We start from the raw sequence: 55,146 nt of genomic DNA on the forward strand, positions 1-55,146 counted from the left end.
GAACTCCTCGGCATGCCCACCCACGAGACGTCCGTCAACATCACCCGCAGCCGCCTCGGACGCCTCACCCGCCAAGGCTTCCTCACCCAACCCGAACGCGGCCGCTACCAGAAACGGACTTAACGTCCACTCAGAGCCGAGGAGTTGCTGGGGCGCCGAGATCAAGCGGCGGTGAGCCAGTCCCGGTAAGCGTGGGCGAGGTCGTCGTCGCGGCGTGTGCCGCGTTCGATGCAGGAGATCACCGCCGGCCAGACGCCGAAGTGTCTGGCGACGGCAGTGAGGGTGATGTTCTTGGGCTGGCGTGCGGGCCGCAGGTCGGCGATCTCCGGGACGGCGACGGTCGTGGTCAGGTAGCGGAACATTTCCCGGGCGATGGCCCGTTTGAGGAGCCGGATGATCTCCTTCTTGGTCCGATCGGCTGACCCGGTCTGCCGGGCCACGTAGTCCGGGGTGCGGTTGTCGCTGGACATGCGGACGAGTGCTATCCGGTAGAGGGCCGCGTTGGCTGCGCGGTCGCCACCGCGTGAGAGGCGGTGACGGTTGGTCTTGCCGCAGGAGGCAGGGACGGGCGCGCCGCCGCATAGGGCTGCGAAGGATGCCTCGGTTCGAAGTACGCCGACAACAGGCGTAGACGCGGTCCCACGCGGGGAAGTCAGCGGGCATCGATCGCCAGGAGACACCGCCCGCGACCAGGTAGCGGAGCGTCGATCATCTGCCGGTGGCAATAGCCCTCCGGCTGCCCGCCCCGGCCTCCAGCCATCCCGGAACCGGCAAAGCGGCACGGACCTCGGCCCATTCTGCGTCCGTCATGTCCGAGGGATAACGGGGCTCCCGGCCCGGACGATCGCCTGCGTTCTCGTACATGTGAGCGAGACAGTCACACGGCCGGGAAGACGCGTTGAACGAAGCGGTGGCCAGCACGAAAGACTGCCGCACCAAGGTCTCCTGACGCTCGGATGGATTCGACACCCATGAGCTGTTCGGGAGGCCCTGCCTTCATGCCCAGAGCACCGGAAGATCACCCGGCCGAACAACCACACCCGAACTCACGCCCACCATGATCGATAGAACAACGGCCTCTGAATAGCCCACTTCACCGGCTGAGCCCTCGCATACTTCGTGCGCTGGTGGGCAGTTGCTCCGCGGGGGCGCGGGCACGCCAGGCCGGGGCCGACCGTGGAGGCTACCACTGGAGGACCAGATACTACTGGTGGCTGCGTAGTGGCGGACGAATCTCACGCCCCGCGTCATCAGCAGTCCGTCGACGCCTCCGGGCAGGTGAGACAGTGCCGCAGAACAAGGCAAGGCCCTGAGCGGTGTCCCCACCCAGGGCCTGCCTGTATTCGTCACTCAGCCGAACCCGCGGGTCGGCAGCACGTGCCCCGAACCCCGCGGGGTCAGCGCCCCTCGGTACCCGAGCTGACGACCCAGTAGACGCCGCAGTCGCCGCCGAAGGCCCAACGCCCACGACCCACCCAGGCACCGTAGATCGTCTTCCCGTTACTGCACTTGGTGACAGCACGGGCCTGACCGCTGTTGACGGTGCAGCTCGCCGTCCACTTGTTTGGCTTGCTGGTCCAGTTGGTGCACGTGTGGGAGCCAGCGGCAGACGCGGGCGTGGCAACGGCCAGACCTCCGAGGAGGAACGACGCACTGGCGGTCAGCACTGCAGCACGGCGCAGCATGGTGGTCTTCAACATGTATCCCCCAGAATGCCCTGATGGGCAGCTAACAATGGCCATAAAACACCCCGAAGGGGTTTTCATGATCACCTTACAGTGCGAGAAGGGCGCCTCGTCGCACTCGAGAACCCCGACTTTCATATGCCCGTCAACCACCCTGGAAGAGAGTGCTGGTGTTCTGGCCGAAGCGCGGCACGTCTTCCACACCGACGTCCAGGCACTACGAGGACGCCCGCGGGCACTGCATGACCGCCCTGGCCGCCGCCCGGGCCGCGCAGGAAACACCGCCTTGGAGGGAAACTCGCTCTGCTTCCTCGCCTACCTGGAAATGGGCGACCGGCGGCAGCCTCGGAATCCAGCTCGCCGCCGCCGCCGTCAAAGCGCCAGCGCCTGACACGTCCGCGGCCGGGCGCTGCTGGCCGACCGGCTGGCCTGGCCCGCGAAGCCGAGAAGATCGCTTGAATCGCGTCCTGGCAACCCCGGCCCGGTCTGAACCCGTAGGACTTGGGTTCGAACCGGGCCTCCCACTCGGGTTCCAGCGCGTTGACCGTCCTGGCTTGCAGGACGCGGTCAACGATCACGGGAATCCCGAGGGGACGCCGCTTTCCGTTGCTCTTGGGAATGTACACGCGCCGGGCGGGCCTGGGCTTCCACGGGGCGGAGCGGTGCTGGACCCAGGTGGCCAACTCGGCCTTACCCGGGGCCGTGAGCACGACCCGCCCGTCGATGCCCGCCGTCCGGCGACCGGCGTTGATCTGCGTGACCCGCCGCACGCTCACGAGCGTGTTGCTGCGGCTGCGGAGCATCAGTTTCTGCAGGTTGCGGACCTTCTTCAGGTCCCCAGCCTGCGACGCCGCGAAGATGCGCTGGCGTAGACGACGTACGTTCTCCTCGGCGGCGGCCCAGTCGACCTCGTGCCAGTTGAGGAGTTCGCCCTCCGGTTCGTTCACCGTGTCGCTTCGCGATACGGCGTCCAACGTGCCCTTCGGTTCTGCTGTCCTTGCCATCGTCCTCTTTCACAGGCTCACCTGACCCACGTCAGCACCCTTTCGGGTCAGGCCACTGGGGCCCTGTCCGGCCAGTTATGCGAGACGACAGGCTGGAGGAGCCAGCTTCACCGTCCCGGTTTCCTGCTGCCTTTCGGCCACCGGCATTCGCTTCTTGGGTCATCCTGTTCCCGCCGGGGAGTTGAGCGTTCCTCACGGTCGGCCTACCCGGCACACGGCCGGGACCCTTGCGGGGTTTCCACGTTCTGCATGAGCGAGATGCGAGCGGGGTGGGTGCCCTCTCTACCCCGGGACGGCGGTGTCCTCCCGGCTGACTGCTTCTCTCCAGCCGGCGCCTGCCGCTTCTCTGCGGCCAGTCCTGTACCCCGCTGAAACATCCCATCGGCGAGGTTCGAAGTTACGAGGCATAGCCAAGGGTTCATTCGCATTCACCCGTCCGCTCTTCCCCTTGCCTGTAGCCCCCGGATGGAACGGGAGCCCTTGGGCTTTTCCCCCGGGCTTCGCACCCTCCCGTAACCAGGAACGCACGCCGGGGCGGAGACAGGCCCTGGACACTGGCCTGGAACTACACCTTGCTCAACGGAACCTCCTCATTGGTGAGTTCACTCAGCTCAAGCAGCCTCGTGTCGCACGAAGCACTCCTCGGTCGCCCAGGGAGCTCCAACCACCCTGATCAGCTCGTCGAGGGTGGTTCCGGCGGGTGCGTAGGCGCGCGAGCTGCCCACGGTGACCTACCACGCCGACACCCCGCCACCCCTGGCACCGGCGCACCGCCCGGGGATCGGCACCGTCCCGAAACGCCGCCTGCACGCCGGCCGCGGCCACGTCGTCCAGGACGGCATCGCCCACCAGGCGAAGGTACTGCCCCTCACCGACGGTGAAGCTGCCGCACGAGCCACCGACCGTTCTGATCAGATCCCCGGACACACCACGGGCTTCGGGCCCGGGGCCGTCCGCGCTGACAGCAGCCGGCTTTGGCGGGGGTGTGTATCGCCTGCGGAACCCGCGCAGATCGATCACGGATCGGCGGGGGCGATGCTTCTGCACGTCGAGGGAGAACGCCCCCTCGATGAGCCGGAGGAGGTGAATTCGATGACCATCACCCTGAAGGAGGCCGCCTGAGTCGGCGTTGAGGCAGGTGCGGGCTCTTTGCTCGAAGGCCCGCACCTGGCCCGCCTCCGGGGCACTGCCGTTCGGCGAGCCTCCCCCTCCGTACCCGGTGTCGAGAACGACGGAGAGACGATGACTGGTCACCACTGGTGGCACAACGCCAGCTTGCGTACTGCTGCGGCAGTGGGTGAAGGGTGGCGGCTGTTTCAGACGGTGTATCTGCCCGGCGAGTACGACCGGGAGGCGATGGAGGAAGTCCGTCGCGAAAGGCTCGCCGACGCCCTCCGCCGCGCCGCCCGTACCTCTTACTTCGCCCCGTACCTGGCGGACACGCGGATTCTGCCGGAGCAGGCAGAGTCTGTTCTGGCCGGCCTGCCGGTCCTGGAGAAGGACGTGTTGCGCCACTCGCCCCAGGCGGTCACGACCGGACTGGTCGATGCCTGGGACGAGTTGCGGGTACACACCTCGGGCACGACCGGGGATCCGGTGTGGATCACCCACGACGACTCTCGGCTCACCGAATCGGCGGCCACCAACCTGCGCTTTCTCGCAGCCTACGGGCTGAGTCCCGGACTCCGCATCATCCGCGCCACCGCCGACCCGGCCCACGCGCCGGTGGCCTTCGAGACGATGCACTACCTGGGCGGCGCCCTGGTGCTGCGCATCAACGTGTCGTCCCTCTCCTCGCGGGACACCCGCCATCTGGAACGCCTGTGCGCCGACTTCAAGCCCGACATCCTGTGGGGACAGCCGCTCGAGGTGCTGCTCGCGGCGTTGCGGCAGAGCGAGGGAACACTGCGTCTTCCGCGGTTGTCGGCGGTCTTCACCCATGGCGACAGCTTCGACGCCCGTACCCGCGAGACGATCACCCAGGTCTTCGGCTGCCCGCACTACGACCAGTACGGACTGCAGGAGTTCGGCAGGGTGGGATGGGAGTGCCCGCAGAGCCTCGGCACCTACCACGTGGAGGAGGAGCGGCTCGCGGTCTCGGTCGACGACGACTCCCAGATCCTGATCAGCTCCCTGACGAACCGCGCGATGTCACTGCTGCGCTACCGCCCCGGTGACGGGGTGATGCTGCTGCGCGAGCCGTGCCCCTGCGGGCGTCCGCATGCCCGGATGACCGGCCTCGTCGGCCGCAAGCGCGCATTGATCGCGGACGCCGATGGCACTCTGGTCAACATCAAACCGGTGCGTGCCGTCCTGGACCGCACGCCGCTGCACCGATGGCAGGTACGCCAGGAGGAGGCCGGCCGGCTGGAGGTGCTGATCGTTCCCATCGACCCGGCGGACGGGGCACGTACCGCTGAGGAGCTGCGCGTCGCGCTGAGCCGGGTGGTGCGGCTGGACGAGCTGACCGTGCGCCCCGTGGAACTCGTCGAACTGGCGACGGCCACCGGCAAGGCACCGCAGTTCCGCCTGTTCACCACGCAGCACACGCTGAGCGACGCGCTCGCTCAGGGAACCTTCCCCAGGTGAAGCGGGGATGAGAGTCGCGATCATCGGCGTCGGAAGGATCGGTGGCCTCCACGCCGGGAACCTGCGTGCGTCCTGCCACCGGACGGTCACCGTCGACCGCCGACCTGAAGCAGACTTCCGGGACGTCCGCGAGGTTCCGGATGCACTGGTGGCCAAGATCGATGCCTGGGTCGTCTCGACGCCGACCCGCCTGCATCTGCGGACGCTCCGGCAGATCCTCACCCGTGCCCCCGCAGCGCGGGTCCTGCTGGAGAAACCGGCCGTGATCCCATCGGAACTCGCCGCCCTCACCCGGACGCTGGACGAACACCCCGACGCCCGCGTCGTGGTCAACAACGTCTACGCCAACAGCTCCGCCGTCCACCGCCTGGCCGGGACCGTACGCCATCTGAGCGCGTCCGATCCCATACGGCGGATCACCATCGAGTTCACCAAGAACCGGCTGTCCGACGTCGTCGCGGGCCGGTTCGTGGACACCGACTACGGAGAAGTCGGCTACGAGTGGTTCCACATGCTGGCGATCCTGCGGGAACTGCTCCGCCCCGAGGACTACCGAGCCTATCTGGCCACGCCCCGTCCGGGCATCACGCACGAGGTGCGGGTCAGCACCAGCGGGCAAGGACTCCCCGACATCGAACTGTACTCGTCCATGCGCGGCCGGGTGGGCTTCCCCCAACTCGCCGGTCCCTTCTTCGCCTCGGCGGCCGTGCGGCACGAGATCGCGACGGGGGACATCGGGTACGGGGCCGACCTGCGCTACCGCTTCGCCGACGTCGAACTGGCTTCGGGCACACGGTGCTGCCTGGTGTACGAGCCGTACTACGCGGTCCTGGACGCCTACAAGAACACGCATGCCGTGGTGACCTCCACGACCAGCGGCCTGGACGTCACCACAGTGGCCGAGAACCAGCTCGCGACCGCGCTCATGGCCCAACTGCGCGCCCTGACTGCGGCAAACGGCGGGACAAGCCGACTCTACCGGGTGGAACACGCCCATATGGCCAGGCTGGCCGCACATCTCGGCCCGTACGAGGCGAGCCCGCCGCACCGGGCGGGACTCGCAGAAGAGAGGAATCAAGTAACAACATGACCATGATGCTGGATTCGGACTTCTCCACGCTGCTGCGGCTCACCCCCGACCTCTTGTTCGAACTGGCCGACGAGACCACGGGGATGGAGACACATAACGAGCATGTCCGCCGCGCGCTCCGGGACGACGCCGAGGCACGCGAACTGTTCGCCACGGCCTGCTGCTTCGAGACCGCCTACGGCGAGAGCTGGATACACCAACAGGGGAAGAGCTCGCCCTACCTGTCGCTGGAGCTCGCCGCAACCGCGCTCGACATCACGGACTACCGTTCTCTGCTGGCCCGGATCGTGCTGTCGACATCGACCGCGCTGCCCTACGACTACCGGGCCCTGGCCGCCGAGCGGCTGCTGTCGACCGGAGCCGAGGCCCACCGCGATCAGCTGGAGGAGGCTGCCGCCGAGGCGGTGACCCCGCACATGCGGGACCTGCGAACCAAGACCCGGATCCGCACCGACGGCATCGACCACCTCTTCGACATTCCCGGCCGCGTGGAGCAGCGCCTCGCCCTGCTGGCCGGCGCCGCCGAGCTGAAGACCCGCGAGAGCCGCTCCCTGCTCGCGGCCCGGATCCTGGCGGGCGGTCCGCGCGCGGGCGGCAACCGCCCCGGGACCGCGACGCCGTCCCATCTGAGCGCGCGAGCCGAGCGGCTCATCGCCGAGGACGCCGGCTGCGCCATGGTCGACGCGCGGGACTACCTGGTGCCCTGGGACCAGGAGTTCCCGCCCGGTGACGCACAGGGCACCGCCCTGACGCTCGCCGAACTGCTCCGCGTCACCCTGCTCTGCCCGGAGTTCAAGCTTCCCGACGCGACGGTCAGGCCGTCACTGATCGCCTTCTACCGCTCCGTCCTGAGGATCTCGGGCAGGTCGATCATCGGCCTCGGCGCCGGTGTGTTCCATGTCGAGCATGGCACGGCGGCCTTCCCGTCCTACTTCTATCTGGGCCGCGACGCCGTCCTGGGCAAGGGGTGCATCGTGGACTGTGTCGGCGGCGCGGTGATCCAGCGCGGCAGCTTTCTCGGCGGCGGCTTCATGCCCATCCTCATCCATACCCACAAGCACGTACGCCTGCAGGGGGAGCCTGGGGTGGCCGAGCGCAAGCAGGTGCTGCCGTGCGTCTTCGTGGCCGAGGCGGGTACGCGGCTGCCCATGTCAGCCGTCGGTCTGTTCGAGACGGCCGACCACCTGGACACGGGAGTCACGCCGTTCGCCGGCATCCGCGCACTGCCGCTGGACTGACAGCCATCAAAATCCTGCGCGCCCATCCGACACACCTTTGGAAGACGACGTGACTGCACCGATCCCCGCTCCCCCCGGATTCACCCGCGACGAGTGGGAGACCTTCGAACGCGACGGCATACTGATCCTCGAGGACGTCCTCAGCCCCTCCGAGATCACCGCACTGCGCGACATCGTCGACGCCCACGCCGCCAAGGCGCGCCAGGGAAACATCGTCGCACTGGACGGACGGTTCGTGCCGCTGATCGACCACCCCCGGCACATCGGCCGTATGTTCGATGTCTACGGTGACATGCTGAAACTTCTGTCCAGCGAGTTCTTCCGACGCGAACCCGACCAGGTCAACCGGAACAACTGGCACTTCGACGGCCCCCGTTTGCTGCCGTTCAGCGTGTTCGGCGATCGCGTGCCCCTGCGCATCAAGGTGGGGTACTGGCTCACACCGCTGCCCGAAAAGGAGATGGGCAACCTCGTCTACATCCCGGGCAGTCACCGCTGGGACCACCTGCCGCAATATCACACCCACGAGCCACACCCGCAGGAGAAGCACCTGACCGTCGGGGCCGGTGCCATGACGCTCATGTGGAGCGGGCTGTGGCACCGCGTCGACATCAATCACAGCCGGACCACCCGCCGAAATGTCTTCCTGGAATACGGCCCGTCCTGGCTGGTCGCCAGCGACCGGGTCCTCACCGACCCGGCGTGGGCCGCCGGGCTACCCCGGGAGCGCCGCATCATCCTGCGGGCGTACGACGACCAGAACCGGTGCGTCAAACCCCCGGCGGAGGACGTCCCGCTCTACACGGACCGAGCCGGAGAGACCGCCCCGGACCTGGAGGGCATCCGCTTCGCCGATCACGTACCGCTCGAACTGCGCAGGCGCACCACTTGGGTGGAACGGCAGGACCAGGCGTGAGCCCGCTGCTGGAGCTGGCGGACCTGTGGTACACCTACCCCCACGCCGCCGGGCCGGCCCCCGTCGCGATGTTGCGGGGAGTGCGGGCCGAGGTCCACGAGACGGAGACGCTGGGCATCGTCGGTGGCAACGGATCGGGCAAGAGCACCCTGCTGAAGATCCTCGCCACCCTGCTGCGTCCGACCGCCGGCGAACTGCGCTACCGGGGCAAGCCGATCGGATCCGTCCCGACCGCTTACCGAGCCGCCGTCAACTACTCGGCCGGTGCCCCGCTGGGCTTCTACCCCCGACTGACCGCCGCGGAGAACCTCCGCTTCTTCTCGGGCCTCAAGGGCAGGACGCTCACCCCTCATCACGCGGGCGGACTGCTGGATCGAGTCGGGCTCGCGGACCAGGCGGACGTCCTCTACGCCAGGTTCTCCCTCGGCATGCGCCAGCGCCTGCACCTGGCCCGACTACTGCTGGAGCCCTCGGCCCTGTGGATCGTCGACGAGCCCACCAACGGCCTCGACGCCGACGGGGTGCGTCTGCTGGAGGGCCTCCTGCGGGACGCCCCGGACCGGACCAAGGTGATCGTCAGCCACGACCGGGAGTTCCTGCACCGAATCGGTGCCCGCACCCTCGAACTGAAGGAGGGCCAGATCACATGCTGCGCTTCGCCCTCCTCCTGATCCGAGTGCAGTGGATCGACCGCCGTGCCACCTCCTCGTTCCTCATCGGCATCACCCTGCAGACAGCGATGCTCACCCTCGCGCTGATCCACCGGGCGACCGGGCCTGAGCACGCACTGGTCCTGGCGTGCCGGGCGGCCCTGCTCACGTGCGTGACCATCGTCCTGCTGTCCGCGATGTCCAGCGTCCAGAACGAATTCCGCTACGGCACCATGGAGAACGTCCTGCTCGGAGAGGTCTCCTTCGTCCGGCTGTTGGGTATCCGAGCAGGCGCCTGCGCGGTCGTGATGTCCCCGGCGCTCTGCGTGCCGTTCGCCGGCGCGGCGGTGGCCTTTCGCTCGGTGCTCGGACCGAGGACGCTGCTCCTCCTGGCCATGCTCTACCTCTGCCTGGCCGCGATCTGCTACCAATGCACCCTGCTGCTCTGCCAGTTCGCCAGTCCGTCAGCCGCCGTACCCTGGTTCCGGCTGGCGCTGCTCGCCGTGGGCCTGTCGGTGGTCCCCTTCCCGATGGCGGAGCAGGTGGCCCGGCTGCTGCCGACGGGCTGGATCATCGCATGCGCGTCGGGTATGCGGGCCGTCGTCGCACTGCCGATGTTCCTGGCGACCGTATCCCTGTGGACCTGCGCGGTGTGGCTGGCGTGCCGCGGCCGGCTGCACCGAAGCATCGAGCGCAACCTCGTCGACGGGCGGGCGGCGCTGTGAACACCCGCAGTCTGGCCCGCCTGCTGCTCATCAGCCGGGTACGGCAGGAGGGCACCTCCCAGTTCCTGCTCAGAGTCGTCCCCTTGAGCCTGCTCAACGTCCTTCTGCTCTTCGCGATCTTCACCACCGCGGAAGGCCACGGGCTCGACCTCACCACCCTGACCTTGCAGTACGGCTACTTCGTACCGCTGACCGCATTGTCAGCCGCAGTCGGCATGTGGGAGGTGGAGCTCATGGCCGGCGTCGCTGAGGAGTTCCTGCTGCGTCCCTCCCGCGGGCTGTCGGTGCGGCTGCTGACAAGCCCGGTGGAGGCGCTGCCCCCCTTCGCACTCTTCGTCGTGCTGATCCTCCTCGCCCCTCTGCCCCCTGCCCAGCGTCTGGGCCACTTGGCGACGGCGACCGGGATGCTGGTGGCCTTCCTCCTACTCGGCACCGTCCTCGGCTACTGCTTCGGCTTCCGGCACGAGAAGGCGGTCAACAACTTCCTGGCATCGCTCACCTGGGTCCTCGGCTTCGGTCCCGGCCCCTTCTTCGGCGCACAGACCAACAGCCTGGCCCGCCTCTTCCCGGGAGGATGCTCAATGTACGGCGACTTCGCCGCGGAATGGGGGAAGCTCGCCGCGGTGGCGCTCGTGGCCTTCGCCCTGCTGCGGTGGGGGAGCAAGCCGCGCCGGCAGCGTGCCTTCACGCGATGACGGACCGGGGGGCGGTCGTGGGCGGCAGGACACGGGCGAAGGCCCGGACGAGCGGGTGGAACCGATAGTCGTCCGGTGACGCCGACTCCAGCAGCGTCGCGTCCACCAAGGACTCCAGCAGCGCATGCGTCTCCTCGCGGGTAAGCGAAAGAGCCGTCGCGGCGTCCCCCAGCCGGATCCGCGGCGAGTCGAGCGAGGCCAGCCGGCGCAGCGTGTCGTCCTGCCGCTTGTCCAGAAGATGGCGACCGCGCGCGAACGACGCGGTCACCGTCGCGGGGCCGCACCTCAATTCGCTCATGCGCAGCCGCTCGTCCGCCAGCCGGTCCGCCAGGTCCGCCACCTCCCAGGCCGGCCGCGCCGCAAGCCGGGAACCAGCGATCCGCACCGCCAGCGGCAGATTCCCGCACGCCGTCACCAGCCGCCGCGCGGCCTGCGGCTTCCGAGCTAGGCGTTCCTCGCCGATGATCCGCCTCAGCAGTCCACAGGACTCCTCGGCGTCGAACACACCCAGCGAAACGTGCCGGACCACCGCCAGACCCGTCAGATGGGACCGCCGGCTGGTGACCACCACCGCACATCGCGCCGAGCCCGGCAGCAGCGGCTCAACCTGAGCGGCATCCCGCGCGTCGTCGAGAACGAGCAAGACCGCCCGCTCCTCCAACACGCTCCGGAACAGCCGTGCCCGCTCCTCGCACCCGGACGGGACCGCGTGTTCCGGTATCCCGAGCGCCATCAGAAAACCGCCCAGCGCCTCTCGCGGATCAAGGGCTTCATCCGTGCTGCCCCGCAGATCGACATGGAGGTTGCCGCCAGGAAAGCGGCCCTTGACGCGATGGGCCACCCGCACGGCCAGGGTGCTCTTGCCGACGCCGGCCATCCCGCACACCGAGATGACAGGCAAGGCGTGCAGTGGCCCTTCGGTCAAGGTTCCGCACAGCTCCGCGACCAGATCCGCGCGTCCGGTGAAGTCACAGATATCGGGTGCCAATTGAGCGGGCCGCACCGAGCCACCGAGACCGAGGCACGACGACTCCCGCTCCATCGCCCCACCCTCCCGCGCGAGTTCCGCAAGAGAGTCCGGGAGGTGCGGCGCGGCCAGCGTCCGGTCGTCGGCCAGGACCCGCTCATGCAGGGCACGCAGTTGCTGCCCGGGCTCGATGCCCAGCTCCTCACCCAGGACCCGGCGTGCCCGTGCGAACACCGACAGCGCCTCGGCCTGGCGCCCCGAGGCGTACAACGCACGCATGAGCGAGCCGTACGGGCCCTCCCGGAACGGGCACTGCTGAGTGAACGCGACGAGTTCCGGGATCACTCGGGCGTATCGCCCCAGTGAGAGGTCCACGGCCATCCGCTTCTCCTGGAGGATGAAGCGCAATTCGCCCAGCCGTTCGCGCTCGGTCTCGGCGAACGGACCCGGCACCCCAGCCAGGGAGTCTCCGTGCCACAGCGCCACCGACTGCTCCAGCAGCTGGGAGCATTCCTCGACACGACCCTCGCGCTGCGCCTGTGCCGCGCTGTTCGCCAAGTCCTGCACACGATGAGCATCGACGCACGCGGGGGGCACCTTCAGCCGGTAGCCGTCGCCCACGGACTCCAGCAGTTCAGCCCCGACCCGGCGCCGGATCTGCCAGACGTGCGTGCGTACGATCCGCACCGCGGATGCCGGTGCTGCATCGCCCCAGACGTCAGCGAGCAACCGGTCCAGACAGGTGACGGCCCCCCACCGGAGCAGCAAGGCGGCCAGCACTGCCTGCTGCTGAGGAGGTCCACTCGCGACCCGGCGTCCCCCGACCTCGATGCTCACGGCTCCCAGCACCCGGAACCGCACGGGCTCCACTGGGGCTTTGGTGATCTTGTTCATGGCCGCATCTTCAGCACCCGGCCGCTCCACGGACCACCCGGCCCGCACCCGAGGTCTGAAAACTTGGGATCCCAGTCCCTCTGCCATAGGCTCACGGCCCGTGAACACCCGTCGCGTGCTGATAGTCGGCTTCGACCAAGCGGAGTTGCTGGACATCGCTTGCGTGACGTCCACGCTTGACCACGCCAACATGCTGAACGCGACCCCTCCGTACGAGGTGAGCATGGCCACGCCGGGCGGCCGGGCCATCACCTGCTCCTCGGGGCTGGCCCTGGCGGCCCACATACCGCTGGAGCGCGCGCTCGGCCCGCTCGACACGCTGGTCGTCTCCGGCGGCCCCGGGGCCGAGGCTGCGGCGAACAGCCGCCTGGTGGTGGGACATGTCCGCCGCCTGGCGGCCGAGAGCCGCCGGGTCGCCTCGGTCTGCACCGGAGCCTGCGTGCTGGCCGCCACCGGCCTGCTGGACGGAAGGCGCGCCACCACCCACTGGGACATCGCGACCCGGCTGGGGGCCCGGTACCCGCAGATCACCGTGGACCCCAAGCCCATCTACATCAACGACGGCAACGTCTACACATCGGCCGGTATCACCAGCGCACTGGACCTGACCCTCGCGCTGGTCGCGGAGGACCACGGAAGCGTCCTGGCCCGCAAGCTGGCCCGAAGGCTCGTCACCTACCTCCAACGCCCGGGTAACCAGGCCCAGATGAGCATGTTCGTGGCGCCCGCTCCCCAGCACGAATTGGTCCAGCAGGTCGTCGCCCGCGTGGCCGGGCGACTCGACGGCGACCTGACCACCACAAGACTGGCGAAAGACGCGGGCGTCAGCGAACGACACCTGACCCGACTGTTCGCCACCCACCTCGGCCTGACCCCCGGCCGCTACGTCCGCCAGGCCCGCACGGAAGCCGCCGCCCACCTCCTGACCTCCACTCGTCTGCCGCTCCACGCCGTGGCCAGACGCTGCGGCTTCGGCTCGGCGGAGACCCTCCGCCAGGCATTCGTCAGCCGCTACGGCATATCCCCATCCCGCTACAAGGCCACCCAGACCACCACCACGCACCCGGAAACCGACCCTGCGCCCGATCCGGGTCGGTGATGCGGTGGCCTGGCCTGGCCTGGCCTGGCCTGTGGCTGGTGGGGGTGTGTGCTACTGGATGCTCCAGCAGTGTGCGGGTGCTCGGGACCGTAGGGGCAGGCGAATACGTTGGCCTCACCCCAGCGGCCCGCGGTGACCTCCGTGGGGGTTGCGCACTGGTGGGTGGGCTGGTTGTGGCCCTCCAGCGGTTTCCAGCTGCCGCTGCCGCCCTCCCACCCCAGCTGTCGATGGTCAGCAGCAGATGCATCGGTGTTGTACAGGTCAGACACTGCATGGGGTAGGGGTCGATCGCGTGCCAGGAGACTAAGCCGCCCACGCGCCAGCCGGGCCGGATGGAGAGGTTGTACTGGTAGCCGAGCGGCTCATCAGCGCTTCTTCGGCCGACTGCTCGGCTTCCTCCTCGAGGGCTTCCTCCCAGGGCGTCGATCCGGGCGCACGGTTCCTCGGGCAATCGGCCGGCGAACGGGTAGGTGGCAACCTGCTCCGGATGCAGTACGCAGGGCTCGGGAACGAAGCCGTCGGACCCGGTGGCCAATGGCTGCGGCGGCGCGGTCAGCGCCTCGCCGACCTCCCACGACCGCCGCCGGCGCAGGTGCAGCTCCAGGTCGTACCGGCCCGGGCCGCGCGCGTTGAAGGGACACCAGAGCACCTGGAGCAGTGGGATCAGGCCCTGGGCCGGGCACCTCCGGCCTTCCGCTTCGAGGAGCGATCACAATCGAGAGGACGCCGGTCACGACCAGGCTCCCGATCATGACCAGGCACACTCCGATCATGAAGAGCCCGCTCGAGTCGTCCGACCAGTCGTAATAGGCGGCAACGGTCAGCCCGGCGGTAGTACCGAGCACGGCCGCCGCGGCGTACTCCCGGGAAGCCGCCCAGTACACCACCGCCAACAGCGTCAGCCCGAGCCCGATCACCTGCCACGCCTCGTAGGGACCGGTCTCCGAACCGTCAGGGTGCACGTCACGGTGCTGGTCCCAGCCCAGCCAGGCAGCCCATAGCGCCATCGCCACCACGGCCAGCAACGGGATCGACGACTGATGGAGAACAGGTCTCTGCAGTCCTTTGCGCATGGCCCCACTGTTCCGGCCTACCCGAACGTACATCAGAGCGCAGATACTCAGGTCGAACCGAGCGGAAGTGCCTAGCCTCGCTGTTTCGGTTGGGGTGATTGAGACGTCGATCTTGGTCAGGTGTCAGGTGTGCGGGGTGATTTCGCTGCTTGGGCATGGCGGAGTCCCGGCGCGGTGGTCGGGTTCTCCAAGGTCTTTCGGGTCGTGGGCGGTCAGGGGTTTGCTGGTCAGCCGGCGGGACGGGGCAGTGCGGCGAGGCGATGGAAAGCCGTGGCCAGTTCGTGTCTCCAGGGCCAGGTCGCTGATATCCGCAAGCGCAGACGCCGACCGCCGCGGGTGAGGCGGGCGGCGACGTGCAGCAGCCGGTAGCGGAGCTTCTTCGGCTCGGCAGTGGTGAGTTCGCCGTCGAGCAGCAGGACGCGCATCCAGGCCAGCAGGTCGATCGCCGCGAGGCTGAGTTCGAGCCAGGCGGCATTGACGCCGAAGTTGCGGGAAGGGAAGCGGCCGAAGCCGGTGGTCTTGCCGCACCGGATGTGGTCCTCGACGGTGGCATGCCCGCGGTGGCGGACCTCCAAAAACTGGGCGGAACCACCATTGGAGTAGGGGGTGTCGGTGAGGAACACCTGATGGCGCAGGCCCTCGTCCTGGTCGAACAGGGACAGCTGGGCTCCGGGGTGCGGCCGCTCGCGGCGCACGATGATGCGGGTGCCGGCCGGGTAGCCGGTCAGGTCGACCATGCCGGTCAGCTCGGCGACCTCAGCGCCGTCACGCAGTGTCCCGTCCTGGTCCAGGGCGGGATGCCAGAGACGGTCGGGCATGGCCCGGATAGCGCGGCGGACCGGCTCGGTGATGGCGTATCCGACCGAGAAGAAGCTTCGGACTCCTCGTTTATGCATGTCACGGACGTGAGCGAGGAAGGCTTTCGCGGATCCGGCGCTGTCGGTGCGGACGAGGATCGTGGTGCCGTGCCGGTGAGCGTCGGGGATCTGTGCGAGTGCCTGGTCGAGCACCGTGATGTGGTCGGCGGCGGTGTTGGCGCCGGCGTTCCCTGGCCGCAGCCGGCCGGACAGTGCCTCGCCGGTGTTGGCCAGGAAACACAGCAGCGGGTGGAACCCGAAGCCGCCCTTGTAGGTGGGTGCTGCCTGATCCTTCTCGGAGTGGCAGGCCACCAGCGTGGCGTCGGGGTCCAGGACCAGACCGGGCAGCAGGCGTCCCGCGGCTCGGGCCGCGGGTATGCCCTCACCGGTCTCGGTGGCCTGCAGCCAGGCGACCTCTCGGGCTTGGGCGCGGGCAGAGGCCAGCGCGGCGAGGGTCTTCTCGTCGATGTCGGCGAGCAGCCGCCAGGCTGTCGGTGTCGAGGCGACCGAGCCGAACACTTCGGCCTGGTCCCGCAGCACGGCCAGGTCCGCGATGGCCTCGCCGCCGTCGGCGAGCATCACCGCCAGGTCGGTGGTGATCCGGCCCGGGTCGTGTCCGGTCCCGCGTGGCCGCAGCGGCCTGAGAGCGGCGGAGTACGCGGCGGTCAGCCCGGTGGCGTCAGCGAGATCCGCCAGCAACCGTGCCCCGGCATGACCGATCACCCCCGAACCATCGGCACTGACATAAACCTTGGGACGCAACCCGATACCCTGCACGTAGAAAGTGCCCTCCGCCTGGACCGACAGAACCCCTCAGCAAGGTTCATCGTCCCAGGTCAGGAAGGCACTTTCGCGTTTCGCACCACAGCCAGCCGTCCCCAAGTGAAACGGCGAGGTTAGTTAGCAGTGATGCCCTGCGACTGTGCCGAGCCAGCGTCCGCTGGCGTTGCCGTCGGCCACTGCCGTCACCCCATGCAGGAGGCCCACCAGGCAATGCCTGGCGGGCCCCTCGTTCATCGTGGTGAACGTTGCTCACGGCCCTACGGCGCGTTCACTCAACTCGTGCGAAGACGGTGCTGACGGACGTCGGCCCGGTGGAGATATCCGTGCCCCGGGACCGGGACGGATCGTTCGAGCCGAAGATCGTCAAGAAGCGGCAGAAGCGCCTGACCGGCGTGGACGAGATGGTCATCTCCCTGTCCGCGAAGGGCCTGACCACCGGCGAGGTCCAGGCCCACCTGGCTGAGGTCTATGGCGCCGAGGTCTCCCGGCAGACGATTTCCACGATCACCGACAAGGTCATGGACGGCATGGCCGAGTGGCAGAACCGGCCGCTGGACGCCGTCTATCCGGTGGTCTTCATCGACGCGATCCACGTGAAGATCCGCGACGGCGCCGTCGCGAACCGGCCGGTCTACGTGGCCCTGGCCGTCACGACCGAAGGCCGGCGGGACATCCTGGGGCTGTGGGCCGGCGACGGCGGCGAGGGCGCCAAGCACTGGATGCACATCCTCACCGAGATCAAGAACCGCGGCGTGAACGACGTCCTCATGCTCGTCTGCGACGGACTGAAGGGCCTGCCCGACGCGGTCGAGACCGTCTGGCCCCGCACCACCGTCCAGACCTGCGTGGTCCACCTGCTGCGGAACTCCTTCCGCCATGCCGCCTGCCAGGACTGGGACAAAATCGCCAAGCTCCTCAAGCCCGTCTACACCGAGGCGACCGAGGAAGCCGCCCTGGAGCGGTTCGCCGAGTTCGTCGACGCCTGGGGCCGGAAGTATCCGGCGATCGTGCGCCTGTGGGAGAACGCCTGGGAGGAGTTCACCCCGTTCCTCCGGTTCGACACCGAGATCCGCCGCATCGTCTGCACCACCAACGCGATCGAGTCCGTGAACGCCAGGATCCGGCGGGCGGTCAAGGCCCGCGGACACTTCCCGAACGAGACCGCGGCGTTGAAGTGCGTCTACATGGCCATCATGTCCCTGGACCCCACCGGGAAGGGCTAGGCCCGCTGGACCATGCGCTGGAAGACCGCCCTGAACGCCTTCGACATCACCTTCGACGGCCGGCTCTCCTCAGCCCGCCAGTAACCCCAACCACCGGCGATACACCGTTCGATTGACAGACCCTCCTCTCGGACGCCGTACGCCTGCCTCGGCTCGCCGAAATCAAGCACGCCCTCTTCGACGACCGGTTCCGACGGGCGGAACCGGTCGTCACCCGAGCCATCGAGCGCGGCGAACTACCTGCGGAGACCGACCCCGCCGAACTCCTCAGAACCCTTGCCGCGCCGATCTACTTCCGGCTCGTGTGCACGGGCGAGCCCGTCGACGAGGCGACCGCGGACCGGGCTGCGCACGTTGCACTGGCCGCCGCACACGCCCGGGTACTGTCGGCGATGTGACCGCAGGCCTCCGCTCGCGGCGCCGACCCGCCATCGCTTCGCCAACCAGCCGGCGACGGTGCCCTCGCTCCCTCTTACACCCGGCTGTTGCTCCTCAGCGTGTACGAAGGCCAGCGTCCAGCAAGCGAACCAACTCGCCAACCCGTCCGCCGCCACTCGGCGCCACCGGGAAGCGTTTGAGCACGTCGATGACGACCGGTGTCGCGAGATGCAGCGTCTGAGCAAGGTGTGCGGCACCAACGCTCCGATCGTCGCCGGCGATGAGTTCGGCCGCTCTGGCCGCGTGAGCGCCGGCTCCCAGAACGTGCTTGACCTGGGTGGCCTTGGCCAACGGGTGCAGGTAGGCGGCGCCGGCCGCAGACATCGCTGCCCGAGCCGCCTCCCGCGCAGCCGCGGTGTCCGCACTTTTGGCTGCCTTCAGGGCCGCCCACGCTGTGTCGCGCAGAGCCTTCCCCCGCTCACCACCTCGAGCGAACTCCCACGCGGCGCCGATAGCCTCTCGAGGCCGCAAGTCGTCCGGCTGATCGCCCTCGAACACCTCGAGGACCACGTCCGCGCACGCTGCAGCGAACGCGGTGACCTCACGAAGATCTTCCTTACTCAGAGCGATCTCGCTCAATTCCCCTGTCATGACTCCATCCTCGACCATTGCGCTCAACGGCCAGGCGAATGGGGCGGCTCCGGACCGGCCCCATGCCGGGCTCCGGGAGCCGGCGGGGCCGTCATACAGCGGGCTCCAAAGAGGCGGTGGCGCCCCTGGAGACCACCGTCCATCCTGTACTGGCCGCTGTGGCGCGAGCTATGCGACAACCGGACCGCGGTGGAGCAGGCCGGAGGCGACCCAGCAGCCTGGTACCTCTCCGATCAGCCCATCACAGCCGAGCACTGGGGTGAGGTGATCCGGATGGACACACGCGAAACACTCCTCAACAAGGACGCCGCCGAGCACCCGGTCTCATCATGGGCAACGATGCCCATCCCAGCCCGGATCGACGCAGCAACCCGCCGCCTCGACCAGCTCAGGCCGTTCGACCCATTCCGCGCCCACCGGATCGACCAGCAGATCGCCAACCTGAAAGCCATCGTCGACCGGAACGAAACGCAACAACGGCAACGAGCAGCATGGCGGACTCTGAAAGCCGAGATCGCGGCCTTCGCTGAACTCCCGCCGCAGTAGCAACCCGAACGAGCCCGGCCGGCCGACTCCGAACGGCCGTCCTGCCGTACCTGGGCCGCCCCCTCACCCACGCCTACACGCACGACAACGAACCTTCACTGGCAAACGACAACAACCTTCACCAGCAAAGCGACACCCTCACGGCCCCGTCCACTCCCCAATCAGCACAAACGCCTCTCACACCCAGTGCAGACAGCCGGCGCCTGCAACTCACACGTCACCCATCAGCAACCATGCCCGGAGGTGGAAACTCCGCAGGCCAGCCGGTCATCCCGTCATCCGGTCTTCCTGCGGTCGTACGCCATGGTCGAAAGCGGCACCACCAGGCCGGCCCAGAAGAGGACCTCGGGTACACCCCGATCGGTCCACGGAATCTGGGAAATCAGCAGTGCGCAGAGCATGGTCCACGCAGCCTGACCCAGCACGATCCGGGCCCAGCGGCCACGGCGTACGAGGGAGCGGATGTTGAGCTGCACTCCGGTACGCAGCCGGTAGTAGCGCAACAGCGCGCCGAAGCCCCAGATCGCTGCCATCACGATCAGCACCCAGACCCGGTTGCCGAGCGGTACGGGCAGCTCCCGCAAGGTCGGGTGCCTGGCCGTGGCGACGAGGTCGATCATCGCTCCCGCAGCTGCCAGGCAGACCAACGCGAGCCAGCGTGTTCCCCGCAGCAGGCGGTACGTGGCCTGGTCGAGGCCGCTGCGCAGCATCGGGGACTGGGGTGCGCCCGCCAGGCCTGCGGAGTACATCCCCGCGGCCCGGGCGGCCGTGACGTCCGGGCCGCTGGCCATCGCGTCGGTGTACATGGCCTGTGCCGTCTTGTTGGACGGGTCGAGGCGCAGCCATTCGACCAGGGCCTGCTTCGCGCTGTCCTGACGCTGCGTGCGTACGGCCGCGAAGCACACAGCCTGGTGGGCGTCGGGTTCATGCGGGGCGAGGCGCACGGCCTCGCAGGCCGCCTCGTACGCCCGTTCGTGATCGGCGGGCGGGGCTGTCGCATAGGCGACGAGCACGCCGGACAGCGCGAAATGCGAGGACCATGCGTCGGGCGCTCTGCGGACGGCCTCCTCCGCCGCCGCCCGAGCCTCGGACTGCCTGCCCAGGCGGAGCAGCACCCGGGACAGCAGAATGAGCGCGCCGACGTGCCCGGGCGTGACCCGGAGCATCTCGGTGGCTGCCCGCTCCGCGAGCTCGTACTCGCCGAGGCTCTCGTGGGCGACGGCGAGCAGCTGCCAGGCCCATTCGTCGTCCGGCTCCTCGGCGAGGTGGGGGGCCAGCACGGCCTTGGACTCCTCGTACCGGTCTGCCGCCTGCAGCGCACCGGCGCGCGCCACCGCCGGATCCATGCTCACAGCTTCCGCCTCTTCTTCAGGTACGTCACCAGGTCGTCGTACATACCGCCCTCGTTGGCGAACATCGCCACGTTCCGCGCCGCCGCGAACCACGGTTCGGTCGACGGGACCACCGACTTCGCAGCGCCGAGCAGGTCCTTCGTTCCGATCATGCGGATCTGGCCGGTGCGTACCGAGTCGAGCAGCGCGCTCTCGGCCGCCGACTCGCACACATGGGCCAGGTCCGCGCCCGAGAGGCCGTCTGTCGCCTTGACGAGACGTCCCAGGTCGACTGCCTCGATGGGACGATCGCGCAGGTGGTAGCGGAGGATCGCCTCGCGGGCGGTGGCGTCGGGCGGCAGGACGAGGAGAGTGCGGTCGAGTCGTCCCGGGCGCCGGAGCGCGATGTCCACGTCCCAGGGGACATTGGTGGCGGCGAGGACGAACACGCCTTCGTTGGCGGCGCAGTCGATGCCGTCGAGCTCGGTGAGGAGCTGGTTGACGGTGTTGCGCAGGCCGCTGTGCTGCGTGCGGCTGCGCTTGGCGCCGAGGGCGTCGAGTTCGTCGAGGAAGACGACACAGGGCGCCTGTCGGCGGGCGGTCTCGAAGACCTCGTGCATGTTGCGTTCGGAGTTGCCGATCCACATGTCGAGGACGTCGTTGACGGACACGGACAGGAAGCTCGCGCCGAGCTCGCCGGCTACGGCACGGGCGATGAAGGTCTTGCCGCAGCCGGGCGGACCGTAGAGGAGGAGCCCGCCGCGCAGGCTCTTCCCGTACAGCTTGCGCAGTTCGGGGTTGCGCATCGGCGCGAGGAACGCGGCTTCGAGGCGGTCCTTGACCTCCTGCATGCCGCCGACGTCCGCGAGCCGTACGACGCCGGGAGCGGACACCTCCCAGGCAGCGGCGGCACCGGGGTCGCCGCTGCCGCAGGCGCTGAGCGGGGGCTCGATGAAGCGGGGCTCGACGATGCCGTCGACCTCCTGCTCGGCCGCCCGCCAGTCGAACCCGGCGCGGCCGGACGACTCATCGGGGGCGACTGCCGGCTCCGCCGCCGCCGATTCGGCGGACGCGGTCGGCTCGACGGACGACACAGGATCAGCAACCGCGGACGTGTTCTGGGCCACGGGCGCGGGGGCTGCCGCCACCCCCATCGCCCGCACCATCAACTCCCGCGCCGCTCCGTCCCCCGGAGCATGCTGCAAGGCCGCCGCGACCTCCGTCACTGCAGCCTCGTGCAGACCCGCGGAAAGCAGCAACTCCGCGAGGTGCAGCCGCAGGGGGACGTCCCCGGGGGCAGCGGCCACGGCTGTGCGCAGGCTCTGTATCAGCGGGGATTCAAGGGCGGGAGACTCTTCCGGCATGACCCATGTTTACGCGGGACCGCCGACGAGAGTCCAATCGGGGCGCGCTCCGAAGGAACCCGGGGGCGGGTGGCTGAGCCAGCCACCGTCCACTTGCCAGTGCCAGCCCACCTGTGCAGAGCTGTAACGAAACCCATCAGGCTCGCATTTTCTCCTGGGCGGTGGCATGTACCCAGCCCGGCCAGCCGGTGATCGGTGCGTTCGGCACGTGGCGGAACGTGCCCATCACGTTCGCTGGTGGCGGGGACGCTGGGTCTGCGCAGGCGTCGAACTATCTGCGGATGGTCCCCAACGGCCTGTTCACGAGTGCCGCTGACCAGGCACTCCAGAGGCGGACGAAGATCGCTTCCCTTCTGGCTGGAGATCGTTTCCCAGCACTGCGCCGAAATGGGTCGGTGTTCAAGCGGCTGCGCACGGCCAGGGCCCCGGGCGGTGTCCGGGTGGATCAGGTACGCGAGCGCCAGGTACGGGACCCCGGTGCGGGCCGCCGCGTCCAGCGCCGCCCCGACCGCCGTGCCGGTCAGAGCCGTGAACAACTGGTGGGCAAGGTGGAAAGCGGGTGGGCGGGACGCGCTGCTGTCCCGTCCGTGGGGCCGGCGCACAGGTGAACATCAGGTTCTGTCCGAGGCCGAGCAGGCCGCCGTTCGGCAGGCCGTCCTTGACGAGCAATAGTCAATACCTGTGGATGATTTGGTCATGGCAGCGGATTGGTCCCCCTGATGGCCTGCCAGCGGGAGCCCGGGGTAGCTGACGTCAGGAGTTGGACTCCTGCGCCTCGGAGGGTCACGAGCGCGGTGTGGACGGGGTCGAGTTCCTCGACGGGACGGTGGTAGGCGAGGATCTGCGTCAGTTCCAGGTCGATGGCTTCTGTCGAGTCGCGAATGCGGTCGAATCGGGAGCCGCAACGAACCGGCCCGAGCATGCAGCGCACGGTGGCGGTGGCCTCGGCCGGGTTCACGATGGTGACCTGATCAATCGCCAGTTCCACCTCGACTGGGTGGCTGCCGGGGGCGAGGGGCTCGGTCATGCTGCCGCCTCGGTGCACTCGACCAGGACGCCGTTCTCGAACTTGGCGCCGGAGCGGACCAGGGCGACGAGGTGTGCGCCGGTGATCGCCCGCCAGCGGGCCTGGGCTGACTCGACGAGCTTGAACACCATCGCGAGGGCTGCGGCCGGGCTGCCGGCACCACGGGTGACCTTGGTCCGCAGCTTGACGGTGGAGAACGTCGACTCGATCGGATTCGTGGTCCGCAGGTGGATCCAGTGCTCGGCCGGGAAGTCGTAGAACGCCGGCAGTTCCTCGGCGTCGTCCGTGATCTTCGCGACGGCTTTGGGGAACTTCGCGCCGTAGGTGCGCGCGAACGTCCCGATCGCCTGCTCGGCGTGGGCGCGGTCCTCAGCGTTGTAGATCTCCTGCATGGCCCTCGTCGCACCCGGTTGCGCGGACTTCGGCAGAGCGTTCGTGACGTTGCGGGCCTTGTGAACCCAGCACCGCTGATGGCGAGTGGTGGGGAACACCTCGGCCAGGGCCCTCCACAGACCCATCGCGCCGTCGCCGACCACCAGCTCCGGGTCACGCATGCCGCGTCGGCGGCAGTCGCGCAGCAGGTCGGCCCACGACTCCGTCCCCGAGGCCCTTGCCCGGCAACTGGAGGCCTCGGGCGGCGGATCGGCGGGGCGGCGGATCGGCGTCGAGCACGCGGTGGCCATGGCCGAACGGCTGCTCGCCGAAGGCGCTCCCGGCCTGCACTACATCACCCTCAACCGGTCCACCGCGACCTCGGAGATCCACCGCGCGCTGCTCGGCTCCGGCCTGGCCGAACGCGCCCTGGCAGCCCGGGCCTGAGCCCCTGCCGCAACGGTCAGGGACGAGCCGGGGGCGGCCCCCACCCGATACGGCCGGGGGCCGCCCCCGGCTCGTCCGCGCGCCCGTTCACTCATCCTCGATGGCCAGCAGCTCCAGGAAGGCGGCGGCCGCCGGGGTCCGGCTCTCCCGGCCCCAGATCACGTACTCGGCGCGGGATGGTGCGTCCGTGACCTCGATCTTGGCTAGCCCGGCCAGGCCCGCGACGTAAGCGGGCGGGAGCAGGGCCACGCCGAGGCCGGCGCCGACCAGTCGGGCCAGGTAGTCCGCGTTGGTCACCTCGAAGGCGACCTCGCGGGTGAGGCCGGCGGCGGCGAAGGCCAGATCGGACTGGGCCCGGCCGGCGGTCTTCGCCGGGAGGTCCACGAACACCTCCGTGGACAGCCGACGGAGGTCGACCGAGGTCTCGCCGGCGAGCGGGTGTTCCGGGGAGACCACGGCGACCAGCCGCTCCCGGGCCAGCTCCCGGGCCATGACGCCCCGGGGGCGGGCAGTGACCGGGATGCCGAGGAAAGCCACCTCGATCTCGCCCTGCCTGACCCTCTCGACGAGCTCGTCGCTCGCTCCCACACTGAGACTGATCCGGGCCTTGGGATGGCGCTGGTGGAAGTCCTTGAGGACGTTTGGAACATCCACGGCGGCGACGGTGGGGATCAGCCCCACGGCGAGGCGCCCACGCACCTCCCCAACGGCCGCCGCGACTTCGGCGGCGGCCCGCTCCGCCGCGTCCAGGCACTGGCGGGCGGCGGGCAGAAAGGCAGCGCCCGCCGAGGTCAACCGGACCCTGCGGCTGGTGCGTTCAAAGAGCCGCGCACCCAGTTCCTTCTCGAGGCGCGCGATCTGGTGGCTGAGCGCGGACTGGACCACCAGGCAGCGCTGGGCAGCCCTCGTGAAGCTGTTCGTCTCGGCCACGGCGATCACGTACCGCATCTGCTGGAGCTCCATGGATCCATCGTGATACGAGATTCATCATGTGACAAGCATGTGTTGGACTCATTGATACCCCCGGCCCGACACTGGTGACGACCGCAACGGCAGAAACGTCCTCGGGCCAACTGCGCCGGGTGGGCCCTCGATTGGGCCCCTCCGGCTGCCCGTAGCCGCGCCTGCGCTGCCCTCTCCCCTTCCTCCCGCTCCTGGGCGCACACCGCCGAGGCATGCCCTGGCGCACCCTCGCGCCCGTGAAACCGAAAGGACGAGCGACCGCCATGAGCACCACGCGACCGCGTTCCGAGACGACCGTCGCCGACATCTGGGTGGACCCCCGCTGCCCCTGGGCGTGGATCACCTCACGCTGGATGCTGGAGGTGGAGCAGGTCCGGCCGCTGGAGACTCGTTTCCACATCATGAGCCTGTCGGTCCTCAACGAGGGTCGCGAGGTCCCTGAGAAGTACCGCCAGGGCATGATCGACGGCTGGGCCTGCGTGCGCGTGTGCGTCGCGGCACAGCAGCGGCACGGCAACGAGGTGCTGCGCCCCCTCTACAACGCCATGGGCCGTCTGATCCACCATGAGAAGGCCGGGCTCGGCCACGACATGATCCGCGCCGCCCTGAAGGAGGCGGGTCTGCCCGCCGACCTGATCGAGGCCGCGGAGGACACCTCCTGGGACGAGCCGCTGCGGGCCGAGCACCACGACGGGATGGACCCGGTCGGTTCCGAGGTCGGCACCCCCGTGATCCACGTGCCCGGCCCGGAGGGGAAGCCGCTGGCGTTCTTCGGCCCCGTGCTCACCCCCGCCCCCCGTGGCGAGGCAGCCGGAACGCTCTGGGACGGCGTGCTGGCCGTGGCGAGCATAGGCGGCTTCTTCGAGCTGAAGCGCGGCCGTGACCGCGACCCGATCTTCGACTGAGCCGGCTGGACGGACGTCGGGAGCCACCGTGATTCCCATGGGATTTGGGGCAGGATGAAGAACAGACAGAATGTACTCACGGCGGCCCTGACCGGCCTGGCTCCGGCGGTCTGGGGCAGCACTTACCTGGCGACCACCGAGTTGCTGCCACCGGACCGGCCGCTCCTGGCGACCACCATGCGGGCCCTGCCCGGCGGCCTGGTCCTGCTGGCCATCAGCCGGAAGCTTCCCGTCGGCATCTGGTGGTGGCGCGCGCTGATGCTGGGCGTTCTGAACATCGGCGCGTTCAACTTCCTGCTCTTCGTCGCGGCCTACCGACTTCCGGGCGGCATCGCCGCCGTGATCATGTCGGCACAGCCCATGCTCGTCGTGATCCTCGCCGCCCTCTTCCTGGGTGAGAGAATCAGAGCCATCCATGCCCTGGCCTGCGCGATGGGCACCGGGGGCGTGGTGTTGCTCGTCTTCAAAGGCGCGACGGCGCTCGACACCATCGGAGTCCTCGCCGCAGTCGGCGGAGCCCTGTGCATGGCCTCGGGCATCGCACTGACCAAACGGTGGGGCCGGCCGGAGGGCGTCAGCTTGCTCACGTTCACCGGGTGGCAACTCACGGCGGGCGGTCTGGTCCTGCTGCCGTTCTGGCTGTCGCTGGAAGACCTTCCCGACGGTCTCACCGGCTCCAACGTCATCGGGTTCGCCTACCTCATCATCCTGGGCGCGGTCCTGAGCTACATCGTCTGGTTCCGAGGCATCGAACGCCTGCCGGCCGTGGCGGTCTCCTTCCTCGCGCTGGGCAGCCCGGTCGTGGCGACCCTGCTGGGCTACCTCGTCAAGGACCAGTCGCTGTCCGCCCTCCAGATCGTCGGCATGGCCGTCATCTTCCTGGCGGTCGTGCTCGGCCAGCCTCGCCCACCCAAACCGAAGTCCGAGCAGACCTCCTCGGCTCCACCCCGCACCACCGTCTCGCACCTCCCCGACCGCCCTGCTCTGGAACAGGAACGCAGCGGATAGCGGCGGGCGCACCTCCCCACGCCATGACCTCCCCGTTGGGCTCCAGCGCCATGAGGCATTCGCGTACCACGCCTGACCACATCCGGAGAGATGGCATGACCATTCAAGAAGAGACAAACGCCCCCGTCACGCCACAGAAGCAGGTGTCCCCGACCCGGGGATCTACCGGTGGGACCCGTCGACCAACGAGTTCAGCGTCAGGGACCGCACAACAGGAAAGATCATCTCGTACTTCGACAGTTCCATTCAGATCGATGGAAATTCGACGAATGCGAATGCCAGGAAGTATTGGGACAAGCAGCACCGGGAGACGAACTCTACTGATGCCGGGCGGACCGTTGTCCGGTTTCCGGGGCCGCCGCAGCGCCGCGGCCCGGCCCAGGCCCCGTTGCGGACGTTGATCTTTCCGTCGGCGCCGACAGGGACGATGACCGAGTTGGCGACGGTCTGTCCGGCGGTGAACTTCAGACTGGAGGTGGACGGGGCGGGCTGACCGGTCGGAAGACCGTCAGGTGCCCCGCCTCCCGGGGGTTGGTGACCGTCACGTTGAGCGCCACGGCGGTCGCTCCGGCGGGGACGCCGTTCCGGCCGGTGATCTGGACTCCGAAAGTGCCCTGGCCGGGGACCTGCCCGCGCGCCGCGCCGAGACCTTCGCGGGTGTCGACGAAACGGACCGGGTTCAGCGCGGTGTAGCCGTCGGCAGCCGCACGGTGCGCGGGCAGCGCTGGACACCATGGAGCGCGACCTCACCCGGGCCGCCCGGGCACGCGGGGCCTCCTGGCACCAGGTCGCCGACTCCCTCGGCCTGGCCTCCCGCACGAGCGCGGAGAGCAGGTTCGTGCGCCTGGAACGCGATGCCGCGACCTACCGCGGCGACCGCTACCCCGAGCGGCAGCGCGCCGAGCGGGCCCGCGACCGGGCCGGTGACGCCTGGTGCCGGGCCTACGAGGCGCGGCTGCGCACCGCCGTGTGGTCGCCGGCGTGCCTCAACGACGAGTGGCCCCAGCTGGCCCACGCCGCGTCCGCCGAACAGCTGGACGCCTGGCACCGCGAGCTCGACGGGCCCGCCCTGGCCGCCCGGCTCAAGACGCTGCGCCTGGCCGTCGACTCCCACAGCGCCCAGCTGCCCGCCGGCACCGCGGCCGCCGCCGCCCGCGACGAGGTCCTCGCGCTTCTGGAGGAACTGATCGCGGCCCGGCACTCACCTCCCGCCACCGCGTCCGTTCCCGCCCAGGGCCGCCCGGGGACACGGCTGACAGGGCCTCGGCGCGGTCAGACCCGTTGGGTCCAACAGGTCTGACCGCTCCCGACCCGGGGCTTCCCGTGTCGGCCCCGCCTCCTGCGGGCTTGGTCGGGCGATCCGCGAGACCCCCTGACAGAAGGAGCGGGAAGTGTACAGTTCTATACATGAGTGAGACTCTGCCGATCACCGAAGCGCGGGCGAAGTTCGGCTCGCTGGTCCGCCGGGCGTCCCACGCCCGGGAACGCATCACCATCACCGACCACGGCCAGCCCGCGGCCGTGCTCATCAACCCCCAGGAGCTCGCCGACCTCGAGGACGCGCTCGCCCTGGCCCTGTACCGGGAGCGGCAGTCCGCCGACGCCGCCGCGGCCGTCCCGCATGACGACGTCCGCGCCCGGCTCGGCCTGGAGCACGCGTGACCTACGCGATCGTCTGGGACGAGCTGGCCATCGACGCGGCCGCCCTCTTCCTCAAGGACGACCCCGACGGCCTGCGGCAGCTGATGGACGCCGTCGACCTCCTCGCCGACCAGCCCCGCCCCGAGGGCACGACCGCGTACGGCTCCCCGGACCTGCGCCGGATGCACGTCGGCCGCTACCGGGTCCTGTACGAGATCACCGAGGCCACCGTCACCATCGTGGTCATCCACGTCGGCCGCCTCGGCTGACGCACCCGAAGCGCGCCCGAAGGGCCGGACCGACCACGGTCCGGCCCTTCGCCGTTCCCGTGTCGGACCCGTGGACCCAACAGGTCCGACACGGTCAGAGCTGGTCGTCTTCCGGGTCGGGAGCCAGGGCCCAGTGGCCCGCCGGGCCGACTCCCCCGGTATCCGGCGCAACGTGGTCCAGCGCCGGGACGGTCCCGAGGAGCGGGCCTACGCCGAGAACCGGGGCGGTCCCGGGCCGGGCGAGGCAGGGTTCGACGCCGCGGAGTTCAAGGCCCTGGTCGACACCGCCGGCGGCGACGTCGCCGCGGCCGTGCAGCGGTGGCTCGTCGACAACGACCGCATCGAGCCGGGCACACCGATCGCCGGACTGGAGATCCACGCCTGGAGGCCCCAGGACTGAGACCTCGTACGGACAGGCCCCGGGGGCAAAGCCTCCCGGGGCCTCCTGCATCCGTCGTCCACTACGGCTGGTCAACGTGGACGGCGCCCCAGACGGGCCCCGCCGGCACGGGCTTCCTCCGCCGCACCACCAGTGCGGCGATCCCCAGCCCGATCCCCACGGGCAGGAGGCACACCCCGGCGAACAACGCCAGGCCGAGGCCCACGGACATCGGGCTCTCCTGATCCTCCTCTACCCCGGTCACGGCCGACACCGGCAGCGTGCCCTCGTTGTGCTCGGGGTGGAAGCGGGAGTCCGCGGAGTTGCCGCGGTTGTCACCCAGGATGAAGACCCGGCCCTGCGGCACCACGACGTCGAAGAACACCCCACCGTCCCCGGGGGCGTCGTTCACGTACGGCTCGTCGAGCGGCTTCCCGTTGAGGGTCAGGGCCTCGTCCCCATCGCGTAGGAGATACGGTCGCCCCCCACCGCCACCACGCGTCCGAGGAACGGGCCCTGCAGCTCCCACTCGCCGGGGTCGTACGTCACCACGTCGCCGCGCCGGACCTCGGACGAATCCTTGCGCAGCACGATGAGGTCCCCGCGGATGAGCGTGGGGAGCATGTTGTCACTGGACTGATGCGCCGCGGTGAACCGGCTCAGCATGAACGCGATCGGTCCGCCGATCAGAGCGACGCCCAGCACCCGCAGGACAATCGCCCAGATGCCCCTTCTGCGCCCAGGCCTGCGTTCCATGAATCCGTAACCGCTCCCACCAGTGCGAATGGCCAGAAGACTACGGTCTGGCCGAAATCGCACGGCGGCCGGGTCCTGGCCCCGGGGGCTACCGGATCCCGCTCAGTACGTCCAAGTTCGCCGGCTCGTCCGGAGCCGCTTCCCTATTACTGACTTCAGCTCGTCAGGGTGATTCTTTGCGAAGTGGCTGAGGGGCTTGGCTCGGTGGCTGTACCCCGTGGTGCGTGAGGTATGCGGATGGGGGCGGGCTGACCGCGGTGGGACGTCAGCGCCGGGAGACCGTGCGGATGCAGGCGGCTGAGCTGTTCAAGCAGAAGATCAAGCCGAGGGAGGTCGCGCGGCGCCTGCGGGTGAGTGTGAAGTCGGCCTACCAGTGGCACCAACTGTGGCGCGACGGCGGAGTCGCGGCTCTGGCCTCGCGTGGCCCGAGCGGGTCGCGGTGCCGGCTGTCGCCGTACTGCCTGGAGCAGCCGGCGGGGTTTCTGGAGGAGGGTGCACGGCTGGGTGGAGGACCAGGTGTGGACCGCGGCGCGGGTGGCCACGCTGATCGGCAGAAAGTTCCACGTCTCGTACAGCGTCTCCGGGGCCATCGGCTGATGCACCGCCTCGGGTTCTCCCCGCAGGTGCCCGCACGGCGGGTCGCCGAGCGCGACGAGCAGGCCGTCACCGCATGGAGGGAGGCGACCTGGGCGGAGGTAAAAGAGCACGGGCGGCCTGCGGGGGCTACATCTGCTTCGAGGACGAGGCAGGCTTCACCCGCAGATCGCCCCGGGGACGGACCTGGGGCCGACGTGGTCACACGCCGGTCGTGACCGTCAGCGGCCGCCGCGCGGGGCGCCTGTCGGTGGCCGGACTGCTCGCGCTGCGGCCCGGCTCCCGCACCCGGCTGTGCCACCGCCTGCGCATCCATCCCGCGGGCAAGGGCAAGCGCCCCAGCATGGGCGAGCGGGACTTCATCGCGCTGGTCGACGGCGTCCACCACCTGGTCAAGGCGCCGATCGTGCTGGTCTGGGACCGCCTGAACACCCACGTCTCCCGCAGGATGCGACACCTCGTCGCCGAGCGGGCGTGGCTGACGGTGTTCCTGCTGCCCGCGTACTCGCCGGACCTGAACCCCGTCGAGGGCGTGTGGGCGCACGTCAAGCGCAGCCTGGCCAACCTCGCCGTCATGGCCCTCGACCGACTCGAAACCCTCGTCCGCAACCGGCTACGCCTTCAATACCGGCCCGACACCCTCGACGGCTTCATAGCCGGCACCGGCCTGACCCTCGACGCCCCAGCGCCACCCTGACAAGCCGAAGTCAGTAGGCTCGCTGCGGCCCGTGCCGGCATGGAGCGTGCGGGACAGGCCCCGGTCCCCGGGACGGGACGCAGTACGGCCGGGGCCGCCACTCCCCCGCGCGCCGGTCGTGTGGTCGCCGGCTGCTCAGTCCAGGCGGGAGAAGTCGAGGTCCACCAGGCTCTCTTTCATGTCGACATCCTCGTCGAGGCAGAAGCCCCGAAGCCCATACCACATCTCAAGGACTTACGGCGTCGTTTCGACGTGAGATCGGGAGTCGCACACTCGCACGAATAGGTGATGTTCACGAGAACGGGAGTCAACTGCCGCGGGCCTTTCCCCGGGCGCATCCGTCACTGCCCGGACCGGTTGGTAAGGGGCTGTTGAGAGGCGGCCGGTGGTGCGAATAGTGCCTGGACGGTTTCGGCGGCCGTTTCGCGCAGCCAGGTGTGGGCACGGTCGTCGTCATAGCGCTGGTGCCACAGCAGGTACAGGGGGACGTCGGGCAACTGGAGTGGCAGCGGCAGCGTGACCAGGCCGAGCTGGTCCCGTGCCGTGCGGGTGACCGCGTCCGGAAGGGTGACGACCAGGTCGGTGCCGAGCGCGAGTTGCAGAGCGAGGGCGGCGGTGGGCCCGGCGGCGGCGACGCGTCGTTCGAGGCCGCGGGTGGTCAGGGCGTCATCGATCTGGTCGCGCAGGCGGCCGCGCCGCGAAACGGTGAGGTGTTCGGCGGCCGCGTAGCGCTCGAGGCTCAGCGGGCCTTCGGTGAGCGGGTGGCCTGGGCGGACGGCAACGACCAGCCGGTCCCTGCCGACGAGGCGGTGGCGGATGTCGGGGAGCGTCGGAGCGCTGGCGCTTGATTCGAGGTCGACCTCACCCCGGCGCAGCTCGGGGGTGTCCGTGCCTGGTTCGGCGGGCAGGCGCAGCTGGACACCAGGGGCCTGGCGGTGGACGGCGGTGATCAGGGCGGTGCCGCAAGCGGCGGTCAGGGCGTCGTGCCAGCGCACGGTGAATACACGCTCCAGAGCCGCCAGGTCGAGTTCCTGCTGCGCGGACAGAAGTTGGTGGGCCTGCTGCACGAGGGCGTGGACCTGGGCGCGCATGGCCAGCGCGCGGGTGGTGGGGACCATGCTGCGGCCGGTGCGGACCAGGATCTGGTCACCGGTTGCCTTGCGGATGCGGCCCAGGGAGCGACTCATCGCCGGTGAAGTGACGTGGAGGCGGGCTGCCGCCCCGGCCACGCTTCCCTCTTCCAGCAGTGCGTCCAGAGCCGTGAGCAGGTTCAGATCCAGTTGCATGACAGTAACTCTACAAGTGACAAGCATGCACTTGTTGTTAATGATCGGGCGCCCTACCTTCGAAGTGCGGGGGCCGAGACAACCGCCCCGCATCCACCGATCCCCCAGGGGGCCCACCATGAGCACAGCCATGCCTTTCGACGCCGACGCGACGCTCCTGTCCGAAGTGACCGCCGCGGTGAAGGCCGCCGGTGTCACGCTGCGCGACCGCTACACCTCGTACGCCCGGGGCGTGAGCCTGGACGAGGTCGTCGGCGAGATCCACGCCAACGACGAGGCGGTGCTGGACGTACTGCGGGAACCGCTGCTGCAGGCCCGGCCGGGGTCGCAGTGGGCCGAGGACGAGCTGGCCGGCGGCGCGCTCCCGCCCGGGGAGTGGTGGGTCGTCGACCCCGCCGAGGGCAACATCAGCCACGTCCACGGCATGGAGGACTGGGCCGTCACCGCCAGCCTGGTCAGCGACAACCGGCCGGTGCTCACCGTCGTCCACCTGCCGCTGACCGGCGACACCTACACCGCGGTCGCCGGCGGCGGCGCCCGCCTGGGCGGCCGGCCCCTGAAGGTGTCCACCAAGACCGACCTCGGCGCCGCGCTCATCGGCACCGGTCAGGCCAAGCCCGGCGAGGACGAGCGCACCTTCCGGCGGATCGGTGACTCCGTCACCGCCATGCTGATCAACGGCCTGGTCGTACGCGTGTCCGTTCCCGCAACGATGCAGCTCATCCATGTCGCCGCCGGACGCATGGACGCGTTCTGGCAGTTCTCCGACGTCCGCTCCGGCCTGGTCGCCGGTGCCCTACTGGTCTCGGAGGCCGGAGGCACCGTCACCGATCTGGCAGGCGAACCCTGGAACACGGGCAGCCGCGACTTCCTGGCCGCCGCCCCCGGCATCCACGCCGCCGCCCTCAAGGTCCTCTCACCGATCGCCTGACCGGGCACCTCCGCTCTTCCCACCCGATACCGCAAGGAGCATCACCTCATGACAAGCATCGGCATCCTGGGCGCCGGCCGCGTCGGCGCCAACCTCGCCGGCAAGTTCTCCGCGGCCGGACACCACGTCATCCTCGGCCGCCGGCGCCCGACGGAAGAGACCACAGCGGCTGCCGAAGGCACAGGTCCCCGCGTCTCCTTCGCCGACCAGCGCACCGCCGCCCGCACCGCGGACATCGTGATCAACGCGACGCCCGGCGACAGCTCCCTTGACCGCCTGACCAGCCTGCGAACCGAACTCGCCGGCAAGATCCTCATCGACGTCTCCAACGCCACCCGCGACGCCGGTGACGGCCTGCCCGGAGACCTGTGCTACCCCGGCAGCAGCCTCGCCGAGAAGCTCCAGGCCGCCCTCCCCGACACCCATGTGGTCAAGACCCTCAACACCATGCTGTTCATGGTCATGACCGCTCCCGAAACCCTGGCCACCCCACCGACCGTCTATGTCTCGGGCGACGACGAACACGCGAAGACGACCGTCATCGGCCTGCTCGGCGACCTGGGCTGGCAGCCCGAACGGATCGAGAACCTCGGCGACATCACCACAGCCCGCGCCACCGAAGCCATGGTCCTGGTCGTGCCCCACATCCTGCGCCGACAGGGCTTCAAGCCGTTCGCCGTCTCCCTCGCCCGCTGACCCCGCCAAGACCCGGTTCAGACCAAAACCAGGTAGCGGGCTCGTGCGAGGCAGCTGGGCGCTGGCACGGACAACGCCCGCTGGGCTGCCAGTGACGCCCGAGCTCATCGACATTGATCATGCCGACTACACGCGAGGCGACTCCCGAAGTCGTCGACAAACGACTCCCATTCCCTTCCCGTGTACAGAGCCACCAGCCGGGTCTGCGGACCGTAGAGGCGGTCCTGCCGGTCGTCGGCGGTCCGTTCACGGCCGTGGACGAGCACGCAGCAACCGCGCCGGCTCACCGTCACGGGCCATGCCGCCAGCGCAGGCGTAGCTACACCGGGGCGAGCAGATTGCCGTGGTCAAGGGCCTCGCGCAGAACGACGGAGATCTCCTCGGGCAGCAGGTTCACGTCGGCGAGGGCCTCGGGAGTGAGGGGGATCTCTTCGAGGAGGTACTCGCCGCGGTCGTCCCGCTGGAACTCGGGGCCGCTGCGGTCGTGGAAGTTCCACGTCTTGATGCGGGCAAGGTAGAAGAATTCGGTCTCGCCGGTTGCGTTCTTCAGCTGGTGAAACGGGCGCACGATCTCTGCCTCGCCGGCGATCTCCTCGCGGATCTCGCGCAGGAGCGCGGCCTCGTGGTTGGCGTCGGTGTCTTCGACGCCGCCTCCGACGACCACCCAGTAGGGGGCCCTTCCTGGGCGGAGGCGTTTCATCAGGAGGGTGGTGTCGTTCGGGGTGATCAGGATGGCGCGGACGCGCTGTTTCATCGGGTCGGTCTCCCTTGTGGCTGGGGTGGGGCGGTGGGCTAAGCATGCGGTCGCGGCCCGTACGGCCTCTCTCATGTCGATGGTGCCAACTCCTGCGACGTCTTCCAGCAGGCCGGTTCCAAACCTCACCCAGAGCGGAACCGCGCCGGCGTCCCGGGCGAACTTCAGTTTCTGTGCGGACGACGGGTTGGGGGCTGCGGCAATGCTGGCGAAGGCAGCAAAGTGCTCAACCTTCCGCCAGCACAGGCAGGAGCGGATGAACTCGGCAGGGTCGCCCCTCCCGGCGACGTATAGTGCCTCCCATGTCCAGCCAGTGGAGAGAGCCGGAAGCTCTCAAGGGCGCGAAGCCAGCGACCTACGAGAACGTGTGTGCCGCGATCCTGGTCTCACTCGATTACGCCAACCTGGACATGGACTTCCCCCGCATCGTGCACTGGCTAAGGCAGCTGCCCGCGGGAGACCGCGATCGCCTCCTGGGCGAACTGGAAGCAATCGCCGCGACTGATGCGATCCGCCGGGGCGACGCGACGTACCTGCTGGACGACCTGGGGCTGCGCCGCATCCACTGGGAGCAGCCCTAAAGCGGCTTTGATGAAGTTCGTTGCTGATCCTTTGATGCGTGTGCGTTGACGGTTCGGGGCTTGGTCGACTGCGGTGCCGACCGCTTCGGCGGTGGTGTGGACGCGTTCGGGGTAGTCCTCGTACTTCGCCGAGCGCCACACCCGCTCGATGTCGTTCAGCTCGGGACTGCGGGGAGGCAGGTAGAAGAGTTCGACGCCGATGGCGGCCAGTTCCTCCCCGCGCCCCTTGAAGATCCCGGGCGACGTGCGCGGAAGCGTTGTCCAGTACGACGGTGCACGGCCGCACCCGTGTGAAGCCCGCGGGCGGCTCCTCCAGCGCGGCGGCACCGCCGGGCAGGCCGGCCGGTTTCGTGCACGCGAACTCCAGCAGCATGACCGCGTCGATCTTCCCGCAGGTCTTCTCCCACAGCAGGTCGGCATGCCGTCCCACGGCCAGGGCGCCGAGCACGTTCACGCGCCGGCCCTTCTTGTCCTCGCGCGGCACGACGGCCCGCTGCCCTGCCCGTGACCAGGTGTATCCCGTGGGCATGGTCGGAGCGAACCCGCTCTCGTCGAGGAAGTACAGGTCCCTCACGCCCGTACTCGCGCCCAGCCGTAAAGCCGTAAATCCTCCAGCCGGGCCCGGGCGGCCTGCTGGAGGACGGGGTCGGCCTTGTGCCGCAGCGTGTCCCTGGTCGGTTTCCACCGGAACCCGTCCCGGTGCAGCAACTCGGTCAGCCAGGCCGCCGAGACCCGCACCCCCCGCTCGGCGGCCAGCCAGTCGCACAACGCGGCGGCAGTCCACGTCCGGCCCTGCCGGGCGGACTCGTCCAGCAGGGCAGCCAGCGCCTCGCGGTCCTCACGTGTGACCGAGGCCGGACGACCCGGCCGAGGGGCGTCCGCCAGCACGTCGAACCCCCCGGCCGTGAACCGGCGGACCGCACCCCGCACGGTGACATCGTTGCATTCGAGCAGGTCAGCGACCTCAGGCACGGTCAGACCCCGCCCCATCAGCCGTATGCACTCCAGACGCAGCCTGGCACCCGGCGCCAGATCACGTGCCCGCAGCCGCTCACGCACCTCGCGTTCCTGATCAGATGTCAACTCCACACGAAGGATCTTCGGCATGAGGCAGCCTCTCCCTGCCCCGTCTCATACCCGAACCACAGCCCACATCACCGAGACCGCTTAGTGAGAAGACCCCGGCGGATCGAGTGCTTCGAACGTGCTGAGAGATGTGTTGGAGGCGTTGACACCGCCAACGGCGTAGACGCAGGAGCCCGTGAATCCGGGCGGACATGCGGTCGCCGCTGCTGCCAGAGCCGACCGGGGTGTAGGCATAGAGGGCAGTGTCGTCCAGGCATTGGTCACAGGATTGAACGACTCGGCTGCGCCCACGGCGCCCGTGCCGGTCATTGGGGAGCCACCCACGCCGTAGACGCAGCTGCCGGTCTGCCCCGGCGGACAGGGGGCGGTCACCGCCGCGAGATTGGCCCGTGGCATGGGTAGCGAGGTCACTGGGCTCCACGCGTTGGTGGCCGGGTTGTACGACTCCACCGTGGCCACAGTGGTGCCAGCGGTGGCACCGCCCACGGCGTAGACACAGGTACCCGTCTGCCCCTGTGGGCAGCGAGCGGTCGCCGCCGCTGCCGCCCGGCGAGGGGCGGGCAGCGAGGTCACCGGGCTCCACGCGTTGGTGGCCGGGTTGTACGACTCCACCGTGGCCACAGTGGTGCCAGCGGCGTTGATGCCGCCCACGGCGTAGACACAGGTACCCGTCTGCCCCTGTGGGCAGGGCGCTGATGCTGCCGTCACGTCCCATCTGGGTGTGTTCAGCGAGGTCACAGTTGACCAGGCATTGGTGGCTGGGTTGTACGACTCCACTGTGCCCACGGCGCCGCTGAAGACTGTTGCGGAGCCGCCCACGGCGTAGATGCACGTACCGGCCTGCCCCGCCGGACAGGGCGCGGTCGCAGTCCCCAGCCCCCATCTTGGTGTGGTCATCGGGCGCAGTGTTGACCAGGCGTTGGTGATCCGGTTGTACGACTCAACGGCGCCTACAAGGCCGTCGGCGTTGACACCGCCCACGGAGTAGACGCACGTACCGGTCTGGCCGGGCGGGCAGGGCGCGGTCGCTGCCCCGAGCTCGCTCCGGATGGTGGGCGCGGAAGGAAGCGCTGTCCACACTGTTCCATCGGTAGCCGCTGCGGGTAGCACCCCCACCAGAGGCACGACGGCGGTCAGGAGCACCGCCAGTGCGAGGCGGCCCCGGCCCCATCGGCTGCTGTTACGTTCGGGCGATCTACTCTTTCGCAGCAACACCTGTCTCCTTCGTCCACTGGATACGCTCTGGACCGGTGCCCGCAATTCACACCAGTGGCGTGCCCGGCTCGGCTCTCTGGCCCGCATCGTGCCCGCTGGCCAGGCACCTCGCGCCTCCGCAGTACCAACAAGCCGTCATCTGCCGGACGGATTCCGTCGAACGGCTCCACCGCATCGACGGTTGAGAGGGCCTTAAGGGTTGTCGAACGGGTCGCGGGGCCTTGACCTCCGGGGCTGACCTGCAGGTATGTCTCCGGCGGGCGAAGTGGCCGTGGAGGGAGCGATGGAGGGGCCCGTGGAGGGGGCCGTGGAGGGGGCCTGCGGGACCTGGTCCACGGCGCCGGCGGCCGCCGGGCTGGGCGCGATGCGAGGGGCTTGAACAGGGTGGGGCGTGTGGTTGGCGGGCACGGTGTCCTCGGTTTCCCCCGGCCTGCGGGCCGGGTCGGCAGTCGTCCGGCCCGTGCAAGGCCGACGCCACACCGCCCGACCGTCCGATCAGCCGAGGCGCCAACCCGAGGACCTTGGGCGTCTCGTCGCGGAGACCGGCACAGTCAGGTCCCGCTCGCCCGTCGACGGCACCGACGGACCGTGCGGCTGCAAGCACCATGGTGGCAAACTGGCGCATCCCGACCAAGTGTCAGTTCTCCGCTCGCCGTGGGCGCCCACGGCCCCGAGGTCGCGGCGCTGTACACGTACGCAGCTGCGCCGGCCGCGCTGCGGGGTGCCGGACCTGTTGCCCGGCACTACGGCGGCGTCCCGGGCCGTGCCCACGATCCGCGCCTGGCCCCCGCACGGACCTGACCTACGGGTTCATGCGCCGAATCTCCGACCGCGTGGACATCCTCGTCGGCTTCGCCACACGACGACCTCCGGCGGCGACGGAAGGCGCGAACTCTCCGCGGTGGACATCGAAGCCGTCCAGAAGCTCTACGGGCCGGCCCGCTGGCCGCGCGACGCGACGGGCGGCCGCTGAGCGCCACCCTTCGGGGCGCCGGGCGCTCTATTTGGTCCGATCATGACAGTGAGTGGTGGCATGATCAGCAAGTGGTCAACCGTTTGACGGCAGGGGTGGGGTTGTGAAGGCAGGGCGGGCTGTGCGTGGTCTCGCGGCGCTGGTGCTCGCGGGGGCGGGGGTGGCGGGGTGTTCCGCGGAGTCGGACGCCGCCGGGACCCTTGGGAAGACGGCCGACGCCGTGGCGAAGGCAGGGGCGGCCGAGGTCAGCGTACGGGTGACGTCGCCGCACACCGGCGGCCGACCGGTGGAGATCAAGGGCGCCTACTCGTGGGCCAACGGGTACGCCATGGAGGCTCGGAAGCCGGCCGGTTCGGCGCTGGAGGAAGCCGGCAAGGGGGGCACCGCCGCCGTGCGCCTGGTCCAGGACTCGTACTTCTACGAGACCGAGGACGACCCCGAGGGCAAGCGGTGGTTGAAGGTCAAGGCCGCGGAGGTGAGGGAGGCGTCCGACGCGGAGGCCCTCGGCGGGCCGGAGAACGCCGTCTCCGCGATCACGGCCCTCACGGCGGCGAAGGACGTCGCCAGGGTCGGCGAACAAGATGTGAACGGCAGGTCGGCCACCCGCTACAAGGCGACCATCCCGCTGGGGAAACTGCACCAGGACGCCGAGAGGCCCTGGCACGGCGTGGTCCCGAACGGTGTCGACATGGTGGCCGAGGTCTGGGTGGACGGCAAGGGCGTGCCCGTGCGGCTGTCCCAGACAGCGGGCGCCACCACCGTGGTGACGGACTTCCTGTCCTTCGGCGTCCCCGTCGTCGTCTCCGCGCCTCCGGCCGGAGAGACCGCCCAGAGCGGGGCCTAGGAATTGTCGTCAAAGTGTCAGGCCCACATCAGGAGCGATGCGAGGGTGACGGCTGCTTGGCAGGACTGGGCGGTCTTGTCGTACCTGGTGGCGATCCCTCGCCACTGCTTCAAGCGGTTGAAGCACCGTTCCACGACGTTGCGGCGCTTGTAGACGTCGCGGTCGAAGGACGGCGGGCGGCCGCCTCGGCTGCCCTTCAGCGCCCGGTTGCGCACCTGGTCTTTCCGCTCCGGGATGCTGTGGGCGATGCCGCGGCGCCGCAGCCAGGTGCGGATTGCCTTCGAGCTGTAGCCCTTGTCGCCGATGACGTGATCGGGCCTGGCCCGGGGTCGTCCCGGCCCGATCCGGGGCACCCGTATCGCGTCCATCACGGCGGTGAACAGGGTGCAGTCGTCGGCGTTCCCGCCAGTCAGGACAAAGGCGAGCGGGCGGCCGGCCCCGTCGCAGGCGAGGTGGATCTAATAACTCAGCGGTGAGCCTGAGCACGGAAGCGCAAGGGCCCGCTGTGTGAGGTGGAAGCCTTGCTGGTCAGCCCGCCGCGGGACCGGCCGAGGGCCGGGCTCCGGAGCCCCTTCTTCGGGCCCCGGCCGCATGCTGGTGGGCCCGGACGATGGCGGAGTCCACCGACACCGGCCACTCGATGTCGCCCTCGGCATCCGCTTGCGCCTGGGCCGCTCGGAGCATCCGGTCGAACGTGCCCTCCGCCACCCACCGGCGGAAGCGGGTGTGGAGCGTCGTCCACGACCCGTACCGCTCGGACACATCCCGCCAGGCGACCCCGGTTCGGAACCTCCACACGATACCGTTCAGGACCGTCCGGCCGTCCAGCCGTGGCCGGCCCAAAGGAGGCCGGGGCAGCAGCGGCCGCATGAGGTCCCACTCGGCATCAGACAGTTCATGGCGACGTATCACCACCCCTTGATCCACAACCCGAGATCACTTTGACGACAGTCTCCAGGCCCTCTCTTTCGGACCTTGTCGGGCGCCCAACGACGCGCGCTGATCCGGCAAGGTCCGGAAGAGAGGGCCCAGCGCCCCGGTGGGTCAGACGGTGTCCTGAACCGGCAGCGCCGCCACCATCGGATGGTCCTTCGCGATCAGGCCGAGCTTCGCGCTGCCGCCGGGGGAGCCGAGGTCGGTGAAGAACTCGGCGTTCGCCGTGTTGAACGGCCGCCACGGCTCCGGGGTGTCGTCCTCGAAGTAGATCGCCTCGACCGGGCAGACCGGCTCGCAGGCGCCGCAGTCGATGCACTCGTCGGGGTGGACGTAGAGCATACGCTCACCCTCGTAGATGCAGTCGACGGGGCACTCGTCCAGGCATGCCTTGTCTTTGACGTCCACACAGGGCAGGGCGATCACAAACGTCATCGGGCTGCCGTCCTCTCCGGGTCGGTGCTGCTTGCCGCTCTGGCGCAGCCGACCGTAGGGCCTCAAGTAGACTTGAGGTCAAAAGGAGACGGTGCATGACGACCCATCAGCCAGGCGGCGCCAGGGCCACCCCCGACGACTGGCTGGGAATCGGCGAGGTCAGCGCGCGGACCGGGGCGGCGGTGTCCGCTCTGAGGTTCTACGAGGAACTCGGCCTGATCGCATCCGAACGCGACGAGCGCAACCAGCGCCGCTACCCCCGGCACATGCTGCGCCGGGTCGCCCTGATCTCGGTGGCGAAACGGATCGGCATCCCGCTGCAGGACCTCCGGGAGGCGTTCGCCGACGTACCGCTCGACCGGCCGCCGAGCCACCACGAGTGGCAGCGCGCCTCGCGCGGCTGGAAGCGCCGCCTGGAGGAGCGCCGGCAGACCATCGAACGGCTCGAGGCCGAACTCACGGGGTGCATCGGCTGCGGCTGCCTCTCGATGAAGGCCTGCGCCCTGCTGAACCCTGGCGACGCACTCGCCGAGGACGGTGCCGGACCCCGACGCCTGTAAGGGGTTCCGGGTCCAGGCCCTCCCTTCCGGATCTTGCCGGATCGGCGCGCAACTCCCCCAACCCCTGAGGGCCAGAGGACGATCTCCTGAGCACGGCCGGGTCGTCGAGCAGGTGTCCTGCGCCGGGAGCGCCGGTCAGCGCGCGCAGCGCTCTTCCGGCGGATCGTGCTCGGGCCGCAGACCGAGCATGTCCAGCAGCGCTCTCAGGTCCGCGGCCCCGGTGGCGCGGGAAGCCACAGCGCGGCGCGCGGTGTCCCGGTCCACCGTTCCCGCCACGGCCAGCAGTGCCGACTCGCAGCCGGCGAAGGGGTCCTCCATCCCACCGATGCCACCACATGGCGACCGCACCCGCAGCCGCGGCTGCTCCATCCCCCCTTGCGCACGCGTTGCGGCGCCGGGAGACGGCCGCCAGCACCATACCCGCGCACCGTCGACCACATGGCCGACACTGCGGTCACAACCAGGGCGTTCAGATGCCCAAGTGATGGGCCTTTTCGTCGCGCGGAGCGGAGCATCGGCCGGTCCCTTTGATGAAGGGACCACGCCAGGGACTGGCGCCCGCGACAGCGTGGATCGACCACGGCGGGTGACCGTACAACAGCGGCGCAGCAGGGACGTGGCGCTGGCCTTCCGTGCCGGTCAGTGTGGCGGTGGTGAGGCGTTCAGTCGCCGACTGGCTGCCTCGGCGTCCTTGCGGGCCTGCTGCGCTGCCTGCTCTGCCTCCCGGTGCCGCCTGGCGGCGGCCCGCTCCTCCTTGTCGGCGGCTGCCGAGCGTGTGCGGAGGTCGGCGACCGGTGGCCCGAAGCGGGCCCGTACGGCCGGGTCTTCGTCTCCTTCGCCGTCCGCGCCGTGCCGAAGGCCCTGGTGGAGCAGCTGGTGCCGGGCGGGCGCGCCTTGATGACGCTCGGGACGTCGTCGCCGTCGTGGCCGGGCCTGGCCGTGATCGACAAACGGCCGGACGGGACCGTGGAGGCGGACCTGCGCGCGGTCGAGTTCGGGCACCGCGCCGGTGCCGGCTTCGACCGGCTGTTCCTGTCCGCCGCGTTCCGCGCGACGATCACCACGGCCGAAGGGCGGACGCAGCGCAGCCGACTGGCACCGCCGGCGGACACGGCGCGCGGCATGTGGCTGGCCCTGGACACTCTGTACCCGGGGTTGGTGCGCCACTTCGGCGCCGAGGACCTGCCGATCGGCGCGCCCGAGTGCGGGTCGTGGATGCGCGTGAGACCCGTCGGCTACCGCCGGTGGGACGTGACGACCTGCGGCCCCCGGGACATCTGGGCGGAGGTCCAGGATGTCGCCGCCCGCTGGCGGGCGGCCGGTGAACCGGCCGCCTACCAGCTCCACCTCGACGCCGATGACGTCCAGCGGGCTACCAGCCCGAACGGCGCCCTGACCTGGCAACTTCCCCACGCCCTCTGGAGATTCACGATGACCCGCCCCGACCAGCCAGCCTCTGCGGCAGCTTCGGACGATGCCCTGTTCGGGTCCGCGGCCGCCGACTACGCCCGCTACCGTCCCGGCCTGCCGGACGCGGCCGTCCGCCTCCTGGCCGCCACCCAGCACGGCGTGCCCGCCGGAACCAGTGTCGGCACGCTGCCGATACCAGGCACCCCGCAGTGTGGACCTCGAGGAGGAACCGACCCGCAGCCTGCACTGACAGCCCGGCGCGCTGCCACGGCGCCCGAGCCGGTGGCCGCAGAGTAGGCGCTGAGAACCGCACGGCACAGGCAAGAATGGTGGGGAAAGGGGGCAACGAAGGTGGAATACCTGATAGTCGTGGGGGTCGGCCTCGCCTGGGGGCTCTTCCAGGTCTGGCGCGGCGGCGCATTCGGCGGCCGGGCATCGCAGAGGCCGCGGCGTTCCGAGTCGCGGCATAACGATGGTGTCAGCTTCTCCTGGGGAGACGGAGCGTCCTGCGGGGGTGGCGGAGGCGACTGACACCAGGACCATTGTCACCCGAAGACCGCACACGCCCTGCCGTTTGCGGAGCTGCACGGTGGGAGGGGACGCGGCCTTTTCCGCCACCGTCGCCCTGATCGTCGTGGGCCTTGCGCTCAGCGCCTGCACGGCTAGCCTGGCCGCCGAGCGGCGGCCCGCAGCTCCGGCGAGCAGACGCGCCGCGACGAGGCAGTCCTCGACGCCCTCGAGCCCCTTGCCGGACTGCGCTGATGAGTGACGAACCACTCCTCCGCCCGGCGGATCCGGACCGGATCCGGGAAGTGATCGCCGCAGCCGTCCTCGACGCCCCCGAAGGGCTGGCCGACTCGCTCGAACACGACCCCCACGGGTACCTGCACCTGCTCGACGCCTCCCGCGTTGGCGCCGAGGAGGCGAGCCGGCTGCTACGCGAGGCCGTCCAGGGCGCCAGGGCCGTCGGCCACAGCTGGGACATCGTGGGCCGCGTCCTGGGAGTGAGCCGCCAGGCCGTCCAGCAACGTTTCGCGGGCGAGGCCGCGGGCGCGGGCCCGTCAGCACCGCCCGCCTCTGGACCGAACGCCCCGAAGCGCCGCACCCTCAGCGGTTGGACCGCGTTCAACGAGATGGCCGCACTGGAGGAGGCCATCCGCCGCATCGTCTGTGCCACCAACGTGGTCGAGTCCGTGAACGCCAGGATCCGCCGAGCAGTCAATGCCCGCGGAGACTTTCCCCGAACGGGATCGCCGCTCTGAAGTGCGCATATATGGCGACCATGTCCCTGGACCCCACGGGTAAGGGACAGGCCTGCTGGACCATGCGCTGGAGAGCGCCCTGAACGCCTTCGACATCACCTTCGGCTGTCGGCTCTCAGCAGCCGGTCAGACCCCAACCACCCGTGCTCCATCGTTCGATTGGCAGACCCGCCCCCGGCCGCTGGCCGGGGGGCTTCGTGCTTCCTGAGAGTCTTCCGTGCCCACGTACGAGGCCACGCCCCGCTTCACTGCTGATGTCACCGCCTCGGCTCCGAGCGGCGCCGCCACCGATCGACGGAGTGCCGGCGCCGTTGAGGACGCGGCCGCCGCTCTGGAGGTGCTCGACAGGGCGCTGTCCGATCGGCCCCGAGGCCGCTGAGCTCCTGGAGGTCATCCTGGCCGCTGTCGCCGCGTTCCGTGAACGTGTCGTCGACCACACACCCGCCGCAGCCGCGCCGTTCGGCAAGACGACCGCGCGGGAGATCCGGCAGTGCTGACACTCAGTGGTGGCGGCGGTGGAGCTGCAGGGTGGCGACGACCGCCACGCCGAGGGTGATGTGCATGAGGGACAGGGCTGCGACGGTGCCGCCGTCGGCGCCGGACGACAGCGGGCCGGCGACCGACAGCAGTGCCAGCCCACCGCCCACGTACTGCGCGATCCGCAGGAAGACCGGCTTCCACAGGGCCAGCAAGAGGGCAGCGCCCGTCCCGACGACCAGCGGGACGACGGAGGAGCCGATGACACCCCCGACCGTGATCGGGTGCTCTTCGCCGCCGTCGACGACGACGAGCGAGGCACCGGCCAGCTTGGCGACGGCGAGAACGATCAGATTGACCACGGCCGCGCCGACCGCGCCGGCGACGAGCACCTTCCACCAGCTGAGGCCGGAACGGTGGACTGAGGGTGCGGCGGGCACGGCGGGGCCGGAGTTCGGAACGACACTGCTCGACATGAGACTTCCTCCAACGTGTGAAGTGCTGCGCTGCCCTGCGGCCAGCGGCACACGAAGAAGCCTCCAACCTGAACCTCACTTGAGGTCAAGCCTTGCCCCGATCCTCGCAGCCCGGTCGTCGTCGCTGTGGAGGGGCTCTCGGCGGGACGGCACGCCCCGCCCTCCTCCGCCCCGCAGCCGTACCCACGCGCACGCCCGCCCCACCGGCGGACGGTCCGGCCGTGCCGCAGCCACCACATGCGCGCCCACAGCGCCCTTTCACCATCATGAGCATGCCGAGAGTAGCCAGTGCGTCGGCCCGCGCGAGCAGCTTCCCGCCCTGCGCCGGCACCGTGGCCGACCGGGCGGCCAGCGACAGCGTCACCTGGCAAAGCATCGCGAAGCCGAAGGCCAGCCGGTGCATCCCGGCCACGTCTATGCCCGCCGTGACCTTCTCGTACGCCTTGTTCCAGCTCGGCACCCGCGAGGGCCGTCGCCCAGGGCTCCATGGCCTCCCCGCCCGCCGGTTCCCGGACGAACGCCTCCGCCAGCCCCTCGGCCACCACCTGCTGGCCGACGGTCACCGCCACCGGGTCCCGGACCACGTTGGCGTACCACACGTTGTGGTGGAGCTCGTGCGCGGCGGCGTGGCCCCAATCGTCTCCGGGCTGGTCTGGGTGGGCCACATCATGAAGTGGATGGCGCCCGGGATGCCACCCGTGCCGAGGTAGCCGGCGCTGCGGACCGTGAGGTGCTCGTCGTCGGGGTCGCCGAGCACCAGGACGACGTGCACGTCCGGTGCGGTCGCGGCACCAGGTGCGGCGGCACCGAGGCGCTCTCGCGCCGCGCCGAGGGAGTCCTCGACGCGGGTCCAGACGCCCGCGTCCCGCATGCGGTGGACGGCCTCCGCCAGGCGGGGGTCGTCGTGGTCGAGTGGGAAGCCGCTCCCGGTCCGGTGCAGCTGCACGAGGTCGGGGACGCCCGACGCGGACATCACGTCCTGGAGTGGGGCGAGCAGTCGGCAAGGGCGGCGGGGCGGTCCGCCGCCGGGCGCTCCAGCAGGTCGAGCACGGCGGACGCCGTGTCATGAACGATGATCTTCATGGCTGCGACCGTAGGACCCTCTGCCTCTTGAGGTGCAAACGATGCAGCCGGACAGCCCGTCGGCATCTCCCGCGGCAGAGCCGACGGTCCGGGCGGTGTCGGTCCCCACTGCTAGGGTCGCCGCCATGGCGAACCGTTCATATCTCTACTCCGCAGACTCGATGCCGACCGAGGAAGAGAATCCCAAGGCGATCCGGTGCATATCCGAACACAATTGGGATGTCCCGCTTGCCCACAAGCTCATGGCCGGGTACGAGACGACCATCGTCCCCTCCATGATCTGGAGCCCGAGGATCGGCATCGCCGCGGACTATTCCAGTGGTGCGGCCCTGTTGCGCGACCTCCTGCGCGCGGTCGGTCACGGGCTGGGCGGCGACGCCGAGTTCGCCGAGTGTGTGGCGAAGACCACGTCCCACTTGGAAAAGCAGCGGGCGCGGTACTTCCTCCTGGAGACCGGCGAGATGGTTTCCCTCACGAGTGACGATCCGGTGGCGGGGGTTCAGCGCCTGGTCTCCGACGACATTCCCGCCGCCGTCGCCCAGGCCAAGGCGGCGATCGCCGGCGAGAACGACGACTGGCTCGCCTCGATCCGCACCGACTGGCAGGCACACTTCGCGTCCTTCTACAGCGACGCCCTCTACTTCTCCTTCCCCGGTTAGCCGGTCGTTTCGACGCGGCGTCGGTGCGGTCGCCGGGGTGAGCCCCCGCGAACGGCGGCGAACCGTGTTGCCGGCGAGCAGGGCTTGTGCGCACACCCGCTCCAGCAGAACTGAGCTGAAGTGTGGAAACAGCACCGTTACGAGGTCATCACCGCGCACCGCGGCCCCAACTGACGGGACGCCATCGGGGCAGAACGCCGCCGATCGTCCTCACGAAACGTGTGCCAGAACCCGTGACTCACCACCGAAGCAAACCCAGGCACCGACGCCACGCTACGCTGTGCCAGTTGGAGCCGGTCATGCAGTTGACCAGCGAATACGGTACAGAAACCGGTCCTTGCAGGGGGCCGACCAGGGAGGGCCGCGCGGCCGCAGACTGGTCGCGGCTCTTCCGGGCTCGGTGACCAATCGGATGGAACATCAGGGGGAGCCTTGTTCAGACCCATGCCAACGCTTGCCGCGACCGCACTCGTCGTCGGCGGTGTCTTCTTCAGCGCCGTGCCTGCCGCTGCCGTGACCGTGCAGCCCGGCGCCAGCCCGGTGGTCCGCGCCAGCGGCGGCGAGGCGGATCCCCAGTACTTGCTGGACCAGTACCACTACTGGAGCCGCATGGCCGCCAAGTACGCGAAGGAGGGCAAGACCACGGAGGCCCGCAAGGCACGGGCCCGGGCGCAGGAGGCCAAGAAGCGCTTCGACCGCCTGACTGCTTGCGAGCGAGACCTCCGCTGCTAGTACTGCAACGGTACTGGCCATGACGGCTCGGGCCGCCGCCGGCGCGCCGAGCCGCTTTGATGTCGCGGTTCCGGCCGGGGTTGCAGCGTACCCCGGCCGGACAGCATGCGGATGATCCCGGCACGGCCGCCCCTACCCCGCCTTCGCCGACACCGATCAGCCCGGTTGCGCTTCCTCCTCCCCCAGAGCTGTCTCCGGCCAACCATGAAGGGGCTGGCGGCACGTTCGCCCCAGACCGCCCCGACCAGGGCGCACGGTTCACCCAGGGCTGATTCAAAGTCGCGGTGATCTTGTTGGGGTGCTGGTCAGCTGATGCCCAGGAGCTTGAGCGGTCGGGTGAATGGTTCGTAGGACGCCTCGCGGAGTCCAGCGGCGAGGTTGCGGTGCCGTGCGTCCCGGAGTGCGTTGATCGCGAGGTTGCGAAGGGTGGTCAGGTTGGCCGGTCCGTGGCCGGTACGGATCCTCGAGGCGTCCTCGGCAAAGGTGGTGTCGCGGACGTGGTGGAGCCGGTTCTCGATCGTCCACTGTGACCGGGCCAGTTGGGCGATCCGTTGCGGGGAGGCTTCGGTCGAGGTCAGGTCTGTGATCGCGTAGACGGTCCCGCGGGTGCACGTCCCGCTCGCGGTGTCCACGCGGTAGCGCAGGGTCCGGGCGGCCTGGACGACATAGGGGAAGTCCAGGCCTGTGCCGGTGACAGTCAGCACCCGGGTGGCTCTCGTCTCCCGACGACCATGTCCGACCTCGCGGTCGTAGCGGCGGGCAGTCACCTCCTTCCACGGCAGTGAGCGCAAGGCGGCGAACAGGTCGGGCTGATTGGCCTTGACCAGGAAGAGGAAATGCGCCTGCTTCTGCTCGACGAGGAAGCGGACATGAGCGGTCCGGGTGTGCAGAGCATCGGCGGTCACCACGACATCGCGCAGGTCGAACGGCGCAAGCAGGGCGGCGAAGCAGGTGATCTCCACGGACGCCGATGCCGTCAATATTCGTGGTCCAGCACCGAGGTAAGCCGAAGGGCAGCGGGGTGATCTTGGTTTCCTGAGTGCTCGTCGTCACCTCGCGGCCCAGCCGTCGTTGGCGCATCCACGGTTTAAGCGGCGCCCTTCTTGTCGTTGGTCTGGAAGGTGATGACGTCGACTTCGTCGGTTCCCGCCAGATCTGGGTAGTGGCCCTTGAGGGCTTCCCTGAGTTCGGCTGCGGTCGTCAGCCCCTCAGCTTGGGCGTCCCGGTCGGTGAGGTCACTGACCAGGCAGTGCCTGATGCCGGTCACCTCTGCCAACAGGACGACTTCAGGGTCGCTCTCAAACACCAGCCGTGCCGGGCCGAGCTGCGCCGGGTCCCGGAAGCGGGTGGTCTTGGTCTTGGCGCCGGAGCGGACGACTTCGAGGTAGCGGGGGTTGAACCGAATGATCGGGGGACCGGCCGTCTCGGGGTCTTGGTAGAGCAATGCGTCGAGACCGTTCATGCCCGCCTCCGGGGTCCATCGCTGAGCCAGCGGCATCAGGTCGGCGGCGAGCACGGACCTGAGCCCCGCGGGCGTGGGCACGATGACGCGCATGGTGGGGAAGTAGTCCACGAAGACCTGCCGATCGCGCCCGCACGGGCCGATGACCCCGCGCCCGTGGTTTCCCACGGCGACGATGCAGCGCATCTGGCGGGCGCCCTGGGCCCGCGCAGCTCCCAGAGCCACGAGTTCGGCGCAGGGCCCGCCGGTGAAGTGGTAGAGGTTCACGCCAGCGAACATCCGGTAGTCGGCGGCCATGACCGCGGCGCCCACCGTGTGGATCCCATCTTCGTCGGGCCCGGCGTCGGTATGCGCGTCTATGGTGCGGCGTGCCAGCTCCACGAGCTCACGCTCATCATCATCGAGAGCTCGTGCAGATGACGGGACGTACACCTTCTTGACCTTGCCTTCCTTCAGCAGTCGCCCAAGAGCATTCCACGCCACGCAGGCGGGATCCACAGGGTTTTCGGCTTGCCTTGGCTGGACCTTCAGAGGAGAGCATCGTCAGAGGCCGTCCGCTGGAAGGCGAAGCGCGCTGTCGTAGGGGCCGGGCGGGATGTGGAGGGTGGCGGTGTCGTAGTCGCCGAAGCGCAGCACGTTGTCCTCCCGTGCCATCGGATCTTGGCCGATTGCCACCGAAGCTTGACCGCCCAGGTCAGGACGGTCGAGGCCCCCGCGCGTGGAGCACTTCCGGTGGCGCCACCCGCCTCCAACGTCCGGCATGTTGAGCCACCGCTTCGCCAGATCGTCCCTCAGGGGGTGAAACCGGCGACCTCGCCAAAGGGGCAATGAGCTGATCTTCAACCGCTGATGCGAGTCTCCTGGCGTGGGGCAATGGTGGACTTCGATCGCTACGAGAGGCCAGATCCTTCATCTGGGCGAAAAGCGCCGACGGGACCCTGCGCTCCGGCTCAGATCACTACCATCCGACCATGCGCACATCCGCATCGCTGCTGCGAGCCTTCCGGCCCCAAGTCCAAGAGCATCTCTACGAGTTCTACGATGAGTTGCGGAACGCCGACGAGCTCTTCTGGGACCGCAACCTGGGTGCCTGGATCGCGACCGGGTACGCAGTGGTCAGCAGTGCCGCAGGCGACCCGAGGCTGTCCTCGGTGCGCTATCCCGACATCGAGGCTGTCTCTGAGGAACTGCGGCCGCTGGCCCGAGTCCTGAGCCGGCAGATGCTCTACAGCGACGCCCCCGACCACCCCCGGCTGCGGGCCCTGATCAGCAAGACCTTCACCCCCCGGGCGGTAGCAGCACTCCGTGCCCGGATCGTCGAAGCCGTGGACCGGATCATCACCCACGCGGTGCCGACCGGGCGGATGGACGTCATCGCGGACCTCGCCCGCCCCCTGCCTTTCACCGTCATCTGCGACCTCCTCGACGTACCGCAGCAGGACCGCCCCGCCCTCGCCTCCTGGTCCGCGCCGATCGCCGAAGCCATCGGCAACTCCCGGCTCGACGCCGACGCCAACCGGACGGCCTCGCAGAGCATGGCGGACATGCTCGCCTACTTCCGCGAGCTCCTCACCCGCCACGACACCCCACCGGCCCCCCACACCCTGCGTGCGTTACTGACCGCACAGGTACAGAACACCGACCAGGACTCGGACGAACTCCTGGCCAACTGCGCCCTGCTCCTGATCGGCGGCCACGAGACCACCACTCACTTGATCGGCAACGCCGCACTCGCCCTGCTCCGCCATCCGCACGCGGCCGACCAGCTGCGCCGCCGGCCCGATCTGATGCCCGCCGCCATCGAGGAACTCCTGCGCTACGACGCCCCGGTACAGCTGATGCTGCGCCGGGCGCGGCACGACCTGGACCTGGCGGGCCGCACCATCGCCGAAGGGCAGACGGTGCTCCTCGTGTGCGGCGCCGCCAACCGGGATCCGGCGGTGTTCTCCGACCCCCACGTACTGGACTTCGAACGTCCCGGCGGACGGCACATGGCGTTCGGGCACGGTCCGCACTTCTGTCTCGGCGCGGCGCTGGCCCGGCTGGAAGGCGCGATCGCCCTGGAAGCACTCCTCACCCGGCTCCCCGGCCTGCACCTCGACGGCACCGCGCCGCAGTGGCAGCGCAGCCTCAACTTCCGCGGGCTGACCCGTCTGGACGTCGCCTTCACCCCACTCACGGACGATCACGACACAGACACACAGGCCCTCCCGGCCGACCGTTCCCCCCGCGGCCCCGGCCACGCGACGCATGCCGACGGGTGCCCCGCCCACCCGGCACCCGACGGCGTCGCGGGCACCTGACCGCAGCCCAGAAGGTAGTCCACAACGGCCTGCTCCGCGGCGGACGCCCTGCCTGACCGGCCGAACCACTTCACCCGCAGGAGCCGTATCGCCACCGACTCCAGGTCTCACGCGGTCCGCTCGATCGAGGTCACCACCCCGGCCCAAGACGACAACCACATCACACCCGATTCATGATCGTCTTGGATTCGCGGCGGGTTACGGTGGTGCCCGCCACGTACCATCCACCGCTCGACGAAAGGCAACTTTGTGAGCACATTTGGCGATTCGCAGTCGTCGCCGACCGCGCGGTCTGTGGACCTTGAGGGGCTGCTGGTCACGGCAGCGGATCTGACCGACGCGGGCCTCGCTGATTTCGCTGAGCTGGAGTCGCCCTCGTCGGACGAAGACCCGCCGCCGATGACCGGTCCGACCCCGGAACTCACGGCCCTGCTGAACAGGGCGTTCACCGACAAGGGCGCGAGGGAGGTCAGGACCTCGTTCATGAACGCCGACTCCACGATCGTCGTCGACGAGGGAGTCTCGGAGCGGGCGGCGGGGGCTGCCGTGACCTGGATGGCCGACATGCGGCAGGTGTACGCCCAATGCGCAGCATGGACGATGAGCATCGGCGATCAGGAGATCACCGTTCAGCTGGTGGACCCGGCCGATGATCCGAGTGAGCCGCTCAAGGTGGAGCAGAAGTTCGGTGACGAGGCCTTGATGCGCACGATGCTCGCCGGCACGGTGGGGCAGCAGGCCCAGATCACCACTCTTCTGGTGCGCGACGGTGACCGGGCTCTGGAGCTGACGTTCCGTAGCCTGGCGGGCGAACCCGGTGGCCCCGAAGCGGCCCGCCTTGCCACCGCGATGTCGAAGTTCCTTGCGCTGGCTCCGGCAAAGTTCCTGGGCCTGCCGGTCGGCTAGAGACCCGCCGCTGGAGCGGAAGCGCAGCATGACGGAAGGCCCCCGGCCAAGGACACGATATCCCTGGTCGGGGGCCTCGCTTCGGCATGGCGACGACCCGTCAAGTTCCATGCATCGCGAGGCGAGCCGCTGGACCATTTGGAGGTCCTAACAAAGGCGTTGGGCGTGTCGGTAGGTGATGAGGCAGGTCGCGAAGTCGAGGAAGGCTTCGTGGATGTCATCCCGCCGCTCCGGTGGGCTGGCGGACAAGAAAATCGTGCGCGCGCCTCGCCTTTCCCGGCAGGCGGCTGACAGGCGAATGCCGACACGCGCCAAGGTGGCGTCGGGCGGGCTGCGGGGCGGGCGTCGCCGGAGCGGCCGCGACCTTGCGGGTCTCGCGCATGATCAGCAGGCCGTTGACCACCATCAGTGTCGCGGTCAGGCCGTGGACGCCGAGCGCGGTGGCCACGGAGCCGTGGTGATTGTGCGCCACCGTGAGGAACTCCAGCGCGACATCGCCGGCCTTGAGCTCTTCGGCGAGCATGGCGAGTTCGATGCCGCGGCCGAGCCGCTTGTGCTCGTGGACGACGAGGGTCACAGCAACGCCGGAGGAGCGGATCTCCCCGGCGAGCTTCACGGCGGCCTCCAGCTCGGGCCGCTTCGCGGAGGGGCCCGCCCTGCGGGTTCGGGGCCGGGTTCCCGCTGGTATCAGCTCGGCAGCAGACGCAGCAGTGCATCGCGCAGTCGGGTGCGCTTGGTGGTCATGACCCGGTGCAGGGTCCGCGAACCGAGGGCGACTCGTTGTGCGGCGCGTCGGCGCCTCCTGTCGTAGTCGAGCAGAGCGGACTGCAGGTCGGCCGCGCCATGCTCGACCACAGCCCGGGTCAGCGCCTCCGCATCGAGGATCGCTGTGCATGCGCCCTGGCCCAGGTTGGGTGTCATCGCATGCGCGGCGTCGCCGACAAGCGCGACGCCCGCGCCATGGACGAAGCTGGGGAGCGCGGGGAACAGGTGCCGCATCTCGTAGCGGATCCAGGTGGCCGGGTCGGTCCCGTTGAGGATCCGCGGGATGGGATCATGCCAGCCCTCGAACTGCCCGCGCAGTTCCTCGGCGGTGACGGCTTCGGGCACCGTGGCGTACCAGTTGGTGCGACCCGGTTCGACCGGGGTCATCCCGAAGGACCGGCCGCTGCCCCAGGTCTCCCCGTAGACGCCGCTCTCGAAGTCGGCGATACCGATCCAGGCGATCGTCCCGACGTGGTGTGGGCCGCTGCGCTCGCCGAAACACGCGGCGCGCACGGCACTGCGGATTCCGTCGGCGCCGACCAGCAGATCGCAGTCGTCCCTGAGGACGCTGACATCCGAGACGCGCTGCCCGAGCGTGAGCGGTACGCCCAGGCCGTCCAACTCGGTCAGCAAGGCGTCGATCAGGTAGGGCCGGGAGATCAGCAGTTCGGGCCGACCGGCCTTCCGCTCGATGCGTTCCAGGGGGAGGCTCGCCAGGGTCTTGCCCCGCGGAGTGCGAATCCGGGCGCTCCGGTAGGGCACGGCTCGTGCATGGAAGGATGCGCCCACGCCGAGTCGTTCGAGGGCGGCCTGCGCGGTGGGGTGGATACCGAAGGCCGTGCCGTACCGCTCCAGTTCGGTCCGGCGTTCCAGCAGTACCACCTCCCAGCCGGCGCGGCGCAACCCGATCGCCGTTGCCAGGCCTGCCACTCCCGCCCCCACGACAACCGCTGTCCCGGTCATGCCGGCCTCCCGTCGTGGACGGCCGCGCGGTCACGCTGCCGGAAGTACTCGAAGCGCTCGATGCCCGGTGTGATGACGATCAGCAGGTCGGCGCTCGAACCGGGGGAGGCGGCAAAAGCATGCGGGGTCCGCGGCGGCACCGCGGCCACGTCACCCTCCTCCAAGGTCGTGATGTCCCCGCCGACGAGCACCCGCGCCCTACCGCTCAGCACGAAGAAGAGCTCGGTGGCAGTTGTGTGGTGGTGGGGCGCGGCACCGTCGGCGCCTTCCCCGAGCGTCATCCGGACGGTGCTGAGCGCGCCGCGGGTGGCGCTGGAGTCCATCAGCAGGCGGCCGGTGGCTAACGGCCCGCCCACCGTCTCCGCGTTCACGGCGCGGGCGATGACCGCCCCGGAGTCATTCGGAACCAACAGCGACATGGTGCTTCTCCGTCCTTCCTTCCCAGTGATGGCGAGGGCTTTCGCCCATGCGCGCGCTCTCGCGTAGAAGGAGTGCGGCTGTTGCCGCCGCCATCGCGGCGGTGGCGCCGTGCACCCCGTATGCGGTGCTCAGCAAGCCGCCGGCAGTGCCCAGCCCCGTGCGCGGCGATGCCCGGTCACCAGCGGCATCGCGACGAGAAGGCCGGATGCCAGGTCTCTCACTCCCTTGACGGCAAGGAATCCGTCGGCTTCGCCGGTGGGCCAGGTAGGCAGTCCGAAGGTCGAAGCCGTTGACTGGGGAGCCAGCAGGTGGCGCATGCCGGTGTAGGTGATGCCGACCGCGATGAGGGCGGCCAGGCCGGTGCTGAGGGTTCTCATGGACACGGAAGAGATCCCTTCCCGGTGTTCGCGGCGCCGGCGAGGGCGGTTTCCACCAGGCGTTCGGCGTAGGCCCGGTCGACCCGCGCGCCGGTGATCAGCACCCGGTAGTACAGGGCTCCGGCCAGCTGGTCGAGGAGGGTGCCGGCATCGAGGTCCTGGCGCAGCTCGCCGCGCTCACAGGCCCGGCGGATCAGGGCGAGGGCGAGGGCGTTGCGGCGCGCGTAGAGGTCACGGGCCAGGGCTCCGATGTCGTCGTGACGGGCGGCAGCCGCCACCATCTCGCCGGCGACGCCTGCGGACGGGTCGCCGAAGCCATCGCCCCTGCCTGCCGCCCGCATGCGGTTGAGTCCGGCTGCGATCTTCGTCAGGTAATCGGTCAGGTCACGCCGGATGTCGCCGGTCTCGGTGATCTCGTCGTCTTCCTGAAGCCTGGCCACCACCGCGACGGCCAGATGGTCCTTCGTCGGCCATCGGCGGTACAGCGTCGTCTTGGCGACGCCGGCTTGCTCGGCCACCTCATCGATGGTCAGGCGCGTGTAGCCGTGCCGGAAGATCAGGTCGGCGGCGATCCGCAGCACGCGCTCGTCCACCGTCGTGTCGCGCGGCCGTCCGCGCCGGGTCTGGGTCACGCGAGTCTCCAATTCCGCTAGCCGAGTAGCGAAATTGACGGTACGCCCGCTCCGGCATTTACGCAACATTAGTAGCGTAATTGAGCGGGGGGCTGAGCCAGGCCTGTAG

At 69.5% G+C, this 55,146-nt stretch carries 51 protein-coding genes and 11 pseudogenes; 31 read left to right on the top strand and 31 right to left on the bottom strand.

Annotation, left to right across the window (positions count from 1 at the left end):
• Nucleotides 1-344: 344 nt before the first annotated feature.
• Nucleotides 345-611 (bottom strand): annotated as a pseudogene (locus tag AC068A_RS16350) (transposase); the annotation flags it as partial.
• Between the two features lie 524 nt (nt 612-1,135).
• On the opposite strand from AC068A_RS16350, the pseudogene AC068A_RS16355 reads away from it, so the two are divergent.
• A pseudogene (locus AC068A_RS16355) lies at nt 1,136-1,219 on the top strand (IS5/IS1182 family transposase); the annotation flags it as partial.
• Between the two features lie 178 nt (nt 1,220-1,397).
• Here the strand turns inward: AC068A_RS16355 and AC068A_RS16360 are convergent.
• Nucleotides 1,398-1,700: a hypothetical protein gene (locus AC068A_RS16360; protein ID WP_478585402.1), complete on the bottom strand. Its 303-nt coding sequence runs from the start codon at nt 1,698-1,700 to the stop codon at nt 1,398-1,400.
• A gap of 401 nt (nt 1,701-2,101) precedes the next feature.
• Nucleotides 2,102-2,689, bottom strand: a pseudogene (locus AC068A_RS16365) (reverse transcriptase N-terminal domain-containing protein); the annotation flags it as partial.
• Nucleotides 2,690-3,931: 1,242 nt separating this feature from the next.
• Between AC068A_RS16365 and AC068A_RS16370 the strand changes: the two are divergent.
• The 7 genes from AC068A_RS16370 (at nt 3,932) to AC068A_RS16400 (ending at nt 10,592) form a co-directional block, all read left to right on the top strand.
• Nucleotides 3,932-5,278 carry a phenylacetate--CoA ligase family protein gene (locus AC068A_RS16370; RefSeq protein WP_478585404.1) on the top strand — a complete coding sequence of 449 codons (1,347 nt, stop codon included), beginning with the start codon at nt 3,932-3,934 and terminating at the stop codon, nt 5,276-5,278.
• A gap of 7 nt (nt 5,279-5,285) precedes the next feature.
• Entirely contained in the window at nt 5,286-6,368 is a 1,083-nt protein-coding gene (locus AC068A_RS16375; RefSeq protein ID WP_478585406.1) for a Gfo/Idh/MocA family oxidoreductase, read from the top strand.
• The gene (locus tag AC068A_RS16380) at nt 6,365-7,606 is read left to right on the top strand and encodes a hypothetical protein (RefSeq protein WP_478585408.1); all 1,242 of its coding nucleotides are present in this window, start codon (nt 6,365-6,367) and stop codon (nt 7,604-7,606) included. The genes AC068A_RS16375 and AC068A_RS16380 overlap by 4 nt, the downstream gene beginning before the upstream one ends.
• A gap of 49 nt (nt 7,607-7,655) precedes the next feature.
• Nucleotides 7,656-8,522, top strand: coding sequence for a phytanoyl-CoA dioxygenase family protein (locus AC068A_RS16385; protein ID WP_478585410.1), 867 nt, complete (start codon nt 7,656-7,658; stop codon nt 8,520-8,522).
• A 68-nt stretch (nt 8,523-8,590) separates the two neighbouring features.
• Nucleotides 8,591-9,193, top strand: a complete 603-nt coding sequence (locus tag AC068A_RS16390; protein ID WP_478585668.1) for an ABC transporter ATP-binding protein — start codon at nt 8,591-8,593, stop codon at nt 9,191-9,193.
• The gene (locus AC068A_RS16395; RefSeq protein ID WP_478585412.1) at nt 9,169-9,897 is read left to right on the top strand and encodes a hypothetical protein; all 729 of its coding nucleotides are present in this window, start codon (nt 9,169-9,171) and stop codon (nt 9,895-9,897) included. The genes AC068A_RS16390 and AC068A_RS16395 overlap by 25 nt, the downstream gene beginning before the upstream one ends.
• Nucleotides 9,894-10,592 carry a hypothetical protein gene (locus AC068A_RS16400; RefSeq protein ID WP_478585413.1) on the top strand — a complete coding sequence of 233 codons (699 nt, stop codon included), beginning with the start codon at nt 9,894-9,896 and terminating at the stop codon, nt 10,590-10,592. Before AC068A_RS16395 ends, AC068A_RS16400 begins: the two co-directional genes overlap by 4 nt.
• Here AC068A_RS16400 and AC068A_RS16405 read toward each other — a convergent pair.
• A complete protein-coding gene (locus AC068A_RS16405) occupies nt 10,582-12,453 on the bottom strand; it encodes an AfsR/SARP family transcriptional regulator (RefSeq protein WP_478585415.1) in 1,872 nt (623 codons plus the stop codon). The genes AC068A_RS16400 and AC068A_RS16405 overlap by 11 nt on opposite strands.
• A 100-nt stretch (nt 12,454-12,553) precedes the next feature.
• On the opposite strand from AC068A_RS16405, the gene AC068A_RS16410 reads away from it, so the two are divergent.
• Complete coding sequence (locus AC068A_RS16410; protein ID WP_478585417.1) at nt 12,554-13,552, top strand: GlxA family transcriptional regulator; 999 nt, start codon at nt 12,554-12,556, stop codon at nt 13,550-13,552.
• A 1,300-nt stretch (nt 13,553-14,852) separates the two neighbouring features.
• Here the strand turns inward: AC068A_RS16410 and AC068A_RS16415 are convergent.
• Nucleotides 14,853-16,259 (bottom strand): IS1380 family transposase, encoded by a 1,407-nt coding sequence (locus tag AC068A_RS16415; protein ID WP_478585419.1) that lies wholly within the window; start codon nt 16,257-16,259, stop codon nt 14,853-14,855.
• 275 nt (nt 16,260-16,534) lie between these two features.
• On the opposite strand from AC068A_RS16415, the pseudogene AC068A_RS16420 reads away from it, so the two are divergent.
• Nucleotides 16,535-17,572 (top strand): annotated as a pseudogene (locus AC068A_RS16420) (IS256 family transposase); the annotation flags it as partial.
• Nucleotides 17,573-17,649: 77 nt separating this feature from the next.
• Nucleotides 17,650-17,886: a TetR-like C-terminal domain-containing protein gene (locus AC068A_RS16425; RefSeq protein ID WP_478585670.1), complete on the top strand. Its 237-nt coding sequence runs from the start codon at nt 17,650-17,652 to the stop codon at nt 17,884-17,886.
• A 94-nt stretch (nt 17,887-17,980) separates the two neighbouring features.
• On the opposite strand, the gene AC068A_RS16430 is transcribed toward AC068A_RS16425, so the two are convergent.
• Nucleotides 17,981-18,517: a putative immunity protein gene (locus AC068A_RS16430; protein ID WP_478585421.1), complete on the bottom strand. Its 537-nt coding sequence runs from the start codon at nt 18,515-18,517 to the stop codon at nt 17,981-17,983.
• A 273-nt stretch (nt 18,518-18,790) separates the two neighbouring features.
• On the opposite strand from AC068A_RS16430, the gene AC068A_RS16435 reads away from it, so the two are divergent.
• Nucleotides 18,791-19,063, top strand: a complete 273-nt coding sequence (locus tag AC068A_RS16435; RefSeq protein WP_478585423.1) for a hypothetical protein — start codon at nt 18,791-18,793, stop codon at nt 19,061-19,063.
• Between the two features lie 275 nt (nt 19,064-19,338).
• Here the strand turns inward: AC068A_RS16435 and AC068A_RS16440 are convergent, their stop codons facing one another.
• The 4 genes and pseudogenes from AC068A_RS16440 to AC068A_RS16455 form a co-directional block, all read right to left on the bottom strand.
• Nucleotides 19,339-20,409: a tetratricopeptide repeat protein gene (locus AC068A_RS16440; protein ID WP_478585672.1), complete on the bottom strand. Its 1,071-nt coding sequence runs from the start codon at nt 20,407-20,409 to the stop codon at nt 19,339-19,341.
• Between the two features lie 2 nt (nt 20,410-20,411).
• The gene (locus AC068A_RS16445) at nt 20,412-21,758 is read right to left on the bottom strand and encodes an ATP-binding protein (RefSeq protein ID WP_478585425.1); all 1,347 of its coding nucleotides are present in this window, start codon (nt 21,756-21,758) and stop codon (nt 20,412-20,414) included.
• 694 nt (nt 21,759-22,452) lie between these two features.
• A complete protein-coding gene (locus tag AC068A_RS16450) occupies nt 22,453-22,785 on the bottom strand; it encodes a hypothetical protein (protein ID WP_478585427.1) in 333 nt (110 codons plus the stop codon).
• Nucleotides 22,782-23,384 (bottom strand): annotated as a pseudogene (locus tag AC068A_RS16455) (IS256 family transposase); the annotation flags it as partial. The gene AC068A_RS16450 and the pseudogene AC068A_RS16455, both read right to left, overlap by 4 nt.
• Between AC068A_RS16455 and AC068A_RS16460 the strand changes: the two are divergent.
• Nucleotides 23,338-23,604: a methylenetetrahydrofolate reductase gene (locus AC068A_RS16460; protein WP_478585429.1), complete on the top strand. Its 267-nt coding sequence runs from the start codon at nt 23,338-23,340 to the stop codon at nt 23,602-23,604. The pseudogene AC068A_RS16455 and the gene AC068A_RS16460 sit on opposite strands and share 47 nt — an antisense overlap.
• Before the next feature lie 87 nt (nt 23,605-23,691).
• Here the strand turns inward: AC068A_RS16460 and AC068A_RS16465 are convergent, their stop codons facing one another.
• On the bottom strand, nt 23,692-24,567 hold the full coding sequence (locus AC068A_RS16465; protein ID WP_478585431.1) for a LysR family transcriptional regulator: 876 nt from the start codon (nt 24,565-24,567) through the stop codon (nt 23,692-23,694).
• Nucleotides 24,568-24,830: 263 nt separating this feature from the next.
• On the opposite strand from AC068A_RS16465, the gene AC068A_RS16470 reads away from it, so the two are divergent.
• The 6 genes from AC068A_RS16470 to AC068A_RS16495 all read left to right on the top strand — a co-directional run bounded on the left by AC068A_RS16470 (nt 24,831) and on the right by AC068A_RS16495 (nt 28,790).
• A complete protein-coding gene (locus AC068A_RS16470) occupies nt 24,831-25,472 on the top strand; it encodes a mycothiol-dependent nitroreductase Rv2466c family protein (protein WP_478585433.1) in 642 nt (213 codons plus the stop codon).
• A gap of 54 nt (nt 25,473-25,526) precedes the next feature.
• Nucleotides 25,527-26,480 carry an EamA family transporter gene (locus AC068A_RS16475; RefSeq protein ID WP_478585435.1) on the top strand — a complete coding sequence of 318 codons (954 nt, stop codon included), beginning with the start codon at nt 25,527-25,529 and terminating at the stop codon, nt 26,478-26,480.
• Nucleotides 26,481-27,213: 733 nt separating this feature from the next.
• Complete coding sequence (locus AC068A_RS16480) at nt 27,214-27,780, top strand: hypothetical protein (protein WP_478585437.1); 567 nt, start codon at nt 27,214-27,216, stop codon at nt 27,778-27,780.
• Between the two features lie 107 nt (nt 27,781-27,887).
• On the top strand, nt 27,888-28,142 hold the full coding sequence (locus AC068A_RS16485; protein WP_478585439.1) for a type II toxin-antitoxin system Phd/YefM family antitoxin: 255 nt from the start codon (nt 27,888-27,890) through the stop codon (nt 28,140-28,142).
• Nucleotides 28,139-28,390 carry a type II toxin-antitoxin system RelE family toxin gene (locus tag AC068A_RS16490; RefSeq protein WP_478585441.1) on the top strand — a complete coding sequence of 84 codons (252 nt, stop codon included), beginning with the start codon at nt 28,139-28,141 and terminating at the stop codon, nt 28,388-28,390. Before AC068A_RS16485 ends, AC068A_RS16490 begins: the two co-directional genes overlap by 4 nt.
• Nucleotides 28,391-28,523: 133 nt before the next feature.
• Nucleotides 28,524-28,790, top strand: coding sequence for a hypothetical protein (locus AC068A_RS16495; RefSeq protein ID WP_478585443.1), 267 nt, complete (start codon nt 28,524-28,526; stop codon nt 28,788-28,790).
• Between the two features lie 61 nt (nt 28,791-28,851).
• Here AC068A_RS16495 and AC068A_RS16500 read toward each other — a convergent pair whose 3' ends face one another.
• Entirely contained in the window at nt 28,852-29,181 is a 330-nt protein-coding gene (locus tag AC068A_RS16500) for a S26 family signal peptidase (protein ID WP_478585444.1), read from the bottom strand.
• Nucleotides 29,182-29,213: 32 nt separating this feature from the next.
• Entirely contained in the window at nt 29,214-29,525 is a 312-nt protein-coding gene (locus AC068A_RS16505) for a S26 family signal peptidase (protein WP_478585446.1), read from the bottom strand.
• A 224-nt stretch (nt 29,526-29,749) separates the two neighbouring features.
• On the opposite strand from AC068A_RS16505, the pseudogene AC068A_RS16510 reads away from it, so the two are divergent.
• Nucleotides 29,750-30,816: pseudogene (locus AC068A_RS16510) on the top strand (IS630 family transposase).
• 341 nt (nt 30,817-31,157) lie between these two features.
• Here the strand turns inward: AC068A_RS16510 and AC068A_RS16515 are convergent.
• A complete protein-coding gene (locus AC068A_RS16515; protein WP_478585448.1) occupies nt 31,158-32,102 on the bottom strand; it encodes a LysR family transcriptional regulator in 945 nt (314 codons plus the stop codon).
• Nucleotides 32,103-32,220: 118 nt separating this feature from the next.
• On the opposite strand from AC068A_RS16515, the gene AC068A_RS16520 reads away from it, so the two are divergent.
• Both AC068A_RS16520 and AC068A_RS16525 read left to right on the top strand, forming a co-directional pair.
• Nucleotides 32,221-33,033, top strand: a complete 813-nt coding sequence (locus tag AC068A_RS16520) for an inositol monophosphatase family protein (RefSeq protein ID WP_478585449.1) — start codon at nt 32,221-32,223, stop codon at nt 33,031-33,033.
• A gap of 48 nt (nt 33,034-33,081) precedes the next feature.
• Nucleotides 33,082-33,729 carry an NADPH-dependent F420 reductase gene (locus tag AC068A_RS16525; RefSeq protein WP_478585451.1) on the top strand — a complete coding sequence of 216 codons (648 nt, stop codon included), beginning with the start codon at nt 33,082-33,084 and terminating at the stop codon, nt 33,727-33,729.
• A gap of 319 nt (nt 33,730-34,048) precedes the next feature.
• On the opposite strand, the gene AC068A_RS16530 is transcribed toward AC068A_RS16525, so the two are convergent.
• Nucleotides 34,049-34,483: an NUDIX domain-containing protein gene (locus AC068A_RS16530; protein WP_478585452.1), complete on the bottom strand. Its 435-nt coding sequence runs from the start codon at nt 34,481-34,483 to the stop codon at nt 34,049-34,051.
• Between the two features lie 302 nt (nt 34,484-34,785).
• Between AC068A_RS16530 and AC068A_RS16535 the strand changes: the two genes are divergently transcribed.
• Entirely contained in the window at nt 34,786-35,064 is a 279-nt protein-coding gene (locus AC068A_RS16535) for a hypothetical protein (RefSeq protein WP_478585677.1), read from the top strand.
• Nucleotides 35,065-35,190: 126 nt separating this feature from the next.
• On the opposite strand, the pseudogene AC068A_RS16540 reads toward AC068A_RS16535, so the two are convergent.
• The 4 genes and pseudogenes from AC068A_RS16540 to AC068A_RS16555 all read right to left on the bottom strand — a co-directional run.
• A pseudogene (locus AC068A_RS16540) lies at nt 35,191-35,391 on the bottom strand (transposase); the annotation flags it as partial.
• A pseudogene (locus AC068A_RS16545) lies at nt 35,303-35,749 on the bottom strand (transposase); the annotation flags it as partial. The pseudogenes AC068A_RS16540 and AC068A_RS16545, both read right to left, overlap by 89 nt.
• Nucleotides 35,635-36,171 (bottom strand): helix-turn-helix domain-containing protein, encoded by a 537-nt coding sequence (locus AC068A_RS16550; RefSeq protein WP_478585454.1) that lies wholly within the window; start codon nt 36,169-36,171, stop codon nt 35,635-35,637. The gene AC068A_RS16550 and the pseudogene AC068A_RS16545, both read right to left, overlap by 115 nt.
• A gap of 60 nt (nt 36,172-36,231) precedes the next feature.
• Nucleotides 36,232-37,452 carry a Kelch repeat-containing protein gene (locus tag AC068A_RS16555; RefSeq protein ID WP_478585456.1) on the bottom strand — a complete coding sequence of 407 codons (1,221 nt, stop codon included), beginning with the start codon at nt 37,450-37,452 and terminating at the stop codon, nt 36,232-36,234.
• Between the two features lie 1,007 nt (nt 37,453-38,459).
• On the opposite strand from AC068A_RS16555, the gene AC068A_RS16560 reads away from it, so the two are divergent.
• Nucleotides 38,460-39,182, top strand: coding sequence for an SCO4651 family lipoprotein (locus AC068A_RS16560; RefSeq protein WP_478585458.1), 723 nt, complete (start codon nt 38,460-38,462; stop codon nt 39,180-39,182).
• Nucleotides 39,183-39,199: 17 nt separating this feature from the next.
• Here AC068A_RS16560 and AC068A_RS16565 read toward each other — a convergent pair.
• Together AC068A_RS16565 and fdxA are read right to left on the bottom strand one after the other, a co-directional pair.
• Nucleotides 39,200-40,091 (bottom strand): annotated as a pseudogene (locus AC068A_RS16565) (IS5 family transposase).
• Between the two features lie 135 nt (nt 40,092-40,226).
• A complete protein-coding gene (fdxA, locus tag AC068A_RS16570) occupies nt 40,227-40,550 on the bottom strand; it encodes a ferredoxin (protein ID WP_478585460.1) in 324 nt (107 codons plus the stop codon).
• Nucleotides 40,551-40,645: 95 nt separating this feature from the next.
• Here fdxA and soxR point away from each other — a divergent pair, with 95 nt between their 5' ends.
• Nucleotides 40,646-41,110 (top strand): redox-sensitive transcriptional activator SoxR, encoded by a 465-nt coding sequence (soxR, locus tag AC068A_RS16575; RefSeq protein WP_478585462.1) that lies wholly within the window; start codon nt 40,646-40,648, stop codon nt 41,108-41,110.
• 135 nt (nt 41,111-41,245) lie between these two features.
• Here the strand turns inward: soxR and AC068A_RS16580 are convergent, their stop codons facing one another.
• Nucleotides 41,246-41,428 carry a hypothetical protein gene (locus AC068A_RS16580; RefSeq protein ID WP_478585464.1) on the bottom strand — a complete coding sequence of 61 codons (183 nt, stop codon included), beginning with the start codon at nt 41,426-41,428 and terminating at the stop codon, nt 41,246-41,248.
• A 408-nt stretch (nt 41,429-41,836) separates the two neighbouring features.
• Between AC068A_RS16580 and AC068A_RS16585 the strand changes: the two genes are divergently transcribed.
• Together AC068A_RS16585 and AC068A_RS16590 are read left to right on the top strand one after the other, a co-directional pair.
• Complete coding sequence (locus AC068A_RS16585) at nt 41,837-42,817, top strand: hypothetical protein (protein ID WP_478585466.1); 981 nt, start codon at nt 41,837-41,839, stop codon at nt 42,815-42,817.
• A gap of 854 nt (nt 42,818-43,671) precedes the next feature.
• Nucleotides 43,672-43,906: pseudogene (locus AC068A_RS16590) on the top strand (transposase); the annotation flags it as partial.
• A gap of 376 nt (nt 43,907-44,282) precedes the next feature.
• Here AC068A_RS16590 and AC068A_RS16595 read toward each other — a convergent pair.
• Both AC068A_RS16595 and AC068A_RS16600 read right to left on the bottom strand, forming a co-directional pair.
• Nucleotides 44,283-44,735, bottom strand: coding sequence for a DUF6069 family protein (locus AC068A_RS16595; protein ID WP_478585467.1), 453 nt, complete (start codon nt 44,733-44,735; stop codon nt 44,283-44,285).
• Nucleotides 44,736-45,125: 390 nt separating this feature from the next.
• Nucleotides 45,126-45,818, bottom strand: a pseudogene (locus tag AC068A_RS16600) (DUF2268 domain-containing putative Zn-dependent protease); the annotation flags it as partial.
• Between the two features lie 125 nt (nt 45,819-45,943).
• Here AC068A_RS16600 and AC068A_RS16605 point away from each other — a divergent pair.
• Both AC068A_RS16605 and AC068A_RS16610 read left to right on the top strand, forming a co-directional pair.
• Nucleotides 45,944-46,477, top strand: coding sequence for a DUF7822 domain-containing protein (locus AC068A_RS16605; RefSeq protein WP_478585469.1), 534 nt, complete (start codon nt 45,944-45,946; stop codon nt 46,475-46,477).
• 444 nt (nt 46,478-46,921) lie between these two features.
• Nucleotides 46,922-47,209, top strand: coding sequence for a hypothetical protein (locus AC068A_RS16610; RefSeq protein WP_478585471.1), 288 nt, complete (start codon nt 46,922-46,924; stop codon nt 47,207-47,209).
• A 305-nt stretch (nt 47,210-47,514) separates the two neighbouring features.
• Here the strand turns inward: AC068A_RS16610 and AC068A_RS16615 are convergent, their stop codons facing one another.
• Both AC068A_RS16615 and AC068A_RS16620 read right to left on the bottom strand, forming a co-directional pair.
• On the bottom strand, nt 47,515-48,189 hold the full coding sequence (locus AC068A_RS16615; RefSeq protein WP_478585473.1) for an ISAs1 family transposase: 675 nt from the start codon (nt 48,187-48,189) through the stop codon (nt 47,515-47,517).
• A gap of 107 nt (nt 48,190-48,296) precedes the next feature.
• Entirely contained in the window at nt 48,297-49,154 is an 858-nt protein-coding gene (locus AC068A_RS16620; protein ID WP_478585474.1) for an ASCH domain-containing protein, read from the bottom strand.
• Between the two features lie 488 nt (nt 49,155-49,642).
• On the opposite strand from AC068A_RS16620, the gene AC068A_RS16625 reads away from it, so the two are divergent.
• Nucleotides 49,643-50,974 (top strand): cytochrome P450, encoded by a 1,332-nt coding sequence (locus tag AC068A_RS16625; protein WP_478585476.1) that lies wholly within the window; start codon nt 49,643-49,645, stop codon nt 50,972-50,974.
• A gap of 249 nt (nt 50,975-51,223) precedes the next feature.
• Complete coding sequence (locus tag AC068A_RS16630; protein WP_478585477.1) at nt 51,224-51,880, top strand: hypothetical protein; 657 nt, start codon at nt 51,224-51,226, stop codon at nt 51,878-51,880.
• Nucleotides 51,881-52,097: 217 nt separating this feature from the next.
• Here AC068A_RS16630 and AC068A_RS16635 read toward each other — a convergent pair whose 3' ends face one another.
• The 5 genes from AC068A_RS16635 to AC068A_RS16655 form a co-directional block, all read right to left on the bottom strand.
• Nucleotides 52,098-52,496: a hypothetical protein gene (locus AC068A_RS16635; protein ID WP_478585479.1), complete on the bottom strand. Its 399-nt coding sequence runs from the start codon at nt 52,494-52,496 to the stop codon at nt 52,098-52,100.
• A 71-nt stretch (nt 52,497-52,567) separates the two neighbouring features.
• Nucleotides 52,568-53,608, bottom strand: a complete 1,041-nt coding sequence (locus AC068A_RS16640; protein WP_478585480.1) for an FAD-dependent oxidoreductase — start codon at nt 53,606-53,608, stop codon at nt 52,568-52,570.
• On the bottom strand, nt 53,605-54,027 hold the full coding sequence (locus AC068A_RS16645; protein WP_478585482.1) for a cupin domain-containing protein: 423 nt from the start codon (nt 54,025-54,027) through the stop codon (nt 53,605-53,607). Before AC068A_RS16645 ends, AC068A_RS16640 begins: the two co-directional genes overlap by 4 nt.
• Nucleotides 54,028-54,156: 129 nt before the next feature.
• A complete protein-coding gene (locus tag AC068A_RS16650; protein ID WP_478585484.1) occupies nt 54,157-54,405 on the bottom strand; it encodes a DUF4267 domain-containing protein in 249 nt (82 codons plus the stop codon).
• Nucleotides 54,402-55,037, bottom strand: a complete 636-nt coding sequence (locus tag AC068A_RS16655) for a TetR/AcrR family transcriptional regulator (protein ID WP_478585486.1) — start codon at nt 55,035-55,037, stop codon at nt 54,402-54,404. Before AC068A_RS16655 ends, AC068A_RS16650 begins: the two co-directional genes overlap by 4 nt.
• Between the last annotated feature and the right edge of the window lie 109 nt (nt 55,038-55,146).

This window comes from Streptomyces sp. NPDC043854, assembly GCF_056436005.1.

What these genes read in the sequence shown, in the direction of transcription:
- AC068A_RS16360 (WP_478585402.1), bottom strand. Translation starts at nt 1,700, where the DNA reads ATGTTGAAGACCACCATGCTGCGCCGTGCTGCAGTGCTGACCGCCAGT.
- AC068A_RS16370 (WP_478585404.1), top strand. Translation starts at nt 3,932, where the DNA reads ATGACTGGTCACCACTGGTGGCACAACGCCAGCTTGCGTACTGCTGCG.
- AC068A_RS16375 (WP_478585406.1), top strand. Translation starts at nt 5,286, where the DNA reads ATGAGAGTCGCGATCATCGGCGTCGGAAGGATCGGTGGCCTCCACGCC.
- AC068A_RS16380 (WP_478585408.1), top strand. Translation starts at nt 6,365, where the DNA reads ATGACCATGATGCTGGATTCGGACTTCTCCACGCTGCTGCGGCTCACC.
- AC068A_RS16390 (WP_478585668.1), top strand. Translation starts at nt 8,591, where the DNA reads ATGTTGCGGGGAGTGCGGGCCGAGGTCCACGAGACGGAGACGCTGGGC.
- AC068A_RS16395 (WP_478585412.1), top strand. Translation starts at nt 9,169, where the DNA reads ATGCTGCGCTTCGCCCTCCTCCTGATCCGAGTGCAGTGGATCGACCGC.
- AC068A_RS16405 (WP_478585415.1), bottom strand. Translation starts at nt 12,453, where the DNA reads ATGAACAAGATCACCAAAGCCCCAGTGGAGCCCGTGCGGTTCCGGGTG.
- AC068A_RS16430 (WP_478585421.1), bottom strand. Translation starts at nt 18,517, where the DNA reads ATGACAGGGGAATTGAGCGAGATCGCTCTGAGTAAGGAAGATCTTCGT.
- AC068A_RS16435 (WP_478585423.1), top strand. Translation starts at nt 18,791, where the DNA reads ATGGACACACGCGAAACACTCCTCAACAAGGACGCCGCCGAGCACCCG.
- AC068A_RS16440 (WP_478585672.1), bottom strand. Translation starts at nt 20,409, where the DNA reads ATGGATCCGGCGGTGGCGCGCGCCGGTGCGCTGCAGGCGGCAGACCGG.
- AC068A_RS16445 (WP_478585425.1), bottom strand. Translation starts at nt 21,758, where the DNA reads ATGCCGGAAGAGTCTCCCGCCCTTGAATCCCCGCTGATACAGAGCCTG.
- AC068A_RS16450 (WP_478585427.1), bottom strand. Translation starts at nt 22,785, where the DNA reads ATGACCGAGCCCCTCGCCCCCGGCAGCCACCCAGTCGAGGTGGAACTG.
- AC068A_RS16460 (WP_478585429.1), top strand. Translation starts at nt 23,338, where the DNA reads ATGCCGCGTCGGCGGCAGTCGCGCAGCAGGTCGGCCCACGACTCCGTC.
- AC068A_RS16465 (WP_478585431.1), bottom strand. Translation starts at nt 24,567, where the DNA reads ATGGAGCTCCAGCAGATGCGGTACGTGATCGCCGTGGCCGAGACGAAC.
- AC068A_RS16470 (WP_478585433.1), top strand. Translation starts at nt 24,831, where the DNA reads ATGAGCACCACGCGACCGCGTTCCGAGACGACCGTCGCCGACATCTGG.
- AC068A_RS16475 (WP_478585435.1), top strand. Translation starts at nt 25,527, where the DNA reads ATGAAGAACAGACAGAATGTACTCACGGCGGCCCTGACCGGCCTGGCT.
- AC068A_RS16480 (WP_478585437.1), top strand. Translation starts at nt 27,214, where the DNA reads ATGGAGCGCGACCTCACCCGGGCCGCCCGGGCACGCGGGGCCTCCTGG.
- AC068A_RS16485 (WP_478585439.1), top strand. Translation starts at nt 27,888, where the DNA reads ATGAGTGAGACTCTGCCGATCACCGAAGCGCGGGCGAAGTTCGGCTCG.
- AC068A_RS16505 (WP_478585446.1), bottom strand. Translation starts at nt 29,525, where the DNA reads ATGGAACGCAGGCCTGGGCGCAGAAGGGGCATCTGGGCGATTGTCCTG.
- AC068A_RS16515 (WP_478585448.1), bottom strand. Translation starts at nt 32,102, where the DNA reads ATGCAACTGGATCTGAACCTGCTCACGGCTCTGGACGCACTGCTGGAA.
- AC068A_RS16520 (WP_478585449.1), top strand. Translation starts at nt 32,221, where the DNA reads ATGAGCACAGCCATGCCTTTCGACGCCGACGCGACGCTCCTGTCCGAA.
- AC068A_RS16525 (WP_478585451.1), top strand. Translation starts at nt 33,082, where the DNA reads ATGACAAGCATCGGCATCCTGGGCGCCGGCCGCGTCGGCGCCAACCTC.
- AC068A_RS16530 (WP_478585452.1), bottom strand. Translation starts at nt 34,483, where the DNA reads ATGAAACAGCGCGTCCGCGCCATCCTGATCACCCCGAACGACACCACC.
- AC068A_RS16535 (WP_478585677.1), top strand. Translation starts at nt 34,786, where the DNA reads ATGTCCAGCCAGTGGAGAGAGCCGGAAGCTCTCAAGGGCGCGAAGCCA.
- AC068A_RS16550 (WP_478585454.1), bottom strand. Translation starts at nt 36,171, where the DNA reads ATGCCGAAGATCCTTCGTGTGGAGTTGACATCTGATCAGGAACGCGAG.
- AC068A_RS16555 (WP_478585456.1), bottom strand. Translation starts at nt 37,452, where the DNA reads ATGCGGGCCAGAGAGCCGAGCCGGGCACGCCACTGGTGTGAATTGCGG.
- fdxA (WP_478585460.1), bottom strand. Translation starts at nt 40,550, where the DNA reads ATGACGTTTGTGATCGCCCTGCCCTGTGTGGACGTCAAAGACAAGGCA.
- soxR (WP_478585462.1), top strand. Translation starts at nt 40,646, where the DNA reads ATGACGACCCATCAGCCAGGCGGCGCCAGGGCCACCCCCGACGACTGG.
- AC068A_RS16580 (WP_478585464.1), bottom strand. Translation starts at nt 41,428, where the DNA reads ATGGAGGACCCCTTCGCCGGCTGCGAGTCGGCACTGCTGGCCGTGGCG.
- AC068A_RS16595 (WP_478585467.1), bottom strand. Translation starts at nt 44,735, where the DNA reads ATGTCGAGCAGTGTCGTTCCGAACTCCGGCCCCGCCGTGCCCGCCGCA.
- AC068A_RS16605 (WP_478585469.1), top strand. Translation starts at nt 45,944, where the DNA reads ATGGCGAACCGTTCATATCTCTACTCCGCAGACTCGATGCCGACCGAG.
- AC068A_RS16610 (WP_478585471.1), top strand. Translation starts at nt 46,922, where the DNA reads ATGCCAACGCTTGCCGCGACCGCACTCGTCGTCGGCGGTGTCTTCTTC.
- AC068A_RS16625 (WP_478585476.1), top strand. Translation starts at nt 49,643, where the DNA reads ATGCGCACATCCGCATCGCTGCTGCGAGCCTTCCGGCCCCAAGTCCAA.
- AC068A_RS16640 (WP_478585480.1), bottom strand. Translation starts at nt 53,608, where the DNA reads ATGACCGGGACAGCGGTTGTCGTGGGGGCGGGAGTGGCAGGCCTGGCA.
- AC068A_RS16645 (WP_478585482.1), bottom strand. Translation starts at nt 54,027, where the DNA reads ATGTCGCTGTTGGTTCCGAATGACTCCGGGGCGGTCATCGCCCGCGCC.
- AC068A_RS16650 (WP_478585484.1), bottom strand. Translation starts at nt 54,405, where the DNA reads ATGAGAACCCTCAGCACCGGCCTGGCCGCCCTCATCGCGGTCGGCATC.